We start from the raw sequence: 57,671 nt of genomic DNA on the forward strand, positions 1-57,671 counted from the left end.
CTAAAAACGGCTCAGTTCGCTCAGCAGGCATGAATCACCTATCCAAAAAAGGTGAATGTATAGTACTCTACTTCGCCCGTCTCAGCACTTCAATCGGTAACCCATCTGCATCCGCAATAAAAGCAACCTCATACACGCGATCGCCGATCATCTGCTGCTCCGGCTCCAGCAAAATCTTCAGAGACTGCGACTGTGCCTCTAACTTGTGCCTCAAATTTTCTAACCAATGGGTCAAATCATCCGCCTCTTGGGTCAAATCAAACGACGAATGATAGTACCCCACATAATGTTCATCCCCAAACGCATCTGGCGCAGGCTTCGGCTCCGGAATTTGGATCAATTCAATTCGTCCGCCCAATCCTTCCATCCAACACGCCAGCGTATAACCCGTCGTGAATCGTTCACAGACCGAGAATTCTAGCTGCTCATAGAATGCGATCGCTCTGAAGATATCCGCCGTTCGGATCGAAACGTGATGCATAAGCACTAGGGATGAGGGATGAGGGATGAAAGGGATAGTTAAAGACTTCTCTAATCTTATCTAGTCAATCAAGAAACCTAAGCACAACCCAACCAGCCCCAAAATTCTTCTCGTTCATCCCTCATCCCTCTCTTCTCTCTCTTCACTCAAACAACCGAAAATACGGATACCTCACTGGCGCACCCGGCTCTTTCTCCAAGTCAAAATTAATCACGTCCCAACACGGCTCCTCTTTCGGATCGGGACTAAACTCGACTGGCAATCCATAGAGCCTCGGCTTTGGCGAATCGTTCTGTCCCCGCCACGGCGTACTGCGCTCCAGATAGGTGCTAATCAACTCCTTATAGCGCTGAGCAATCACAACTCGCGTTGCTCGATAGCCCTGCGTGTAAAGCCGGTCGAGCGCTTCATGAATCTCAAAGCGAATGCCATCTGGATGAGTGTGTTGCCGATACCATTCGTCCTTCCAAAGCCGCCAATGCCGCCCCGATTGCAAATGAACAAGCTCTGCCGTATCAGGACTCGCTTCAAACGCGCCATGACGAGGACATAAATAGGTATCCGTTAAAGTGAGCGCCGGAATCGTCTGACGACAGTGCGGGCACTGGATTTCGGGTCCGAAAATGGGATATTGGAAACTGGAATTGATCATGAAACGCGAACGCTCAAAGTTTGTGTATGCGCCTGCCCTCGTGAAATCATTATAACTGCGATAATTTTCTGCTCCCCTAGAATCATTCTCAACCCTAGTGAATAATCCCAATCCATTTCCAATCCCAACGCCACCATTCTGGACTCAGCCCGACCTCTCTCAAGCTGCCTTTGTCGCCCCAAATGCTACGGTAATCGGCTGGATTGAAGTGGCAGCAGGGGTTAGCATCTGGTACAACGCCGTCCTTCGCGGCGATGTCGAACGCATTTGTTTAGGCGCAAGTACCAATATTCAAGACGGAGCTATTGTGCATGGTGATCCTGGCAAACCCACCGTTCTTGAAGATTTCGTTACGGTTGGGCATCGCGCTGTGATTCACAGTGCCCATATTGAGCGAGGCAGCTTAGTGGGCATTGGCGCGATCGTACTCGATGGCGTCCGTGTCGGGGCGGGCAGTATCATTGGCGCAGGCTCAGTCGTGACAAAAGATGTACCTCCGCGATCGCTCGTCGTCGGCGTTCCTGCCAAACCTCTGCGCGATCTTTCCGATCCCGAAGTTGTTCATCTGATCGAACATGCCCAACAGTACGAAAAACTGGCCCTCGTCCACGCTGGCAAAGGCACAGATCTAGGCTTTCATGTACAAATGTAACTAACCTGAGAAGACTACTTTGAAAATGTCACCAAATGCGATAGAAATTAAAGAATAATGAACACCCTTAATGAGGAGAAAGCACTAGTATGGATTGGCGCGTATTGGTGGTGTTGCTGCCCGTTTTGTTAGCCGCAGGTTGGGCAGTCTCTAGAATTGCTCCAGCCGCGATCGCCCAGATCAAGGGCTTTCTTGATAGAAGACAAGCTTAAGCAATTTCAGATTTAGTGTTACGTTAACCGACCCTTCTAAATTTAGAAGGGTCGGTTTTGTTTTCGGTAACATTTGTTTTCGGTAACAAGCGTGAGAGGAAAAACGATGCTTCTCAATCAGCCCTTGGGCTAACCTGATCACACCCATCGCTAAAGCACCAGACAGTTAGCGAAATCTGAAAAAAGAATTGGGTCCACTGTCATAAATATTCAAACGTCCGAAGCCGAGGAATTGACCATGAGACTTCTCTCCGGGTGGAAACGCCGTCACGCCGAATAGATAGACCCCGCCATAATCTGGATTCGAGCGGGGAGAGAGTGCGATCGTCACCGTCTTACCCGCTGCGATCGGTGGGTTAAACGTCACGGTCACCGCTTTTGTTTTGGGGTCACTCGTCGTCGCTTGGATCGGTAACGTTGCCCCTAGACGTCCTCGCTGACCCTCAAAGGCTTTTGTCTCATCGATTGAAAACCTGACAGTATCCACATTCTCATCTTGTGCGATCGTCACTCTTTGCAATGGCTCTCCCGAATTTTCAGGAATCGTCAGCGTGAAGTAATAGGTTACCACCCATGCCCGGACATAGTTTTGAGTCGTCGAGGCTCCTTCTAAGCGAGGCGGCGATGTAAAGAAAACAGTTCCATCGGATAGCTGAACGGCTCGAGCAGAAACGCCGCTTAAAACAGCCATACTAATCATTCCAAGAGAGAGAAATCTTCCTTTCGTGAGGGCTTTCATTCTTATGTATTAGTTGAGGTAAAAATACTCAGTTTTCTTTATGATACAAACTCGATTGACTTCACCGTGCCTTGAAGAGATTCGTCACACAACGTCTGTTGGGCTACATCATCTTGATCTAGATCTATTTCTGTCTTTTAAGCTATTTTTAACTTCTGTTAAGTTGAATCTTTCTCTATTACAACTCGCTCCATAAGTAGGTAGGCGAGATTAAACGTAAGATAAAGGAGATGCTAAATCCTTCACTCTGCTTGAGCCAATGCCCGCCCCTTTACGAATCGTTCTGAGCGAGGAATCCGACCGGACGCTCCAGGAATTGCGAGTTGCGCCGAAGGTCGCGCAGCAGATCAAAGACCGCGCTCATATGATTTAGCAATGGCGGTAATCAGAGGAATGGAAGCACGGAGTCAAACGGGAGGATACTCACTTGAGCGTTTTCGGTTTAAATCCGCCTAGCTACTTACAGGATTTGACTCAGTGATTTCATCATTTGATTCTCAATTTCACACGTTTGATCTTTGATTTCAGACATTGATCCCGCGCTATCTATCCACTGAATGTGACAGGAAACAACTGCGACATTTGAAACCTATAGCTTAAGGAACGGATACGGGTAAAGCTCAACCGGAAGTGATCTGTTACATCCGCTATGACATCCATTGCCAATGAAAAACCTTTGCGTAAGTCCTGATTCAGTTAAATTCGTCTCTTCAATGCGAATTACACACTACATCATCAGTAAACTCTACATTTTCGTCAGTAGATAGATATGATACCGTACCCAAATCAAGTTTCCCTGTCAAAACCCAATGCGGCTTAAGATCAATCGACGCCAATCGATACTAACTGCTAGCGCGATCGCGCTCACCTCAATTAGCGCTGCTGTCGGCTGGTATGTGTTTATTGCAGGCGCTCCGCAACTCGATCCGCCGCCCGCAGAAACCGCAACCGGACTTCAATTTCAAATTAAAAGTTTTTACAGCGACGCAATGGGCGAAACTCGTCGCTACGGACTTGTGTTACCACCTGGATACGATCGCCACCCCGACCGACGCTATCCAGTCGTTGTCTTACTACACGGCGGACACGGCGACGAATGGGACTACGAGAAAAAAGCGCGACTCACCTCGGTATTGCACGATCTTTACGTCAAAAAAGCCTTTCCGCCCTCAATCATCGTTACGCCCGACGGTAGCGATGATCGCGGCAGCAGTCCATTTTGGGATCCAGACTATTACGACGGTGAAAACGGCAAAGTCGCCACGCTGATCGGCGTTGATCTCGTTAAGGAAATAGAATCGCAATACCGAACACAGATTGAACCCCAATTTTGGGCAATGGGAGGACTATCTTCTGGAGCGTGGGGCGCACTGAACATCGGCTTGCGATATCTCAATGAGTTTCATATTTTCTTTAGTCACACTGGCTATTTCAAAGATGAAAGTGGCGATCAAAACAGTCCGTTGCTGTTGATCGATCAAATTTCTCCCGAAGAGCGACAAGATCTGCGAATCTATCTCGATGCAGGAGAGGCAGACGAAAAATTCTTAGACGCCACGCAAGAGTTTCATCAAGCCCTCGATCTCATAGGCATTCAGAACGAGTTTCATGTCTTTCCGGGTGGACACGGCATTGTCGGTCAAGATGTCGGTTGGAACTATTGGCATCGCCACCTAAAAGATTCGTTACGCTTTGTTGGAACTCAGTTTAGAATGGCTCAGCGAAAGCAGGGCGCAAATTAATATGTTTAGCGAATTAATCGCGCTCCACCGCTATTTTTGAAAAACTTTATTTTTTGAGAAAACTTGATCGCAAGCTGCACAGATGGAATGAAACAGCGAAACCGGACTGATACGCTCTCTCGTCGAAGCCGACTGGGGTTATGGATCGCGACAGTGCTAACCGGGGTAACAGGGTTGGTCAACTTACTTTCGGCTGTGACGCCGAGTGTTCCCAGGCGATCTGCTTTGCTGGGGCTGTTTCTCCCGTTTTCTGTGCAAGCAGGAGGACATTTGTTTGCCGCCCTCTCTGGATTTGTCTTAATTACCTTGGCGGTGAACCTAGCTAGACGAAAGCGAATGGCTTGGTATATTACAGTCATTCTATTGGGACTCTCGATCGTCAGCCATTTGATCAAAGGCTTAGATTTTGAAGAAAGTACGCTCGCGATCGCGCTTCTCGCCCATCTGTTTTTGATCCGCAGACTCTATACCGCTCAATCCGATCCTCCATCGAGCGCTCAAGGCATTCGCATTCTGATCGTTGCCGTTCTATTTACCCTAGCGTACGGAACCGCCGGATTTTATATCCTTGATGGCTATTTCAACGTCAACGGCACTCCGGTTAACTTTAGTTTTAAAGATTCGATTCTCCAAACCCTAGCGATATTCTTTACAGCAGACAACGCTGGATTAGAACCAAGGGGACGGTTTGCGCTTTTCTTCGCCAATTCGATTTATGCAGTCGGAGCCATTACCTTAACCTATGCGTTACTCATGGTCTTGCGTCCTGTGTTGCTGCGCGGCGATCCGGCAACGTTAGTTGATCGCGATCACGCGCGATACATTATTGACGAGCACGGACGGTCTTCTCTAGCACGCTTGGCACTGCTGCCTGACAAATCTTACTATTTCAGTCCGTCGGGTCAAAGCGTTGTGGCGTATGTTGCCAAAGGTCGAGCCGCGATCGCGCTCGGCGATCCGATTGGCCCACTGGACGATCGATGGGAAACGTTGAAGGGGTTTCAATACTTTTGCGATCGCAACGATTGGTTTCCCACCTTCTACGAAGCGATGCCCGATCAATTGCCACTTTACAAATCGTTTGGCTACCGTTGGGTGCAAATTGGCGAAGAAGCGATCGTCGATCTGCACGCTTTCAACCTCAAGGGAAAAGCCAACCAAGATTTTAGAACCGCCATCAATCGATTCACCAAAGCCGGATATCGATTTCAAGTCTACGAACCCCCGATCGACAGCACTCTAATTGATCGATTAAAGCCTGTCAGTGATGAATGGCTGCAACTAAAGCAAGGATCAGAAAAGCAGTTCTCGATCGGATGGTTTGACCAAGATTACTTGCAGCAGTGTCACATCGCCGTACTCTACAACTCCAACGGTAAAATCATTGCTTTTGCCAATTTACTTTCAAAATATCAACGTCACGAAGTCACCATTGATTTGATGCGCCATTGCCACGACGCCGAAAAAGGCACAATGGATTTTCTGTTTGCATCACTATTACAGCACTTCCAGCAAGCCGGATACGACAGCTTTAATTTCAGCTTATCCCCTCTTGCCGGAGTGGGAGAATCACCGGGCGCTCATCGAGTCGAGAAAGGATTGCACTACTTCTTCGAGCATCTTAATCAGTTCTACAACTTTAAAGGACTGCATCAATTTAAAGAAAAATTTCGCCCCCAGTGGGAACCGCGCTACTTGGTTTATCCCAACGTCACAACACTGCCCGATATTGCCGTAGGACTCGTCCGTGCCGATTCGGGCGATCGCTTACTCGACTACTTAAAGCCAGGAACCTAATCTGCCTCACTTCTACAACTGGGAGAAATTAAGAAAACTCTGATTTCAAAGTACCGATCGCGCCATTCAATAACTCTCTCTAAGAAGTCAAACGCCCTGTGTTATGAGAGAGAGATTGAGCTATCATAAGAATTCTGAACTCACTAATCCGTCCAAACCGTTCCTTAGACCCTAAGGAATGAAGGTGTAGGCTGCACATTTTCCGGATGTGCATACGCATCAGCAGGAGGCGATTTTTTTACGGAGACAACCAGGAAAACAATTAGCATGGTCAATCAGAACACAGTAGCTATGGATGTCGGTTTTACCCACGAAGACTTTGCGGCTTTACTAGACAAATACGACTATCATTTCAGTCCGGGAGATGTCGTCGCCGGAACCGTATTTAGCCTAGAGCCGAGAGGTGCGCTGATTGACATTGGTGCTAAGACGGCTGCCTATATTCCAATTCAAGAAATGTCGATCAACCGCGTGGACAACCCCGATGAGGTGTTGCAATCCAACGAAACGCGGGAGTTCTTCATCTTGGCTGACGAGAATGAAGACGGACAGTTGACGCTCTCGATTCGCCGGATTGAGTATATGCGGGCATGGGAGCGGGTTCGCCAACTCCAAGCCGAAGATGCTACGGTGCGATCGATTGTATTTGCCACCAACCGAGGCGGAGCGCTGGTTCGCATTGAAGGACTGCGCGGCTTTATTCCTGGCTCTCACATCAGCACTCGCAAGCCGAAGGAAGAATTAGTCGCTGAAGAGCTACCGCTCAAGTTTTTAGAAGTAGACGAAGAGCGCAACCGTCTTGTTCTGAGCCATCGTCGGGCGCTGGTTGAGCGTAAGATGAACCGTCTGGAAGTTGGCGAAGTCGTGATCGGCACGGTGCGCGGCATCAAGCCTTATGGTGCGTTCATTGACATCGGTGGCGTTAGCGGTTTGCTGCACATTTCTGAAATTTCTCACGATCACATCGATACGCCCCACAGCGTGTTCAATGTGAATGACGAAGTGAAAGTCATGATCATTGATCTCGATGCTGAGCGGGGCCGGATTTCGCTCTCGACGAAGCAGCTTGAGCCAGAACCGGGCGATATGGTGAAGAACCCAAGTGTGGTGTACGAGAAAGCCGAGGAAATGGCAGCGAAGTATCGCGAAACGGTGATGCAGCAGCAACAGGGCGGAGCACCGGCTGCGGTTGCAGAAGCTCCACCTGCGATCGAAGCACCTACAGAAGAGGAGGAATTAGAAATTCCTTCCGCTGTTGAGGAGCCGGAAATTCCTGAAGCCGTTGAAGAGGCAGCCGTTGAAGAAGCGCCTGAAGCGACTCCAGAAGCAGAGTTAGCGCCTGTCACTGAAGAATAAATCGCAACTCTACAAAGCGATTAACACTGTAAGAGGGAGCCATCCCTCTTTTTTTGTGAACTGATTCAAAGCACCCCGATTGGCTCTACTAGCTTCAAAAGAGCGCATGTTGTAAAGATCTAATAATTCTCCGATGGAAAGACAGAACCTTGTTTAGTCGGAATCTGGAGATCTAATATAGAGACAGTAGCGTTAGGCAAGTGATCCTTATCGAAACGGTTTACGGTCATCTTCAAGGTCTCAAATCTAGTCAGTTAAAGCAGTTGCAGCGCTTGTACCATCAGCGTCTACCTGGCGATCGCATCACCACGCCAGAATTCGCCCAGCGCCTCGCTGCCATCAGTACAGACTTGAACCAGCCTGTCTGTGCTTATATCAATCGACGCGGACAAGTGATTCGCGTTGGCGTCGGCACCCCTAGGCAAACCCAGATTCCGCCGCTAGAACTCCCTCGCTACGGGGCAGAGCGTCTGTGCGGTATTCGCTGTATTGCGACTCAACTCAAACAAGATCCGCCTGGAGAGTCAGCGCTGACCGCTATGGCAATTCAGCGACTTGATGCTCTTGTAGCGCTAACTCTTACAGGTGGCGGTTTCGAGCGGCGCGGCGGTGGCGTCACCGGATATGTGAAAGCGGCCTACCTAGCGCATTTGGTTCCCCACCCAGAAGCCAACTGGACGGTTTCGCCTGCCCTTAGTCTCGATATCATCGCTAATCAAGATTTTCTAGACCTAGTTGAAGGACTAGAGGAAGAATTTCAGCGCGAATCGGCCGGGCAACAGGTGGATGGCGATCATGATCAGGTGTTGGTCGTAGGGGTGCAGACGGCTAATCTATCACCACAGCGCTTTGAGGATGGTCTACAGGAATTGGCTCGGTTGGTGGATACCGCAGGCGGAGAAGTGCTACAAACGTTGAAGCAAAAACGTCCTCGTCCTCATCCTCAAACAGTAGTCGGCGAAGGAAAAGTGCAGGAAATTTCGCTCACGGCACAGACGATCGGGGCAAATTTGATTGTCTTTGATCGTGACCTGTCACCGGCGCAGGTGCGAAACTTGGAGACTCAGATCGGCATTCGAGTTGTCGATCGCACTGAAGTGATTCTCGATATTTTTGCTCAACGAGCGCGATCGGGGGCGGGTAAACTCCAAGTCGAGCTAGCTCAATTGGAATACATGCTACCCAGGCTTGCAGGACGCGGACAAGCCATGTCTCGATTAGGCGGCGGCATCGGCACCAGAGGCCCAGGAGAGACAAAACTTGAAACAGAACGAAGAGGTATTCAGCGACGCATTTCGCGGCTTCAGCAAGAGGTGGATCAGCTCCAGGCGCACCGTGCGCGGTTGCGGCAACGTAGGCAACATCAAGAAGTTGCCTCGATCGCGGTGATTGGCTATACCAACGCTGGTAAATCTACATTGCTAAATGCGTTGACCAATGCAGAGGTCTATACCGCCGATCAACTCTTTGCTACGCTCGATCCAACGACTCGGCGGCTGATGGTTTCCAATCCAGAAACCCACGCGTCAACGTCGATGCTGCTCACGGACACCGTAGGATTTATCCATGAGTTGCCGCCTTCATTGATGGATGCGTTCCGCGCCACATTAGAGGAAGTCACCGAAGCTGATGCCTTGCTGCATGTGGTGGATCTATCCCACCCAGCGTGGCAAAGTCAGATTCGAGCAGTGATGCAGATTTTGTCAGAAATGCCTATTTCTCCTGGGCCAGCCTTGGTTGCATTTAATAAAATTGATCAAGTCGATGGGGCAACCCTAGCGATCGCACGGGAAGAATTTCCTCAAGCCGCGTTTATTTCAGCTCACGAGCGGTTGGGCTTAGAAACGCTGCGGCAACGGCTCTGTCAATTGGTTAGCTATGCAGTATCCACATGAGCGTGATTCAGGCGGCGAAGTATCTTCAACTGGATCAGTTTCTGAACCCATTGAGGCTGCCAACGTTGCAGGGCACTTCACGTCTGCTCGATTATGTGTTGCATCAGGAATCCAACTTTGTCCCAACTACCACCTCAACGGGTGAAACGGACTACCGAAAATCAAAAATTCTCTACGAGTTTCCAGACTTATCTCAGTGGATGGTGCAACAGGTAGAAGCGGTGTTGCCGACTGTTTTTACTCAGTTGAACCATCCGCCCTTTCAGGTGTCGCAGATCGAGATTCAGCTAACGGCGCACAATAATGGCCACTATTACAAAATCCCCAACGACAATGGCAGCGCTGAAGTGGCCCGCCGAGAACTATCGTATGTGTAATAGATCGCTCAGGCCTTCTTCGCTCCTGCTCCGTGTAAAACACCGATAGGTGTCTGAAAACCAGGTACAAGAACCATCTTGTACCGTTCAGCCTTCCAATCAGCTCTTAACTGCTCATCAGAGGGCACTTCAGAATCTCCCTCTGGATCAGAACCAAGATTGAAAGCCAACAAATAAACAGTCCATATTCCAGAATTAACAGCAACTTTCTTCATGGGCTCATTCAAATCCAGCAAACTCGTGATCCCAATGTTGCCGGAATCTATTACTAAGGGTAAGGCAATTACTTTTTCTGCTTGTCCGAACTCAGGTCTTTGTGCTGAGGAATAGACCTCCATCCAATGGTTATTCAAATGAGCAGCAGTCCCAAAGCAAATCGTTTTTCCATTGGTGATGTAGCCTTGTCCATAACTACCAAGGTCTGAACGGTTATCATCAGGCTCGGAGTAGAAGCTTTCAGGACACGGATCAGTCCCACTGTCATACACAAAAAACTGGTAATGGTCAGCATCGATTCTAAATTCTGTCAGTAATCTCATACGTTCATTCTTAGCTAATGCTAGCTGTGTTGTGGGCAGTGATGTTGACAGAGCGACTGACCGCGATGTTGAAACTAATCCAAATACTGTCGTCCCCAGTCCTGTTAACGTCAACAGCTTGCGCCGCTTCATATTCTTAAACTGCCTAGTAAGGGGTGTTAAAACACTGTTTGGATAACATTACGGTAACTTGATGCTGAGCACTGAACCTGTAATCTCCACTAAAACTAAATCATTGGACTTTTTCCGCATATTACCCTCGGTAGGAGGATTACCAGGACACTTTCCGTATATTTTTAAGAATTGGGGTAGAAACCGGATGGTACGAGTCAGCAGAAACGTCGGTGACCATTGAGCCGCGCAATAACACGATTGTCTTCTTCCCAAGCTATTATCTCCATGAAGTCTTGCTAGTGCTGTGCCCGTCCCGCGCCTTTGCCCAAAGTCGGTTCACGCTAAATGGTTGGATCTGTCATTAGCGCTTAAAATTTAAGAAATATTACTATTGAAAGACTATGGCTCCTACTGTTGAAATCTACATCTGGAGTACTTGTCCCTTCTGCGTCCGGGCGAAAGCATTGCTCGATCGCAAAGGCGTTCAGTACACCGAATACAATCTAGATGGCGACGAACCTGGACGCATGAAAATGGCGGAGCGCTCAGGTGGACGGCGTTCTGTCCCACAAATTTTTATCAACGATCAGCATATTGGCGGCTGTGATGATATTCATGCCCTCGATCGGGCTGGAAAACTTGATGCACTGCTGCAAGCAAGCTAAAGCAATTTGCGGTCAAAAACGGTTTCTCGTTGGCAACAGATGGGCGAGCAGGTCAGTCTTGCTCCGTTACATCCGCTGCGAAATCTGCTGCCAGCCGAATTCAACACCTTAGGACATTACTCGTGAAATTTGCATTCATCATCGATCCGATCCATCGCCTCGACCCCACTCATGACACCAGCGTGGCGTTTATGGAAGCTGCTCAAGAGTTAGGGCATGAAGTGTGGGTGACGCAACTCGATCGCTTAAGTGTTGTCAGCGGCAAGGCGTGGGCATTGCTCGAACCCGTAACGCTGACCCCTGTGACACTAGGTGAAAATCGATGGGTCGCGATCGCGCAGTGGTACTCGATCGGAGAAGCGCTATTTCAACCGCTCGAAGAGATGGACGTAGTGTTCATGCGAAAAGACCCGCCGGTCGATGAGGCGTATCTTTTTGCCACTTATATTTTGGATTACATTGACCCGGCAAAAACTCAGGTGGTCAACTCGCCTAGAGGCATTCGAGCCGCCAATGAGAAAATGTATGCCCTGCAATTTACGGATGCGATTCCCGATACAATCGTCACCCAAGATAAGCAGGTGATTCGTCAGTTTTTAGACCGCGAGGGAGCGGCAGTGCTGAAGCCACTCAACGGCAAAGCGGGGGAAGGCATTTTATTTTTGCAGCCGGGTGATCGCAACTTCAATTCATTGATCGAAATTAGCACTCAGCAAGGGAAAGTGCCAATCATGGTGCAAACCTATTTACCCGCCGCTAAAGATGGTGATAAACGGATCATTCTGCTGAATGGAACGCCGATCGGAGCCGTTAACCGAATTCCCACAGGCAATGAGTTTCGAGGAAATATGGCTGTGGGAGGCCGCAGCGCCCAAACCGAAATTAGCGATCGCGATCGCAAAATCTGTGCGATGTTAGCTCCCGCACTACAGCGCGATCAACTCACCTTTGTTGGCATCGATGTAATCGGCGGCTATTTAACCGAGGTGAATGTGACCAGTCCAACGGGCGTGCGAGAAGTTGATCGGCTTGATGGCAGCAAATTGGGGCATCAGGTCATTCAGCAGATTGCGCAGCCGCATTAGGGCAGCAAATCTTTCTCAGATGGTTTAAGCAGAGGTTTAAGCAAAATTACCCTAAGTGATGTGTATTAAAGCACACTTGATTTTGGCTCTTGTCCTCGCTGACCCCTTCTTGATTCCCGTGATAAAATTTCTATCAATTAAGCCCAATCAGGAGTTGCTTGGAGAGATGTTAACGGCAGCAAGCCCCCTTGCGTAGTCAGCTTGTTCTCTCCCTGATAATAAAAAGAACGTAAAACGCGATCTATCCATGCTTGTTCTCGGTGTAATGCCGTTCTACCTAACCCATGGTTAAGCATCTTGAGTGGCGACGAGTCTTGACAACCGTGCTGACTACCGTGTGGGAGAGCGGACGAATTTGGATCACCGCTTCGGCAGTGACAAGCTGCCTGATTGGTCTGCGCGTGAGCGGCGTGCTGCAAACTTGGGAATTGAGCACGGTGGATCAGTTTTTTCGGCTGCGTCCAGCTGAAGCGATCGACGATCGCATCGTCATCATTGGTATGAATGAAGAGGACATTCAGCAGTTGGGTTGGCCTCTATCTGATACACAACTAGCGGCAGTGCTGCAAACGGTTCAAGCGGCAGAGCCACGAGCCATAGGGGTTGACTTTTATCGGGATATTCCAGTCGGATCGGGCAATTCTGATCTGCTCAGTACATACCAATCCATGCCCAATTTAGTGGGCATTGAGCAGCTAAAAGATCGCGAGGGGTCAGGTGTGGCAGCCTCTCCGAAGCTCAAACGGCTCGGGCAAGTTGGCTTTAACAATATTGTGTACGATAGCGATCGCAAGATTCGTCGGGCGCTTCTGTATTGGACAGTAAACGGCAAGCAATATCAGAGTTTCTCGCTGAAGTTGGCATTGCGCTACTTGAGCGCAGAAGGAATTCAGCCTAAACCAGGGGCGAAGCAGCCCCGCTATCTGCAATTGAGAAATGCCGTTTTTCCGCAACTGACACCCAACGATGGAGTTTACAATCAAGCCGATGCCGGCGGCTATCAAATACTGGCAAACTTCCGAGGAGCGGCGGGTCAGTTCAAAACGTTTTCGCTGAAGCAATTACTTAACAGAGAGGTGCCGCCGAATCAGTTGCGCGATCGCATTGTTTTAATTGGCTCGGTCGCTACTAGCCTCAAGGACTTTTCGGCAACGCCCTACACCAAACTGCAGCTCGGCTCATCAGGACTGATGGCAGGCGTTGAAATTCAGGCGAATTTCATCAGTCAAATTCTGAGTGCCGCTCTCAACAATCGACCGTTGTTTCAGACCTGGACGGAACCGATTGAGTGGATTTGGATTTGGGTTTGGGCGGCGGTTGGTACGGGTCTAAGTTGGAAGCTGAGATCGCCGCATCGCACCGCTCTGGTCATCCTGTTTATAGGAGTCGGATTAATTAGCGTTTGCTACGGCGCGTTTTTAGTCGGGTGGATTATTCCCGTTGTGCCCAGCTTTTTGGCCTTGACTGGCTCCGCCCTAGCCATCATCAGCTACATTGCTCATAGCGAAGAAGAACTGAAGCGGTCGAAAGAATTTTTACATCGCGTCATTAACAGCATTCCCGATCCGGTGTTTGTTAAGGATAAACATCATCGTTGGATCGTATTGAACGAAGCGTACTCCAGATTTTTAGGAAAGCCTGTTGCAGAACTTGTCGAAAAATCGGATTACGACATTTTTCCGGCTCACGAAGCAGATATTTTCAGGCAACAAGACGAGTTGGTGTTTCAAAACGGACATGAATTAGAACACGAGGAACAATTCACAAGTGCGGATGGTACGACTTATCATATTGCCACGAAGCGATCGCTGCACAAAGACGCAGCAGGCAACCGCTTTTTAGTCGGTGTGATTCGAGATATTACGCACCGCAAAACCATTGAAAATGAATTGCGACGAACCACGGTAGAACTGTCTCGCTCAAACGCAGAATTACGTTTATCGCAAGACCGGCTGAGCTATCTCGCTAATCATGATGGATTGACCGGATTACCCAATCGAAATCTATTGTATGAACGGTTAAGTCAATGCTTAGATTGGGCAAGCGAGAATGGTAAATTAGTTGCTATTTTGTTTCTTGATTTAGACGGGTTTAAACGTATTAATGATACGTTGGGTCATGGAGTTGGGGATTTGTTGCTGCAAGCGGTGGCACGTCGCTTGAGTGGATGCTTGCGAACCAGTGATATGATCGCTCGGCTCGGCGGCGATGAATTTGTTGTGCTGCTGCCATCGATTCCAGATCTAAATAATGCAACAACCGTCGCTGAAAAAATTTTACACACCCTGTCTCAAGCGTTTGCAATTTCAGGTCAGACCTTACTGGTTTCATCGAGTATTGGAATTAGTCTTTATCCAACCCATGCAGACGACCTAGAAACCCTGTTGCAAAAAGCAGATGAAGCAATGTATCAGGCAAAACAAGCTGGGAAAAATCGATACGTCATTAGCGCGGTTAACTCTGAGGAAACCGCAGACGCTTGAATGGTAATACTTGGTCATTTCTTCCCGATTGGAAAGCGCTGAGAGAGAATCGCTGATTGGATTGCTGGCAAATCGATTAGTCGTTGAACTGAATTTTCCAGAGGAAGTCATGCAGCGACAGACAAAATCAAAGAGCTAATAACAAACCTCGATTAGCTCACTTCCATTAAATCACTTTCATTCGGGCACGAGGCGTCCAGGTGGAATGCCTTTTTTATTTTATTAGAGTTTATGCAACTCAATCGAACGCCTAGCTTCTAAAGGAAGTGTTCAACTTAGAAGCTCGTACGTGCCGCCGCGCTCTAACGCTCTTTGGTAAGCTGGGCGAGCATGGATACGATCGAGAAAATTCATCAGCTTCGGTCGGCTCACATCTAGGTCTGCCCGCGCGGTAGCCGCTTCGATTGGGAAACTCATCTGGATATCAGCAGCGGTAAATTCATTGCCAGCAAACCATGTACTTTTCTCAAGTTCCGCCTCCAAGTAGTTCAGATGCAGCGCAATCTGAGGTTCGATGTACGAGCTTTTAGTCTGCCTTGAAATTGCTTGAGCGATCGGACGCACAAAAAAGGGCATCGGACGCTTCTCGATTTGATTGAAGATCAGCTTCAATACCAGAGGCGGCATCGCCGAGCCTTCTGCGTAGTGCAGCCAGTAGGTGTACCGCAGCCGCTCCGGGGTACCAGGCATGGGAACGAGCCTGCCTTCGCCATAGCGATCGACCAAGTACTCGATGATCGCGCCAGACTCAGCCAAGGTCAGATCACCATCAGTGATGACGGGCGACTTGCCGAGAGGATGCACCTCGCGCAGTGATGCTGGCGCAAGCAGAGTGTTTGGGTCGCGATCGTAGCGCTTGACTTCATACGTTAGTCCAAGTTCTTCTAGTAGCCAGAGTACTCGTTGGGAGCGAGAGTTATTCAGATGGTGGACGATGATCATCAGACCTTTACTCTTACAGTTATAGGTATGCCTTTGCACTGTAGCGGTTTTCCCTGAACATCTGCTTAGAGGGTTACGGTTTCTCGTATGATTAAAAGATGCGATTTTTTTCAAGATTTTTAGCCGCAACGCTGGCGATCGTTCTCTTACCTGCAATCATGGTTATGGCTCAGTCTGACGCCATTCTTCCTGGAGAAAACCTCGTCGTTGAGGGGATTCCAGCCATTCCGTCGTCTCTGACGGAAACCGTTGAGCGTTACACCCAATTTCGGTTTGCGAGTTTATTAAGTTGGCATCCAACGCGACGAGAGATGCTGATTTCAACTCGTTTTGGCGATGTACCGCAAGTGCATCGGGTCAAGTTTCCGTTGAGCAGTCGTCAACAGATTACGTTTTTCTCGGAACCTGTGGATGGAGCTAGCTTTCAGCCGACCCAAGGAGATTACTTTGTCTTTAGCAAAGATGTAGGGGGTAATGAATTTAATCAGAACTACCGCTATGACGTAGCTTCGGGCAATGTGACGCTGCTCACAGACGGCAAATCTCGCAATAGCGGTGGCGTGTGGTCGAATAAGGGCGATCGCATGGTCTATACCTCGACTCGGCGGAATGGAAAAGATGCAGATTTTTACGTAATTAATCCTCAGACTGCAAAAGCTTCGGCTGCGCCGGCCCCGGAGGATCGCCTGTTAGCTCAAGTTGAAAGTGGCGGTTGGGGAGCTGCCGACTGGTCGCCCGATGATCAGAAAATACTGGTTCAAGAGTATATTTCTGCGACAGAAAGCAACCTTTGGATCATTGATGCGACTTCGGGCGAAAAGAAGCTGACTACTCCAAAAACTGGAAACAGCAAGGTTTCTTATGAAGCAGGAGCTTTTAGCAAAGACGGAAAAGGACTTTATGTGATCACCGATCGCGAGTCTGAATTCCTCCGATTAGCGTATGTTGATCTTGCAACGCAGAAGCACACCTACCTAACCAGTCAGATTCCGTGGGACGTTGAGGAATTTGATCTTTCAGATGATGGAAAGTTACTTGCCTTTGTCACGAATGAAGATGGGGCGAGCGTGCTGCACTTGCTTGACACCGCAACAGGTAAGGAGAAAGCACTCCCCAAGCTCCCGATTGGGCAAGTGAGCGGTATCTTATGGCATCCTAATAACCAGGATTTAGGCTTCACGTTGGTCGCGGCGCGATCGACTGCCGATGTCTATTCGCTCAACGTGACCGATAACAAGATTGAACGCTGGACAGAGAGCGAAACCGGAGGACTCAACACGGCAAACTTCTCAGAACCAGAACTTGTTCGCTGGAAGAGTTTTGATGGCAAAACGATTTCTGGGTTTCTCTATCGTCCGCCTGCCAAATTCACAGGTAAGCGTCCTGTGATTGTCAATATTCATGGCGGCCCAGAAAGTCAGTTTCGTCCGAGTTTCTTAGGGCGACTCAACTACTATCTCAATGAGTTAGGGGTTGCGATCGTATTTCCTAACGTTCGGGGTTCTACAGGCTACGGCAAAACGTTTGTCGATCTCGACAATGGATTTCGACGAGAAGATTCGGTGAAAGATATCGGGGCGCTGCTCGATTGGATTGCGACTCAGCCGACTTTAGACAAAGACCGCATTCTGGTGACAGGCGGAAGCTACGGCGGATATATGTCATTAGCCGTCGCGACTAAGTATAGCGATCGCATTCGTGCTGCGATCGACATCGTGGGAATCTCGAATTTTGTCAGCTTCTTAGAGCGGACAGAAAGCTACCGTCGTGACTTGCGACGAGTGGAGTATGGCGATGAACGCGACCCAAAAATGCGAGAGTTTTTGCAGAAGATCTCGCCGTTGAATAATGCCAGCCAAATCAAGAAGCCGTTATTTGTGGTGCATGGGCAGAATGATCCGCGTGTACCGCTAAATGAAGCTCAGCAAATTGTGAAAACCGTTCGGAATAATAAGGTTCCGGTTTGGTATCTCATGGCAAAAGATGAGGGACATGGATTTAGCAAGAAGAAGAATGTGGATTTTCAGTTCTATGCAACGGTAATGTACCTGCGAGAAACCTTGCTGAAGTAGGGCAGCCGAGTTGCCTCTTGAAGCATCCAGTAGAGCCATCTAGACCCGTCTATTGTCTTAACTGCCGAATCTGACGGGTCTCTTCTAAGCTGCCTTCAAAATCTTCTTCACTTAACCGTCGTACATAGTTCACTTTAATTTCTTCTAGCAGATCTGTTGCAAGCGATTGCAGTTCCTGAACGGATTGCTCGCGCTGCAATTCGGTTGAAAAGGTCTGTCCGAAGTTCTTCACGAGTTTAGTGACTAATTCTGCTCCGGCTTTATCTTCTAATGCCATAACGATCGCACCGTACACGCCTTGAGTGACCTCTGTAACTAGCCGCTCATTGATTTGACGCGGCACGTCACCCACAAGCGGAACGGCTTTGAGCGCTTGATAAGCAGGAGACTGACTCAGAATCATCTCGATATTGTGGCGCATCAGCGCTTCGAGATCCGGCCTAATTTTGGGAAGGACGCTGTACACCGTTGTCTGTAACAAGTGAGTCGCTAAATCTTGTATCTCATCGCGCTGGTTCAGGTCGATGTAAGGACGTTTGGCAGATTCCACCAGCCAACGCGACACTTCTCCCCGCGCGATCGCGTCTTTCAGGCGATTGATCACTTGGATCACAACGACTTCTGCGATATCTTCTGAAATATTGGCAACAAAGCCTTGGCTCGCTTGAACTCGAATTCGGGAGAAGTTAAGAAATCCAGCATGTTCTAGGCGTATCGCGACGGGAATCACGCGCAAAAACCGCCAAAACGGAAGCAGCAGAAAGATGTCGTACCATCGCCACAGCATGGCATCGAACCAACCCAAGCTTTTGAACCGGCGGCTGAGGTAAAACGTCCGCGCCAGAAACTCTAACCCAAACAGTGCGATAAACGGCGCATCGATCAACCAAAACCAATCGGTAAATTCGCCATTCTCGCCAATGGTTCGATAATAGTTAGAGGCGATCAACGGGCGGATGTTCTGATCAAAAAATTGCAGTTCCGAATCGACGCCTTTTTTCGCCAAATAACTTTGGCTCCAAAATACAGCAAAGGCTTGGCGGGACGATTCGTTACGCCGTTGCCCAAAGATGCGATCGCGCATCCGATTTTTGATTTTCTCTAACGTTCCAGATTTGTTTGCAACTGCAAACGGATTGCTTTGAATCAGTTCATCACTGCGATCGCGTAATTCCTGCAAGCGAGTCCGCACTGCTGTAGATTGCGGTCCGCCTTGCTGAAGGTCTTGCTCTAGCCGATTCACCGTTTCTAAATAGGCTTCTGTGTCTCGATGGGGTTCAATTCCTTTCACACGGTCATAACGCTGTACCAGAACAGGAACATGGCGGAACCAGAAATCTCGCCACGGGATATAAGTACTATCAAGTACGACTAAGCCAAGATTGGTAAGAGCCGCGATCGCCATTACTCTTTCAAACCAAAGATTCTTGCGGCGAGAAGGACTGATCGCGATGGGTCGAACACGAGCCATAGGAGCGAGACACAAAGAGAGTATAGGCTCTAGAGTACAAGGTACTCAGTATCATTTGTCAGATTATAAAGTCGGATTATTAGGTAGAGAAACAGAATGAATTACATTCCTCATGCAAAAACCTCCAATTTCTTCGAGAAATCGGAGGTTTAGATATACGTTTTTTGGGTTCACCGACTTATAAGTTGTCAGATTTCTGAACGTCTACTGAAAAAGCATTCTGTTTAGCATTTTTAGTCGCCTTCTGAGTATCAGATTCGCATACTGAACCAGTTAGAGCAATGACCAGATTTCCCTTGTTCGTGTAGCAGGTGTAATCGGAAGACACTACGGTTCTTGTAGAAGTACGATCTGCGCTGATCACTTGCGAGAAACTGCTCAATGCGCCTGTTAGAAGAGAAGCTAAAACTAGCGTTTTCAACATACGGTTAGAGAGGAGGTGTACTTCTTCAGAGTTGACCAATCCTCATGAAGTAATGCTGGGTTAACACCTCCAATCAATAAATTTTTAATGAAGATTAGCTGAGAATAGCCGTCTGTTGAATCACACTTTGCGCTCTTAGGTGCGCTCACCTAACTGAATCAAGCCCATCTTGCCGCGATCGCTCTAGGGCGCTTAGGAGATAGGAGAATCTCTCATACACAGAGCCACTGGAGAAAAGTAGAGCGCCTTGAAGAAAACGGCTCTGAGTAGAGATAATTTTTTGTCTCTGTCAAAACTCTAAAGCTATCCTTTGAAAAAAGGCAGTGTTTATACGTATTCTTCACGCTTTTTTCATGAGTAAACTAATTTTTTCATGAGTAAGGCAAAAGAAATACGGTATTCATAAACAGTTAATAAATATCGTAGGAGCATTATTTTCCACGCGATCGTAGACAACAGGCTAAACCAAATAGACCACTTCAATTCAACGCAGAAAATGCCGCCTTTATTAGCAGTGCTTCATCAATAGCCTTTATCCTAAATAGAGACACACGATCGCGGATAACAATGACAGATCTCCAACCAATACAGGTGCTGGGCGGCGGATTAGCAGGCACAGAAGCCGCTTGGCAAATTGCTCAAGCAGGCGTTCCGGTGATTTTGCACGAGATGCGCCCTCTGATGCAAAGCCCAGCTCATCACAGCGAACATTTAGCAGAATTAGTGTGCAGTAACTCTTTTGGGGCGCAAGCTACTGATCGGTCTTCGGGTCTACTCCACGAAGAACTGCGGCGGTTGGGGTCGATTGTAATTAGCAAAGCCGATGAGCATCAGGTTCCGGCAGGAGGAGCGCTGGCAGTCGATCGGGCAGTGTTTAGCCAAAATTTGACTGAAACGCTTTTTTGCCATCCGCTGATTGAATTGCGTCGAGGGGAAGTAACAGAGATTCCAGCCGAAGGTATTGTGGTTCTCACGACAGGACCGCTTACTACGCCTGCCCTAGCCGATGATCTTCAAAGATTTACGGGCATGGAATATATGAGTTTCTTTGATGCGGCAAGTCCAATTATCGTCGGGGAGTCGATTAATTTTGAGACGGCATTTTTAGCCTCTCGCTACGATCGCGGGGAAGCCGCTTATCTCAATTGTCCGCTAGACAAAGACCAGTACTTGCACTTTTGGCAGGAATTGTGCAAGGCAGAACAAGCCGAACTGAAGGACTTTGAGCGAGAAACCGCAAAGTTTTTTGAAGCGTGTTTGCCCATCGAGGAAATGGCGCGGCGGGGTGAAGATACGATGCGCTATGGTCCAATGAAGCCTGTTGGGCTGTTTGACGCCCGTAAAGGCGATTTTCGGGCTGCAGAAAATAAGATTCATCGTCCCTATGCGGTGGTGCAATTGCGGCAAGAAGACAAAGCGGGTCAACTTTGGAACATGGTTGGCTTCCAAACGAATTTACGATGGGGCGAACAAAAGCGGGTGTTCAAACTCATTCCTGGATTGGAGAACGCTGAGTTTGTCAGAATGGGCGTCATGCATCGCAACACATTTATCAATTCGCCAGAATTGCTATCGCCAACGCTACAGTTTAAGCAGCGACCAACGCTATTGGCTGCCGGACAGATTAGCGGGACAGAAGGATATACCGCCGCTTCAGCCGGAGGTTGGTTAGCGGGGACGAATGCGGCACGGTTGGCACTAGGGCTGCCAACTGTGGAGCTTCCCGCAACGACCATGATGGGCGCATTGTTTGATTTCATCAGTTCTGCGGCTCCAAAAACCTTTCAACCCATGCCCCCGAACTTTGGAATTTTGCCCGCATTACCGCAGAAGATTCGTAACAAGCAAGAACGGTATGGTCAGTATCGCGATCGCGCTTTTGCCGATCTCTCATCTTGGGCAGCGATGCATCGCATTTCTTATCATCAGATGGCATTGGTCGGGTAGCAAGGTGCCTATTAAACGCCTTATCGCACCGACGCTAAGATAAGGCGATCGCTTCACTCTCTAATGCCTACTTTCCCGCATTCTTTTGTTGCCGACAAAAATTCTGCCGACACTCACCGTTGCCCGCCTTCAATCGAAACCAAATTCAATTTTTGGATGTTTGCAGGCTAAGCCGTTTCGGTTCTAGTTCTCAGCATTTGAGATTGTCGAATTGGAATTTCAATCGCAAACTCTGTGCCGCGATTGGGCTGAGAAGCACACTTCAAATCGCCATTATGACCTTCAGTAATAATCTGATAACTGATAGACAGCCCTAAACCTGTTCCTTTGCCCACTGGTTTAGTGGTGAAAAAGGGATCAAAAATGCGCGATCGCACTCGGTCAAGTAGACCTATTCCATTGTCTTTAATCCGAATGCTAATTCGACTCGTATTTACCACGGTGGTACGAATCTGAATCGTAGGAGTAATATTATTTCGTGCCGTGATCGATTCTTCTAAAGCATCAATTCCGTTGCTCAAAATATTCATAATCACTTGATTTAGCTGAGCCGGATAGCATTCGACAAGTGGCAATTCGCCATACTGCTTAATGATCTGGATGGCAGGGCGAGCCGACGTTGAATTTAGGCGGTGCTGCAAGATCAGTAAGGTGCTATCGATTCCATCGTGGATATTAACAAACTTGCGTTGAGCCTCATCCAAACGCGAGAAATTGCGTAGTGAAAGAACAATCTCGCAGATTCGCTCAGCTCCACTTTGCATTGAGCGAAGCAGCTTTAATGAATCTTGTCGAACGAAATCTAGATCAAAATCATCAATCAGATCTTGAATCTCAATGCTAGGGTTAGGAACATGCTTTTGGTACAGATCAATCAATTCTAAAATAGTTTGAAAATATTCATCAAGGTGACCAAGATTGCCAGAAATGAAGTTAACAGGATTGTTAATTTCATGAGCGACGCCTGCTACTAATTGCCCCAAACTCGCCATTTTTTCTCCTTGAATCAGGCGAAGTTGCGAGTCTTTTAATTCTGCTAACGCTTGAGCTAATTCAGTTGCTTGTTGTCTTGTTTGCTCCAGTAATTCTGCTTGTTGAAGCGCAATTCCAAGCTGAACGCCAATTTGTGTTAATAAATTCTTCTCATCGGTTGCCCAGCGGCGCGGCTCTGACATTTGATAGGCGACCAGCAATCCCCAAAGCGCTTCGCCCTGCAAAATCGGCACAAAAACCTCGTGACGCGAGTATTGTCCCACTTGAGTATTGGGCAGAAAAATGTCAGCGACCGAGATTTGAGGAGTAATGGTCGGCGTCCAGCCATCGGAGATCGAATCTGCGACAAATTCGCCGCTCCAGTCTTTATAAAATCGGTAGATGGCGACGCGATCGACCTCCAAAAACTGACGGACTTCTTGAGTTGTTGTTTGGAAGATGAAATCGAGATCGAGCGATTGACGAATCTTATCAATCGTTTTGAATAGCGATCGTTGTCGTTCGGCTGTTTTTTCAACCCGTTTGACATACTCGGCTTGCTGAAGCGCAACGCCAAGCTGCGAGCTAATTTGAGTTAGCAACTGAACCTCATCGCTCTGCCAACGTCGAGGCTCAGAGTTTTGAAAAGCGGCAAGCAAGCCCCACAAGTGCTGATCATGATAGATTCCCGCGATCGCGTAGGCACGCGCTTGATAGGTCTTCAACACTTGGCGATAGCAATCGGAGAAGCCAGCTTGGTCAACATCGTGGCACACGCGAACCCGCTCACCTCTTGAAAATCGTCCTCCTTTAGTGTCTTGCAGATGGGAATCGACGATCGGTGGCGTGGCTAACTGCTGCAAGCTACAATCGCTCACATTGTCGCGCAGATGAGAAGATGAAGTCAGGGGATGCACGAGCGAATCCCATTCAGGAGCCATCGATTCTGCCACAAACCGTCCACTCCAATCTGGGTTGAATTGATAGATCACCACGCGATCGGCATTCAATAACTGCTGCACTTCGTAAACTGACGTCTGAAAGATCGTCTCTAGATCGAGCGACTGTCGAATTCGGACAATGGATGCTGTGATCGCACGCTGCCGTTCGACCGCTTTTTCCTGAACTGCCACTTGCGCTAACAGCGCCGATTGAATCTGAACTTGTTTGAAATACTCAGCGTGCTGAAGCGCAACGCCCATCTGTGTGCCAATCTGCGCCAACCAATCAACTTCCAATGGCTGCCAATCGCGAGGAGACGTATTGTGATACGCCGCGATCAAGCCCCACAGACGCTCCCCCACGAGAATCGGCGCAATTGCAAAGGCTTTTGCCTGAAATTGTTCTAACAGTTGGATGTGACAGTCTTTGAGTCCCGCTTGATAGATGTCTGCGATCGCACAGGTTTCGTTGTGAACGTATCGGCCCCCTCCCGTCTCCTGTAAAAATGTATCAGCTACCATTGGCGAACTATCGACCAATGGCTTCCACCCGTCTAAGAGCGACTCCGCTACAAACAAACCACTCCAATCTGGCAAGAATTGATAGATTGCCACCCGCTCGACTTGCAACAGTTTCCGGGCTTCCTCAGTCGCAGTCTGAAAAATGGTGTCTGGATCGAGCGATCGCCGAATCACATCAATTGTTTTTGCCAGTGCCCGTTCGCGTTCTGCGGCACTCGCAAGCCGGATGGCTTGGGCTTGCACTTGTGTTAAATGCTCGGCTTGAGTAATGGCGGTTCCCAAATGCTGCGCGATTTGACCGACAAACTCGACTTCTGAATCTTCCCAGTTTCGTGCTTGCTGACAGTCATGAATACATAACAATCCCCATAGCGTTTCCCCTTTAAGTAAGGGAGCTACCACATTCGCCCGGACTTGAAACTGCTCTAGAATTTTGAGATAGCAGTCTTGGTATTGCCCTGCATGAATATCTGCGATCGCGTGAATCTGCCCCTGCTGATAAAGCGGTGCAAACCGTTCACTAAAGCGATGATCCTGCACCCTATGTTGCATTGCCGATACCCACGGCGCAGCAACATCTTCAGATACAAATTCACCTTCCCAATTTTGTTCTGGGTAGAACCGAAAGATAGCCACGCGATCGACCTTCAGCCATTGTCGAACTTCCGTCACCGTTGTTTTGAAAATCGTGTCGAGATCAAGTGATTCTCGGATTCTCGCAATCACGTCAGCTAACGCTTTCTGCTGGTCTGTCTCAGTTTGAACGGTTGAAGAACTTGGGTTTGAGGTGCTGATTGGGTGAGTCATGTTATGCATGGCTTGGGAAGCTATGTTATGAAGACCGCTCAAGCAGAAAGAGGTAGAAAGAGACACTACCTTAGCCCTACTTTCTGTGAGAAAAATCTTCACTCAAAATGCCCAACCACTTTTCAGCCCTAACCTACCCTTAGACTGATTTACAAAGTAAATTCCTAGATATTTTTTTGTGAATTTGCCTAGAAACTCAAGTTACAAATACTTGAATAGCTAAGCATCAAATCCTAAATGGCGGTATCAGAGATCGTTAAGGATTTCATACCGCCCTGATCTCACTGACTTCTAAATGAAATTCCCCCGGATGGAATTTAGGGTTGAGTGCTCCGTCGTACTCAAATTTGCTGAGCATGAGTTGCAGCGATCGCACTCGACTCGAATTCACTGGCATTGCATTTGCCATTGTTTTCGCTCGAAACACAGGAATCAGTTCTGAAAACGAAACTCGAACGTTAATCCACTCGTGCGCCACGGTATCAAACGAGTAAGAGTATCCGATACTGTCCCAACCGTCATCATCGCGCACTAAAAATTTGTAGCGATTGCCGTCGCCCTTAACCCGCAGTTCAATCCCGGTGTAGCCGGACAGATCGATGGCTGGATCAAAATTTCGAGTCCGTACTGAGGCAAACCCGCCGGAGTTGTTAGTTGAGACATTGCCTGCAAATATCGCTTTGCCATTACTCCACTGAAACGAGCTATTGCTGACGCCACCCATGACGACATCGTCCAACGCGCCCCATGTTTTGGAAATATCAGTTGCAGAATTGCTAAAGTCGAACAGAATCCGTTCGTTACCTTGTCCTGTAAGGTCGGCTTGAGGATTAGGACGGGGTTGTATCATTTTTTGAATCCAACTGACAACAGGAATCGCTTCAAAATAGTCTAGCGTTTGAATGAATCTACCGAGATCCCATTTCTGCGTCATGGCTGCGCTTTGGTAGAGAACATCTTCATTTTAGTGAAACGCTCAATTGGAAACCGGATGAATGAAGTACGGAAATACGAATTGAGTTTTATACGTTGTAAGCGCTTGGTGTCCCTACTTGGTTCAACGACTTGAAGCAGTGCAAGGCTTTAGGAAGATGGCGATCGCAGATCCTTGCTCTATTCTTGCTCTAGGCAGTGGGAAGGAACTTTATTTGACGACACTATTTATTTGAAGACGCCATTTATTTGACGACACTATGTTGCAATTTCAGCCCCCTGGATTTGGACAAAAAACCATTCAGACATCGCTCGGCGCGATCGCATACTACACCCCGATCGATTCACCTTGGACATCGGATTCCGCCTCATCTCCGATTGTCTTTCTCCACAGCTTTGGTGGCGGAGCTTCTGCTTACGAATGGTCAAAAGTCTATCCCACATTTGCCAATACACATCGCGTCATTGCACCTGATTTGATTGGTTGGGGAAGCTCAGATCATCCAGCTCGAAATTATCGCGTGGATGATTATTTGACCACGATCGCAGAAGTGATTCAGCAGGTCTCCGAAGAGCCGGTAACGCTAGTTGCTTCGTCGCTGACAGGAGCGATCGCTGTTCGCCTCGCCGTGGAGCGCCCTCAATTAGTTCAGTCGCTCTTTCTTAGCTGTCCGTCCGGGTTTGCGGATTTTGGACAAGATGCAGGGCGCCGAATTCCGTTGCAAGTCATTGGGTTGCCGCTTCTTGATCGCGCGATTTATGCGATTGGCGCAACAACAGAGTTAGCCGTTCGGAACTTTTTGGAGCAATTTCTGTTTGCGAAGCGCAACCGCATCACCGATGAAATGGTTTCAGCCTATCTAGAATCAGCGCGTCAGCCCAATGCAGAATATTCTGCCTTAGCGTTTTTGCGAGGCGATTTGTATTTTGATTTATCAATGTACCTGTCTCAACTGACGATTCCGACCGCGATCGTGTGGGGCGAACAGGCACAGTTTACGTCGATCGATCTAGGTCGTCGTTTAGCGGCCCTAAATCCTCAAGCGATTCAGAGCTTTCAGTCCATTCCTAATGCGGGCGTTTTATCTCATCTGGAGCAGCCCGGTGTCATAGCAGGCTTGTTATTGCAATGGTTGCAATTTCACACCCGATGACTTGAGATGCCCTAGCTTAATATTTTTGCTTCTTTTTTAATACTAAATTTTGCTTCAACCTATTTCTAGGATGGGCGCTTTTAGGCTGCGATCGCCAGTGTAGCGGTTCTTTAGCATCGAAAAAGCTTAGAGATACTGCCATTAGCTATCAAAATTATCAGCGTTTGATCGCGGCACTTAGTCCTTTGACCTGGAAATAAAATAACTAGTTTGTGCCCAAAACTTCATTGGACAAGGGCTTTATACGAACGAACGCCAGGCCGCAACAAAACTTAATCATCAGTTATTGAGAATTTATGTAGATTATTTGAAGTGAACTAATTGAGTCTAGCTCTCAATAGATAAAACACTGTTCGATCTGAATCAACGTTATTGGATTCCCAAAAACGAAAAATCGCCGTAGAGAGAACATGTCTGTCTCTACAGCGATCTGTAACCTAATTAAACGACTTCACTATCGACCAATGACTAAAGTATCGGGCGCAAGGAAGTGGGTAATATGAAATGTACGGTCTTCGGTTGTAAGCAAAATCTTTTCATACAGATAGCGAGTCGCGCGATCGCCCAACGATTCCGCTTGAGCCGCTCGCCGTCTGAGTTCGCCAATGATGGCTTGTTCTGCGCTGAGGTCATGCTCTAACATGACTCGGCAGGAATATACATCATCTGACTCGGGCGTGAAGCAGCATAGCTCAGACAGCTTGCTAAAGCTCACGGCGGGAATGCCACCTAACCCATTGAGCCGCTCACCAATCTCGTGGGCATACTCTTGAGCCTCCTCGTAGCTTTCATTAAAAAACTGATGCAGCGAATAGAACTCTGCTCCTTCGACGACAAGATGTTGCTTTTGGTACTGCAAGTACAACGCTTGAAAACTGGCAAATAGAATATTTAATCCTTCGCAAACTGGCTCAGTCGTTGAGCGCTCTAGCAAGACCGGATTGTCTACAATCTGTCCGAAAGGACGAACTAGCATCTGAGCATCAACCATGGGGTTCTCCTGTGAATATGTTTCCTTAACGTGTTTCCTTAAGTGTTCTCTTAACGTGTTCTCCGTTCAGCAGGACTCAGCAAGGGATAGACATAGTATTCAGTAACTTTGTACCGCTACACGCCTCTATAAACGATTGAGCCATGTTTTCTATTAAAAAGCAAGCGAGAAAAGCGGCTTGCCAAGCCACAGTTGAGAGGAGTTTTTAATACTGAAATTGTAACAATTTCTACTTTGAGATAACGATTAAGTTCCGAATGGTTGTGCTGCCCAATTTAGAGATGAAATGTCCTCACTGTTACTCTGAGCAAACTAGTAAAAATGGTCACCGTCGGGGAAAACAATCTTATCTTTGCAAACATTGCGGACGGCAGTTTGTCGAGTCTTATTCATCTAGAGGTTACTCTGAAGATGCTAAACAGATCTGCTTAAAAATGTATTGTGATGGGGCTGGGTTGAGAGCGATCGAGCGAGCGACAGGAATCAGCCATAACACAGTAAGTAACTGGGTTAAGCAAGCAGGGTTAACTCTCCGAGAACCATCTGCGGGAGACGACTTAGAAGAGAATTTAGGCTCTCGCTCTTCCAATTTCCAAATCAATAGTAGAGTTTGAAAAATAGCTTAGATTCTTTAACTTATGCAGCTTGAAAAGCTGAACTAACGATATCTTCAAACCTGAATTGATAGCAGAAAATTCATCATTACATCATTTAGCACCCTCATAAAAATCTGACCAGACAAGTTGAATACTATTGCAACTCTTTGTAATCTGTGAGTACCCCCGTGAATTTAGAAAATTCCCCTTACCTATCGAGTGCGATCGTCGAAATTCAGTGTGACGATCGCTGGCAAGTTTACTTTCGACTACAAGAATTAGACGTGCAGTGCTGGTGCGCGGCTCATCAACCCTTGACCGTGCGCGTGGATAGCGCGATCGCACTGATTCACGTCTGGAGCGTGGTGAAGCAAACCGAGGCGCGATCGCAGCTCATTGAATGGTTAGAGGCGTGTTGGTGCGATTAGCGCAATTAGCACATTCAAAAATGTCCCCTAAAGCCGTAGACTGAAGGATGCTATTGAACGTGATTTTGGGCTGAGCGACCTGTGCGAAAAGTTATCATTGCTGGCAATTGGAAGATGTTTAAAACTCAATCGGAGACAATTGAGTTTTTACAGGGTTTTTTGCCCCAACTAGACACCACTCCTGACGATCGAGACATTGTGTTGTGCGCTCCGTTCACCGATTTGGGAACGTTGTCTAGAAATTTGCATGGTAGCCGCATTCAGATCGGCGCTCAGAACGTCCACTGGGCAGAGTCGGGAGCGTTTACGGGCGAGATTTCTGCCGCCATGCTTATTGAATTGAGCGTCCGCTATGTGGTGATTGGGCACAGTGAGCGCCGACAGTTTTTTGGCGAAACTGACGAAACGGTAAACCAGCGGCTCAAGGCGGCGCAAAAAGCGGGTCTCATTCCTATCCTGTGTGTGGGCGAAAGCAAGCAGCAGCGAGACGCCGGAGAAACGGAATCGGTGATCTTCAAGCAGTTAGAAAAAGGGTTAGTCGGCATCGATCAGCAGAATTTAGTGATTGCCTATGAACCTATTTGGGCGATCGGTACGGGGGACACCTGTGCATCGGACGAGGCAAATCGCGTTGTTGGTCTGATTCGGAAGCAGTTGAGCAACCCAAACATCACAATTCAATATGGTGGCTCGGTTAAGCCTGACAACATTGATGAGATCATGATGCAACCAGAAATTGACGGAGCACTAGTGGGAGGCGCAAGCTTAAACCCGCAAGATTTCGCGAAGCTAGTCAATTATGGCAAGATCTAGTTGAAGGTGTGGTAGCGGATTTGGTAACAGATGCAGAGGTAGCGATCGCCCTCCAGCAACAGTTTGCAAAGGACAACAGATAATAGCGAGACGTTTCCTTATCCAAATCGATAGCCAAATCCTCGAACCGTAATAATGTACTGCGGGCTGCTAGGCTCGATTTCTAACTTTTCGCGCAGCCATCGGATGTGAACATCCACTGTTTTTGAATCGCCCAAGTAACTGATTCCCCAGACTCGTTCTAGAAGTTCTTCGCGGGCAAAGACACGCCGGGGAGTTTGCATAAATAGTTCGAGCAGCGAGAACTCTTTAGGAGAAAGACTGATTTCTTCACCGCGAACTGTGACTCGAAATTCTTGCAGATAGAGAACAATGTCTTGAAACTGAAGCACAGGAGAAGCTTGAGCGCTAGGTTGAGATTGACGACGCAACAGCGCCCGACAACGGGCAACTAATTCCCGCAACCCAAATGGTTTTGTGAGATAGTCATCCGCCCCAACTTCCAGCCCTACCACAATATCAGTTTCGCTTCCTCTAGCACTCAAAATCAGAATGGGCATTGTGTTCCCCTCTTGCCGTATCAATCGGCACAGATCCAACCCCCCAGTGTAAGGAATCATCAGATCCAGGATCAGCAAATCGATTGTGGGGATAGCAGATGCGGTTTGCGATTCACCTTGCGAAGTCCTAGAGGAGCGTTGAAGGAGTTGAAGAGCTTGACGACCATCTTTGGCAGTCAGGACTTGATAGCCTTCTTGAGTGAGGGCAAGGGTAACGGGTTCGAGAATCAAAGGTTCATCGTCAACGACTAAAATGCAAGCAAGATAGGGAGTTTCGGACAGTTGCATACAGGCGCTCGTAACAGCAATTCTCGCATCTCAGAACTTTAAAATTCCAGCATTAACTAATGCTCTTTGTTGACATAGAGACACCTGTTAAAAGCTTCCTACCTTTTCTTCTAGCGAGAAGACAGTAGGATTTGAACGTTCAAGGATTGCTGAGTTGTCGTGCAATACTGCTTATGTAGCCTACTGTTCTCAAGCCAGCTTCCTCAGGAAATAGGCTTGTGGTAGTAAGGCTGTCGGCATGTTGCCCGATGCGTGAACCACCTCTAGAATACGTGTCGCGCCGTTCACTCAGGTTAAGGTTATTTAAAAAATAGATTAAGCCTTCGCTTCAACAAAACAGATTAAGCTTTCGCTTCAACCAAATCGCCCTTCAATATAGTCGCGCGTCCGAGAATGGGTTGCAGACCCAAAAATTTTAGCAGTTGAGTCCAGTTCAATTAACCGCCCCACTTGGCTTTCGTCCGTGCTGAAAAAGGCAGTGTAGTCTGAGATGCGAGCCGCTTGCTGCATGTTATGAGTGACAATGACGATCGTCAACTCCTGCTGTAAGGAGCGAATCAGTTCTTCAATTTTGAGGGTTGCGATCGGATCGAGGGCAGAACACGGCTCGTCCATCAGCAAGACTCGTGGTTTTACCGCTAACGCCCGCGCAATGCACAATCGCTGCTGCTGCCCGCCCGACAAGCTTAATGCCGATTTCTTCAGACTATCTTTGACCTCATTCCACAAGGCGGCATCGCTGAGTGCTGACTCAACCACATCATCCAACACAGCGCGAGACGGACGACTAAACACCCGCACACCATAAGCCACATTATCGTAAATGCTAGTTGGAAATGGGTTGGGCTTTTGAAACACCATTCCGATTTGACGTCTTAAGCGATTGAGGTTGACTCGCTGACTGTAAATGTTTTGTCCAAAAAATTGAATCTCGCCCTTGACTCGCATGTTGCTTTCGAGTTCACCAATGCGGTTAAGTACTTTGATAAAGGTTGATTTACCGCATCCGGACGGGCCGATAATTGCGGTTACTTGTCCTGGGTAAACGTCAATTGAGACCTCTTCAAGAACTTGGCGATTTCCGTAGTAAACATCTACACTGCGAGCGCAAAGTGCTAGATCCGATTCGGAAGATGTGGCGAGACTAGGGGTTGGAGAGTTGGGGGATGACATGGGAGAGAGAAGATCAGGGATGAAGAATGAAGAGGTAAGTTATGCGACTAGCGCAGAGCGCAGCTTCAGAAGAACCACACATGTCGTTAACGTATGTTGTTAACGCTTGCGGGTGATCAGTCGCGAGAGCAGATTGGTGAGTAGCACCATTCCGAGCAGCACAACCGACGCCGTCCACGCCAACTGAGTTTGTTCGGGAAAGGGAGAGCCAGAGTAGTTGTAGATCATGACGGACAGCGACGGAGTTGGATTGAGAATATTTTCGATCCAGCTTTGACTAAAGAGGGCGGTGAATAGCAACGGCGCAGTTTCTCCAGAAACACGAGCAACGGCAAGTAAAACGCCAGTTGTGATACTTGGTAATGCTGATGCTAATACAATTTTGAATGTTGTTTGGATCGAGTTTGCACCCAGCGCGGCAGACGCGAAACGTTGCTGTTGAGGAACAAGCTTCAATGCTTCTTCGATCGACAGCACTACAATCGGTAACATGATCACTGCCAGTGCAAATGCACCTGCTAACGCCGAGAATCCTTTGTAGTTAAACAGAGTGGCTAATACAATAACGGCGTAGGCAAAAACGCCAACGACAATCGATGGAACCGCGCTAAGAATTGACATCACAAATCGAACAATCGTTGCTGTCGCACTTGTTTTACCAATTTCGGACAAGTAGATTGCCGTGAGAATTCCCAACGGAACGCTGAGCAAGGCTGCGATCGCGACCATTAAAACAGTGCCTTGAATCGCATTGCCAAAGCCACTCGGAACTCCGGTTTCCCCGGCGGGTGCTGGCAATGAGGTAAACACCTCCCATTTCAGCCCCGGCAACCCTTGGCGGAAGATCTCAAACAGAATTGAGAGCAGCGCCATTAAAGCGAGAGCCGTTGAGAGGACTGCGATCGCGCTCATCCCGTAGCTAAACAGAGTGCGTCCAAGCGGAAGCGGCTTCGTCAGTTGTCGATCGAAAAAAGCCATGGCTACTGATGTTTAAATCCAAATATTTTTACAATAAACATCGCTAAGACATTAACCGCTAATGTCAGTGCAAACAGAATTAACGATAAATACATTAATGCACCAATATGCAGTTCATCTAATGCTTCGGGAAACTGATTGGCGAGAATAGCAGGAATCGTATTTCCAGAATCGAGCAATGAGGCGCTAATCAGATCAGAGTTGCCAATCACCATTGTCACTGCCATTGTTTCCCCTAATGCCCGTCCCAATCCCAAAATGACGGCTCCGGCAATACCAGACAGACTTGCTGGCAGCAGAACGGTGAAGATCATTTCCCAACAAGTCGCCCCAAGGGACATAGAAGCGGTGCGAAGATCGGACGGAAAGGACGCCATGACATCGCGGCTGATCGCCGCGATCGTTGGCAGAATCATAATGGCTAAAATGACACCTGCCACGAGCATACTAGGCCCAAAGGTTTCGGTACTAAAGAGCGGAATCCAACCGAATTGATTGTGCAACCAAAGCTGAATTGGCTTGAGAACGGGAATCAACACAAAAATTCCCCAAAGTCCAACAATGACGCTGGGAATCGAGGCGATCAGTTCAACTAAAAATCCGAGCGGCGATCGCACCCAAGCGGGCAAGAACTTTTCACTCGTGACAATGGCAACAAAAATTCCGATCGGAACGGCGAAGAACAGCGCGATCGCAGATGACACAACCGTGCCGTACAGATACGTTAGTGCCCCAAACTGGAGTTGACTAACATCCCAATCTTGACTTGTCAAAAACGCTGCACCAAAGGTTTTAATGGCGGGGAATGCTTGTTTGAAAATGACGCTGCCCATCCAAAATAGGAGCGCGATCGCGGCAAGTGCAATGATCTGGAGAAACCAGGCAAAACTGCGATCGAGCCAAGCTGTGTCTCCACCCACAATCGATTCTGATTTAAGCGATTCTGATTCAAGAAATTCTGACTGAGCTTTGGAAGAATTCATCAGGTGACGGGTCAGTAGAAAAAGAAAAGGGGCATCTGTACAGAAGTGCCCCCCGACAGGGTGTGAAATCTAAACAACACGTTAGGAAGGCGATTAGAAAAAGGGCTGCCGTCGATCGCCATGGGGAGACAAGTAAAGGACTATAACCCCAATCGTCCTCTACCAGCCTGCTTTAGAGCAATTCGCCCGAAGCGCTCTAAAGGAACGGCGTCAGCCCTCACAGGTGTGATCGGGCTTCTTACTTCACTTCGCTCTGAACTTGCTGAAGCGCCCGATTTGCCGTCTCAGCAGGAATGCGGGTGAAGTCGAGAGAAGCGTTAACTTCTTGTCCTTCTGTTAAGACATACTGCACCCACTTCTTAACGGCGTCTGCCTTCTGGGGATCGTCGTATTTCTTGTAAACCATCATCCAAGTCAAGCCTGTGATGGGGTAGCCGTCGACAGGATCACCCTCAAACACGCGGAAATTATCTGGAAAAGTGATCGACGAAAGTGCTTTATTCGTGTTCTCAAGCGATGGGGTGAGGTACTCGTTTTTCTTATTTTGCACCGCTGCGATCGCCAAATTATTCTGCTTGGCGTAAGCATACTCAACGTAGCCAACTGATCCGGGTGTTTTCTGAACGAGAGCCGCAACGCCAGGATTTCCGCGACCTTTGAGCGGATTGGTTGTCCAGCGAGGAGCCGTTCCTACACCCACGCGACCTTTGAAGTAAGGGCTAATGGAACTGAGATGATTGGTAAAGATAAACGTTGTGCCGCTCCCATCTGCCCGCACCACAGATTTGATAGGAGAGTCTGGAAGATTCACGCCAGGATTGTCTTGAGCAATCTTAGGATCGTTCCACTTGGTGATGCGCCCTGCAAAAATTTCAGGCAAGACTTGACGAGAGAGCTTGAGGTTAGAGACACCCGGGAGATTGTAAACCGGAGTAACCGCGCCGCCAGCCGTCGGTACAAGAATCACACCGCGCGAGACTTTACTGATATCTTCGTCGGTCATAGCGGCATCGCTACCGCCAAAATCTACAACTCCTGCGATCGTTTGACGAATTCCGCCACCGCTCCCGATCGCTTGATAATTTACCGTGATATCGGGATTCTTTTTCTTAAATTCGGAAATGTACTTTTCGTACAGCAACGCCGGAAATGTTGCTCCGGCTCCATTCACCGGGATGGCTTGAGCAATGGCAGTCAAGATGGGGCTGAGCGCGATCGCGGCTGTTACCGCAGAAGCAGTGATAGCGCGACGTACAACGGATGCAGAGAGTGTCATTGTCATCAAAAACCGATATACGGCAATTCAGGTAACAACGACAACAGTACAACTACAGGAGTTAAGCGAAGACAAACAAATTGATAACAACTGATTAAAAGAAGTTAAATCTTTGATTAAGAGAACTAAAACGCTAACTAGAATCAGCAATTCATAACGAAGTATGGCAAAAATGATTTGCTATGAGATCTAACTGTGGGTACAAAGTGATCTAATATGGAGGTCGACCGCAGTAACGATAGAGCCAACCAATTAAACAATCATTAAAGCAATCCAGCGCGATGATGAAACCATCCTTACCTGCGATCCCCCCTTCTATTCAAGCGTTGGTTAGACCGATGCTATTTGTGGCACTAGGACTTCATGCGTTGATTCTTTTTGTGCCGTTACCAAAAGAGCAGCAGAAGCCGCCAGAGAACAAAGAAGCACCCGTTAAGATCACTCAGCTTCCGACAACGAAAGCGAATTCTCAACCTAAACTGCCTAAGGCAACGCTCGCAAAACCCAACAAGCCAACGCTGCCTAAAATTAATCGCGTCAGCCCAAATTCAGTCGTTCAAAAGTCAGCCACTCAGCCGCGATCGGACGAGGTGAAAACCGCAGATCGTACACCCGCTAAAAGCCAGCCGCTGAATAAAACACCAGCGATCGCGACATCGTTTGCTGATTTTCCTCAGTATCAACCCTCTACGCCCGATTGTTTTGAAAAAGGGTTGGGCGAAAACTGCCGTGTGGCAACCGCCGCTTTAACCACCGTTGAGAGCTTCTATCAATCGGCTCCCAAAGCCAAAGGATTTACAGTGACGCCCGCAGAAAATGGCGCGGGCACAAAAATATTCAGCGTCACGGCTAAAAGCGGTGAAACTCGCTATCTCAGCTTATTTAGCGATGAGCCAACCACCGTGATTTTGCTCTCTAGCGAGAAGATTACAGACTTGGCTAGTTTGAAGGGATCGGTTAGTCCTCCAGCCGACTATGTTGAACTGTTGGCGACGGTTTTACCGGAAGGCGATCGCTCAGACAATCCAGCAAATAACGCTAATCCAGAGCAGTTTGGTCAGCCGCAGATGTTTTATAACGTTGTGGACGAGGCAGAACTCCAGAAGGGAACGATTCCTGAGTTGCGTCCGGGAATTGACACCTCACCCAAACTTGCCCTCGGACAAGCTCCAGCAACCTTCTATAGCGCCACGCTAGAACCAGAGTTGAAAGGCATATTTGATGAGGCTGCGAAACAAGGGCAATACGGTGGCGGCGACCTCTACCGCTTGAAAAAAGGCAGCACAACCATCTACCTCAATCTCATTCCAGTGAAAGGACAGGAAGGCACGATCGTAGTAACTTGGCTCAAAGATCCGACAAAAGGATAGACCTAAGAAAACCGCAGAAACCTCGGTATAGGTCTCTGCGGCAACAGGTGGTCAAACTAAAAGGGGATGCGGTTTACTCGATCGCTAGCGAGATGCGATCGCTGCCAATATCTCGCAGTACTCCCAGCGTCTGCACAACTTTCTCGTAGGGAAGTGACTTGTCTGCCTTGAGAATAATATTGCCCTTCGGATTTTTTTGAAAATAACCAACGACTTGCTGAGCAATCTGAGTATCGTTGGCTGTAGTGGTGTCAATCATGACTTGCCCTTGTCTGGTTATGCCAATCACCAAAGGATCGGGAGGCGTTTCCTGGTTAACTCCCTTCTCTGCACTCGGCAGCGATGCATCAACCGATTGAAATTTGGTTAACGACATCGACACTACAATAAAGAACGTCAGAATCGTCAGAATCACGTCCATCATTGGAAGGAGATTCAATTCTGGCATTTGAGAGCTGCGACTTTGAGCTTTAAACTTCATAGCTATCCTCGAAAGGAAACTTCAGGAGCAGCGGCACGCTCGATTTCATCTAAAAATGGCTCATACCAAACTTGGCGATAAATGAGTTCTAGCTCACCGCCGACTTTTGAGAAATATTCAACTTGCTGAGCTTGCAGCGTCACAGAGATCCGAAAAACGCACAGTGCTAGAATCGCCACGACCATACCAACTGCGGTTGACGTGAGAGATTCGCCGATCCCCGCCGCCGCTTTTGTCGTGTCTGCTGAGCCACCCCCACCGCCAATGTTGAGGTTATTAAACGTGAGGATGAGACCTGTCACTGTTCCCAACAGCCCCAAGAGCGGCGCGAGGGCAACCACAGTTTCTAGTAACTTGTCACCCTTTCGCATTTTGGCAAATTCTTCATCGCCTGCCGTCTCCATCGCCAGGCGAAAGGTTTCCGGCGTTGGCTGCTTGAGCTTGAGGGGCGCTAACAGAAATCGACCGAGTGGCATCGATTTTGAGCGTACTGCGATCGCACGGGCATCAGTCAAGCTATAGCGGGCTGCTTCCAAAACATCATGGGAAAGTTGTGCTTCGGTTCGCCACAACTGGAACCAAAATACACTCCGATCTAGCGCACATGAAAGGGTCGCGATCGACAAACCTGCAAGAGGAATAACGACTGGACCACCTTTACTGACAACTTCGTACAAATTGGACATTGAGCTAGGAAAAATTTAAGTTAGCGATGAATGTAACAACGAAGGCGATGCTTTAGATGCAGCCGTTGATGCACAACAAGTCCCTGTTTAGAATAGCGGAAGAGAACCGTGTGATAGTTAAGGTTAGGTAAGAAAGGCAATAACTTTAAGTTAAAAAATGAATTTGAGCTTTCATCTAATGCTTCGTTAATTGTTAGTAGCCCAACAATTCTGTCGCACACCGATCGCATCAAAGATAACTGGCTGAGAACGAAACGCTACTTGCCGCGGGTGAACGGAGTCGTCAGCTCGTTGTTAGATCCAAAAGTCAAAGTTAAGTTTTAGATGCGTCTGCTCTGCCTTGTCGTGAATTCACCGACGCTTATTTCTGTAAATACGATATTCTGTAAATACAGAAATTGGTAAGGCGAAAATTCGCAAATTACCTTTGTTGATCCACGGAGATAGAAGATGGTAGGTAAAAAAAGCAAAGCTGGTACAAACTCTAAAGCAGTTTCACCCAATCCGTCTAAAACGAGCGAGAACAATGGTGTAGCTGAAAACCCCGTTCCAGAAGCCTCCCCAGCAACAGTAGAACCAATTGAAGCCAAAGAACCAACGACAGAGAAGAAGTCTACTGAAGCCCAAAAAGCGACTAAACCAAAATCTGTTCGCGCTGCGAAGAGTACAAACAACGGGCAGACTGTAGAAACCGTTGAGCCGCAAACTGATAAAAAGTCGGCGAAAAAGCAAGAACAGGCAGCTAAAAAAGCGGAAAAAGAGGATTCCTCTGAGAAGTCGGTAAAAATGAAGCGTCTCACGTTGGATATCTCTAAACCATTGCACAAAGCAATTAAGGCGAAGGCGGTTGAAGAAGGCGTGCCGATGGCAGATATGCTGCGATCGCTGCTAAAAACTCATTACAGTCAGTGATATCTCGCCCTAAATCTTCCCTAATGCGCTGCAACGCAATCTATTAGAAGCGTCCGAGCATGGCGCTTTGGTATCTTCAGCCGCAGGACAACGGTGAACGTCGAATCTTTTCCACTAAAGTCACGTTAAAGTCAGCGCTATCTCTAAGGATAGATGTAGATCAACACAACCATCCTGAAAAGCTCTATCCGCAGAGACTCGCGCCCAGCTTAACGAATTCAGTAATGTCATTCACCAGACGGCAACTAGGTTGATTTAGCGATCGTGAAATTTTTAGATGCAAAGTTTCTACTGCTCGGAGTCGCCGTTGCGCTGACAACACTTCACTTGACTCTAGTATGGCGGAGTGAGCATCCTGAATTATTAGAGCCAAGCGTGTTGTGTTGGTCGGCAGCTTGGTTTTTGGCCTGGCGGCAAGATTGGAGAAAGTTTAATAGCGGACGGGCGGCAACTAGCGTTGGCATCCTTGCGATCGCGTGGATTTTGCTTCGGAGTGCATCAACTACAGGATACGACTCATTCTTGCGATTTGCCCCTGTTATTTCGGGCATCAGCTTAGTGCTACTGGCATCTGGCTTTGGGCAACTGCGGCAGTACTGGCGCGAGTTGGTTATTCTTGGATTTATCGCCATTCCAACTACGAGTTTGATGGCAGCACTGGACATCTCCCGCCCAACCGCAGATCTTGCCAGCAATCTGTTATGGTATGCAGGCTATCCTGTCACCCAGCAAGGCGTTAATCTGATCATGCCAACCGGAACCGTAGAAGTCTATTCTGGATGTTCTGGCATCGGTCTAATCTTTCAACTGCTTACGTTGACGTTCATATTTGTGATGCTCTTTCCGTTGAGCCGTTTTCAGACATTGATTTTACCGATCATTGCTATTATTGTTGGCTTTGTGATTAACGGTATTCGTGTTGCGCTGATGGCAATTTTATTTGCCCAATCAAAACGAGAGGCATTTGATTACTGGCATTTAGGCAATGGCTCACTCATCTTTTCACTGATCGCTGTTTCGTTGCTCGGCGGAGTGTGTTACTACCTATTAGAGCAAGCAGAGCGCTCTGATGTGCAAGAAGGAGCCGAGTCGTGAAGCAGTGGGAACAAGTCCGCAGTTACCTGTTAGCCGCTACGTTACTAGGGAGCGTGGGTGTTTTAGGAAAGCTCGTTTTCTTTCCTAAGAATCAAATGCCGGACGTGCCAACATTTACGTTTCCAACAACAGTGCCGTTGCAAAAATGGCAGTTTGTGCAGAGCTACCCGATGACGCTTCAGAAAGAAACTGCACCTGCTCTCGTAACCAGCGTCGATGCTCAAACGGTAGCGGGCCAGCAGTATCGATACATCCAAAACGGAGCGCCATTAACGATCGAGATGCGCTACTTTGTGGACACTTACATTCACGTTCCGTCTATTCTAGAAGACTCAACACTCGCCTCTCGCAAGCTGGACTACAGAGTACTCAACTCAGCAACGGGAGAATATGCGCGATTTGAAGAATTTGGCAAAGTGCATCGGAGTGCTTGCGTGACGCAGTACGGTGGAACGTCGGTCAGCGATCGCCAGTTACGCCAACGCCAAAACACCCTGCCTGTGCTGTCAAAGCGCTTTTTCCCGTGGTTCTTAGGTCAAGCTTCATTGCGGGATTTGCGCTGCGTCTGGGTCAACATGGCGATCGAGACTCGGACATTGAATGCAAACCCGCAACTGCTAGATCAAGTGTGGTCGGAGTGGGTGCAATGGTGGCAGAACCATTATCCTGATTTATAATGCATCATTCACAACGTTCAAAAAAGCGCGACGTTGCTCAGGATAGATACTCCATTACTTCCAGAAAATCTATCACTTCTGAAGAAGTTTTTGCTGCAATGATGGATACCATGCTCTCAATTGCTCAATTTTCATCGTAAAAATTGGTAGTGAATATCTCAGGGCGGTCAAGAGTCCTCGAACCTGCGGTAAAGACCATCGGCGGCTGAGGGCATCTTTAAGCCACTCTGCAATTAATCGTCGGCTGATCAACTGATAAAATTGCAACTGACTGCGGATTAAGTGATCAGAATTTTTTCTAAGGAAAAGTGCCTGATTCAAGCCAGAAAGAGCAGAGACTTGGTAGCGCGAAAGCCGACCACTGCCACTATTGAAATGATGTGCCTTGGCATTGCCTGCCTCAACCAAAGCTCCATGTCGAGAGATTCGATAGCTGACATCGGCATCTTCAGCCATTGCATAGTACAGCAGTAGGGGTTCAAAGGGTTCAGCTAGAAGCACTTCGCGTCGAAAGGTCATGCGATATCCTGCCATGATATGAACTGGATGAGTATTTAATTGCTGAACCGCCCTTGGAATCTCACGATCGGGATAGTCTTGCTCGTAGGGAATCCAAAGCTGTTCCCTGTCCATTAAAAGCAGATACTTCCAGAGCAGTCTCTGAATCGCACCCAATCGCGACACATGTTGCGTTGACCAACCCACTTTTTTCTTGGTGTCATTGATTTCCAGTTCTGAAGGTGGAACATCCATCGCAGCCGCCTGCACACCCTTTATTCGTTCTTCGGGATCTGCCTCATAGACGCGCATAATTTCTTCGGCACACATCGGATACATGAAGGTATCGTCATCAAACAAAAACAAAACATCCGCAGTGGCTAAGTGAATGCCTTGATTTCGTTGATGGGTTGAAGATCGAGTGTGGGCAGCAACATAAGTCCAGCGAATGTTGGGATGATAGGCTGCAATCTCAGTCGAAATGCGATCGCGGGTTCCCTCCCAATGATCACTGGCGTCAACAACGATAATTTCACTGGGTGGACGGGTTTGTTTCACTGCAAGTTTAAGACAGGTTGGGAGAACTTTCTCGCGGTTGTACGTGGCGACAACGAGTCCCCAGGTTAGCGATCGCGCCATAGAAAAACCTCAAAAGTAAAATCTCGAATGGTCAAACGGGTCGTACAAATTCAGAAATCAAATCAAGAAGAGACAGTTTTCACTCCAGAAAGCGAACCGTGAAAACAGATTAAGGGAAACAGATTAGGGGGGAGGAACAACATCTCCATCAGATGGCACTTCAGTACCCTCAATCTTGTGAAGGCTAAACGCACCACCTTCATCAGAGCAAACGAGAAGTCCAACACAAGTTCTCAACGTCAGTGAATGCTGAATCCTGCTTTGAAGCCGTGATACTGGCTTCCCTAAGGCTTGAATTTCAATTCTTAAGTCTGGAACATAACTCAAACGAATCCGTGAATCACGAACTCCAGATTCGATCAGACAGTTTGGCAGCAAAATTTCGTCGCTGGGTTCGATAGCAATTCGCTTCGCGAAGCTCCAAACGGTTCCTTCGGAGTTGCGCTCCGCGCTAATCGCGGCATGGTGCTTAAACAAAAACGGAATCTCTTGATCCGATTGATTCTGAAAACTGTAAGTAAGGGCGTCCGGCTCCGTTGTCTTGTCGTACAATTGTTCGATTCGCCCTCTTGAATCAGGGCGGACAACCCGTTGAAGGTTAGAATTCTCTAAATTAATCGACTCAGAATTCTGCTGAGTGGATTCTAAACCTTGTCGCACTGCTTGACCCCCATCTGCCGTGGTAAGGATTCTACTGCGACATAAATATGTCTAACGTCTGTCTAACGAGGTATGGGCGATAAATTTAGCTCTGATGCCAGAAAGGGTTGGGTAGCTTACATTACCATTATCCTGACGTATGATGCAGCATCCACAACGTTCAAAAAAGTGCAACAGTGCTCAAGATAGATACTTCATTACCCCAGTCTTTCTAAAGTATCAGTATCCTTGAGTCTTAGATGCTTCACAACTATGACTAAACAAGTATGGCGAAACCAGATCCTTCACGGGATGACCTCATTAATTTGCTGCTTCCTTTAGCGTTGATTTTAGGTTTAGCATTGCTGCTTAGTTTAGATGCGGGCCAACTAAATCAAGAGGCACCAGATACTCAACTAGAGGAGTGGCTGAGGGTGATTGTAGGTTACTTAGCGGGTGGCGCAGAAATTGCAGCAGCTTTAGTGATCGGAGTCGCTGTTATTCGAGGAATTATTGCTTATTTCCGTCAAGCGTTTTCACATCGGCATTCGCTGGATTCGACAGAGGTAATTCGGCTACAGCTTGGGCGAGTTTTGGCTTTAGGGTTGGAGTTTAGCGTTGCCAGTGACATTCTTAGAACTGCCGTTGCACCCACTCGACAGGATATTTTGAATTTAGGCGCGATCGTACTCCTTCGGACTCTGCTCAACTATTTTCTAGAGCGTGAGATTCAGCAGGGAGAGCGGAAGCGAGCCTCTGAACGTTCTTCACCGGAGGCAGAATAATGGGTCGTCGTCGTCGTTCTAGCTTAAAGTCAATAGAAGGTGCAAATCGCACGATAAGACGCCGGTTAGATCGCAAAGGAGAACTGATGTTAGCGACAGTTCCAACGATCACGGTACTGATTGTTCTAGCATTGGTAGAAGTATTGAGCCGTCAACGTCTTTTATTTGCATCGCTTGCTTCTAGCGCATTTCTAATCTATCTTGATCCCCAGCATGGCACCAATCAAGTCCGAACGTTAACCTTAGCTCAAATGTTGGCCGCCACGATTGGGTTTATCACCCATCTCATCTTTGGTGATGGCTACTTGTCCGGTGGCATTTCAATGGTCACAATGATTGTGTTAATGATTGTGTTTGATATTATGCATCCTCCAGCCGTATCCACGTCTTTAAGTTTCGCACTTAAAGCAGGGAACGAAAGTAACTTAGTGCTGTTTGGCTTAGCGTTGGCAATTACAGCAACTTTGGTGTTATTGGAGCGATTTGCGCTATGGTTGATTGCCCGATACGAATCCCATTAATCGGATGGTGATCATTGAATGATTACCACATTACATTTGTCCTCATCTCCAGCGCCTCTCTCCATGCCAAAGAGAGGCACTAAATTTTTTCACTGCTGAAAAACCGATTAAATTGTAGTCACTCCAATCGCACCGTTAAGGTTCGAGTTTGGGTTTCGTGGGGTTGAAGTATCGCAGCGGTTCCCTGTTGACAAGCGGTTTCTAAGTCATAAGGCATGGTCGTGCATGGCTCTAAAATTAATACATAGCGATCGCACCAACCGCCATAGCTTTGAAACACCCAAACGTAAGGAAAATCGGCTGTGTCAAATCGGAATTTCAGTGTCGATCTCAGCGGAGTTGTGCCGTTCTCCAATCGTGGCTTAGAAATGCCACATTCACCCACGGCTAATTCTGAACTGTAAAAGAATTCTTGAAGCTGCGACGATCGCGCTTGGGTGTGCTGCACATTCACTTCGTTTCCGTTTGCATCTAAGGCTGTTGGAAACTGAGTTTTGCCGTCGCGTCCAATGATGCGGCTAAAGTCGAGAACTACAGGTTCGATTAGACAATTCGGCAGCAGAATTTCGTCGTCGGGTTCAATCGCGATCGCGGCATGGTGCTTAAACAAAAACGGAATCTCTTGATCTGACTGATTTTGAAAGCTGTAGGTCAGGGTAAATTCTGGCTTTGTTGGGTGAAGTTGAATCCTTTTTTTGACGTGTACCGGAACCGTCTGACACATCAGCTCAAGATGCAAGTCAAAAGGCATATGCGATTTTACAGCCCAAGCCTGCGACCAAAACTCACCATGATCGATTAGTTGATATTCCCGAAATTCGCCTTCCACATCGTTTGGAAATATCTCGTCCCAACCGCCAGTCCAATTCTCATCAAAGGAGGCTCCAAGGGGTAGGGTTCTATGCGACTCGTCATAATCGGGCGGATGCCAAAGCCAATTCTGCCCTGTTTTCTTATCGTGCACTTGATCGATCCGCCCTCCTAAATCGGGGCGCACAAACAGTTGAAGCTCAGGATTCTCTAAACTGATGGACTCAGAATATTTCTGAGTGGATTCTAAACCTTGTCGCAATGCTTGACCCTCATACACCGTGGTAAGAATTCTACTGCGACGTAAATATAGCTAACGTCTACCTAACGGTATGCGCCCTAAACCGAAAATTCATACCAGAAGCGGATTGGGCTTCCTTCAGAACAAGCCTCGTCTACAGGGATAACAGATGCCTCCGGGAAGGCTTCGCAAGTAGCAGCCCTGCTGAGACTAATCCGGTCGTCATCCGTTATCTGATCTGCTGCCAACGAGAAACCTTTGCGTAAGTCCTACCGTATTGATACTCTACATCGCGTTACACAGCCTGACTCACATAGCCCGACTCACATAGTCCGACTCACACAGTCTGCACTCTCTAACCCGAGATCAGAACTGCAAACTTTAGCTAGTCTCATCGCCTCTACATCTTCTTTCCAAATCGGCAGGCTGACGGTGAATGTTGCGCCTTGCCCTTCACCTGCACTCGTCGCCTCGACCTGACCCCCATTCAGTTCCACCAAATGACGCACGATCGCAAGCCCTAACCCTAACCCCCCAAATTGGCGAGTCATACTACTATCGACCTGGCGAAATTGATCGAAAATAATCGGCAAAAACTCTGAGCTAATGCCAATGCCCGTATCCACAACCTGAATTTGAACATGTTCTGAGGTTCGAGGAACCAGAGACGGAGGGCGAATTGAATTTTGCAAATTAAGAGGCATAGAGTCGGGCTGACGCTTAAGGCGAATCTCTACTTTCCCCGATTCAGGCGTAAATTTGATCGCGTTTGAGAGTAAATTGCCAATCACTTGCTGCAACCGTGCCGGATCGCCCCACACTTGACCTCCTGGCGTATCTAACACAGCGGTTAACTGGATCGATTTTGCCTCTGCTGATGGACGAACCGCTTGCAGAGCGTTACTGATAATCGCTTCTAAATTAACTAGCCCAAATTTGAGGTGGAGTTTTCCTTGAATAATTTTAGAGATATCTAAAATTTCCTCGACCATGCTGGCTTGAGCGGCGGCATTGCGCTCAATGGTTTCTAAGGCGCGATCGCGGGCTTCCGCATCAAAGGAGCGCGATCGTAAGAGGCGCGACCAGCCCAGCACAGCATTAAGAGGAGTCCGCAACTCGTGAGAGAGAATTGCTAGAAATTCATCTTTTAAGCGGTTAGAAGATTCTGCCTCCTGACGCGCGAGTTGCTCTTGTACCATCTGAACCCGGGCAAGTTCAGCTTGCTTACGGGCAGTGATATCTTCTAGCGTTCCGACATAGCCGAGGAGTTGACCCTCCGCTGATAGCATGGGAGCCGAGCTAACATGTACCCAGCCGATCGTGCCATACGCCAACTCAACCCGAAACTCATCGGAGTACTCGCCGCCATCGTTTAGATGAGCTTGCCAGCTTGAAATGGCGCGATCGCGATCGCTCGGATGAACAGACTGAAGCCAGGACGTATCGATGCGTTCTCCAATCGAGAGACAGCAAATCGCCTGACATCGCGGATTAGTATACGTGCAGTGTCCCTCGGGATCGGTGACAAAGATGCCGACGGGCGAACAGGTACTCAACGAGCGAAAGCGTTCTTCACTCCTCCGCAATTCGGTGTTGACCGCGATCAGTTGGGCCGCTTGATGCTTCAATGCCTCAGATTTTTTGAACAGATCGACGAAAACAGCGACTTTGGAGAGAAGAACGGAAGGGTCAACTGGTTTTTGAAGATAATCGACCGCACCGCAAGCGTAGCCCTGAAACATTTTCTGGTCGCTATTGAGTGCCGTCAGAAAAATAATGGGGGTTTGACGCGATTTAGGGCGACGACGAATCAGTTCAGCGGTTTCAAGCCCATCGATCCCAGGCATCTGCACATCCATGAGAATGACGGCAAACTCTTGATGCAGGAGCGATCGCAGTACCTCTTCTCCCGATCTTGCTCGAACCAAAATCACATCTAAATGCTCTAAAATGGCTTCTAAAGCAAGAAGGTTTTCTGGCTGATCGTCCACGAGCAAAATTTTAACTTTCGACTGCGACTCCATATGCGTTTTCATCGAGAGAACTAAAGTGTCCTATGAGAACGGGGGAGCTAAACCCGTGTTGCCTTATACTTGATAAGCTTTAGCAACGCGTTATGCCTAGCCGTCTATGTTAGTGCCCTGGGGGGAGAATCGTCTCTAGCTGAAGTAGGAGATATTGTTTTAATTGCTCCCACCAAATGCACTGGAACCATAGTATCCAAAATTAAATTAATGGACTTTTTTTTTGATATTTCGTTGCTTCAATCTAAGTAAATATTCTAGGTGTTCGGCGGTAGCACAACCGATTGAAGTTGTGTCATAAATAATAATTAAACTGCTGAATTTGACGTAGCAATCAGTTGTTAAAACTAAAAACTTAGTATTCGTAGTAGCTGGCGAAGTTATTCACAGATTGATTCTAGTTTTGGTAACTAGAGTATTGCAGCTTTACTTTTCAGAGCGGATGAGGAGGATTTTGAGATTAAACATTACGAATCGCAAGTCAAGGATTACATCACCGAAGGCAAAGCAGAGATTCAGATCGGCAACTCGTTCTATCGATCGCAGAGCGCTATTTCAAGAGATTTAGGAGTCTTAGCGGCTGAGGTTTATCGACAGAGACAGGCTCGTTTAAGAGTGCTAGATGTAATGTCAGGATGCGGTATCCGTGCCCTCCGCTATGCCTTAGAAAGCCACGCCGACTGGGTATGGGCAAATGACGGCAATCCAGATGTAGGCGAGGTTTTGCAGCACAACTTAGCACAATTGGCATTGCCAAGCCACACAGGAACGCTGTCCTCGACGCGCTACCAGATCACTCATCAAGAGGCAAACCGTCTTTTACTCGGGTGCTACTACCGCCAAGATTTTTACGACTTGGTGGATTTAGATTGCTTTGGTTCTCCAGCACCGTATTTGAGCGCAAGTCTAGGAGCAGTCGCGATCGGAGGATTACTTTATCTCACCAGCACCGATGGACGAACTGCAACTGGACATGCTCCTCAAAACTGCTTATCTGATTATGGAGCGTATGTGCGCGTCCACCCAGCAGGACACGAACAAGGATTGAGGCTCCTAATTGGTCACGTTCAACAACTCGCCGCGACCAACGGCTTTGGAGTGGAACCCATTTTTTCGTTCTTTAAAGGACAAATCTATCGAGGCATGGTGCGCTTGGTAGCGCGATCGTGCCTAACGCCCCAAAATTACGGCTACTTAGGATACTGCCATCACTGCGGCAACTACCGCGCGATCGCATGGCGAGAGTTAGGACGAGCGGTATGTCCTCACGATGCTCAACCGATGGTAGTCACAGGCCCGATTTGGCTGGGTCAACTGCACGATGTGGAGTATCTCCAAGCCTGCATTGCCCTTGCCGAAGCTTGGAATTGGAAGTCGCAAGCTCGACTGATGCGGCTGATGCAGACCGAAACAGATCTGCCGCCTTACTTTTATCTGTTAGGTGAAATTGGGCGGCGCGGCCAGATCGATATTCCGAAACGAGCCTCGCTGACGCAAATTTTGCAAGACTGGGGTTATCGCGTCAGTTCGACTCATATTCATCCTGATGCGATTAAGACCGATGCAAATTTGCAGACCTGCGTTCGAGCCGCGAAATCCATTAGTGCTTGAAAGGTGTTACTTGAAAGCAATCCAACAGACTTCGCGGAGCCAACTCAAACGGAGCTTGGTAAAGCCGATCGCACCCTTACGAATTGGCTCGCATCAACCGCACCTTCGCAGACTCTAACTGAGGGCTAGGATCGACCGTCACCCACGTTGAGCCATTTCGCTGCCGCGCTTCATAGTGAAGATGCGGGCCTGTCGAAACGCCAGTGCTACCAACCCGTCCAATCACCGCGCCCGGTTCTACCTTTTGTCCAGGGTTCACAAAAATCTCGGAAAGATGAGCATACATCGTGTCTTGCTTGCCGTTTTGGTGTTCCACCACGATCGCTAGTCCATATCCGCCTAACCGATCGGCAATGGCAACTTTTCCTTGACGGGTCGCCAGAATCGGAGTGCCCTGCGCTGCGCCCAGATCGATGCCAGAATGAAATCGCTTGACCCGCGTGACAGGATGAGTGCGCCAACCGTAGCTCGATGTGACTGGAACAGGGGCAGGTAGAGGATACACGACTTCACCTGCGGGATCGCTGATCTGACCAGACTTAGGAAGATTAGGGTTGTACGCTAGATTCGTTGAGGACGGATTCGTTGAGGACGGATTGACAACGGCATAATCACCATCACTCGACCCAACAAACTTATCGAAGCGAACTGCTTTGGAGTTTGGCGGGGTTAATTGCGGTGTCTTCGGCTCGTTTCTAAAGAGAGATTGCTTCGACTTCACTGGACTCTGAGGCAGATTTCTCGATTGAACGATGATCGGAACTCGGTCAATCTCTGGAACCGCCACTGGAATTTGAGTGATCACAGGAGCCTGAGCAACGGTCTGAACGACATGAGGTTTAGCTTGAGAGGATTTGGCTTGAGGCAGTTTAGCTTGAGCGGGTTTGACAATAACTGGAGCTTTAGCAACCTGCGTTGGTTTAGAAAGCGGACTCGTGGCTTGCATCGAGCCAATCGTTTCTAACACCTGCGATCGCACCTCAGAAGCAATTTCCGGGTCTTGTAGAGTTTTTCTGGCTTGCTCAAATTGCTGTCGAGCGGCAAATTGGTAGGCACGAGCAATCAGGGCTTCTTGCCGCTTTGCTTGTTTCGCAGCCTTGTCTTTCACCACAATCTCGGCTAACCGCTGTTCTAGCAGCTTTTGTTGCTGCACAAGTGCCGGGTTCGCAAGTCGCTGAGCGGACTGCTCTTGTGAGTTTTTCGGTTGATCCAAATTCTTTTGATCGATTTGCTGACCTAAATTTTGTTGACCCGCATCAGGAGTAGCTGGCGTGGCTCTCTCAGCAGTTGACTTGTTTAAGAGCTTCTCAACCGCAATCCGCTGATTCTTTACCTCCTTCTTCGGCTGAACTTCAGTTGCAGGTTGGGTCTTGAGGATCACTGGTTCGACGGAAACAGGTAAAACGGTTTGAGTAGGAACAATAATGTCTTTCGAGGAGGATATTTTTTTAGGCGTAGATGAAGGAGTTGAAGTCGTAGTTGCTACTTTTGTCGAAACTATCCCTTTTGATGACGATATCGATTTCACCGTTTGAGAACGGCTAAGCGAAGTAGCCTGTGCTTTAAAGACGGGTTTCGGGGCGGCGGCTTGAGAGGTATTTGGTGCTTTAGAAATGGGTTTCGGGGCAGCGGCTTGAGAAGGGGGCAAAGTTCTAGAAGGCGTTGCAGGAACTGTACGAGGGGCAGGCGTCGAGATAATGACTGGAGTCTGAATCGGAATAGGACTCGCAGAGATTAATGGAACTGAGATCGATTCCGGAATCGCGATCGCAGGCGTTGGATCTACCTTTGGGTTTGCCTGAGGAAGCGGCGCTTTCTGCTGAGTAACCGCGATCGCTTCTACAGGCTTGTCGTTGGCAAGTTGGGCATCTTGAACAGATTGCAATGCCAAGATTGAGGGAACTAGCTCTAACATCGTAGTCCTAGCGAGGGAGGGACATCCAGCTAGTACACTTCTCTACGTAGATTTCAGGATGAAATAATCTGCCTATATAAAGAGATCGCCTTTCTTCATAGAAACTTTATGAATGGAATAGGGTTTCCTCAGAACTAATACAGGCATCCAGTTGGCAGCAGATGTTGTAACGGATGTAGCGGATGTAGGATTCACGCACTCGTCCCCTCGATTCTTCAAGCTTGAGGGAGCTAGAAATGGAACTCTCCAAATTGGCAAATTGGAGGCAACGCCAATTGCGCAATCGGAATTAATCCTTCTACTGTTCCTCTACTACATCAAGTCAACTTGCGCGATCGCAACCTAGACGGAACTGTCATAGATTCAGTCGTTTCGGCTACATCCGCTACCAATCAATCCTCTTACTGGCAAAACCGCTCAACGCAGCGCACAAACATCTCAACCCCCATGCCCAATGCCGTTTCATCGAAGTCGAACCGGGGGTGGTGGTGAGGAAAGTCGAGCCCCTTCTGAGCGTTGGCAGACCCCAAAAAGAAATAGCAGCCTGGGATTTCTTGCAAGAAAAATGACATGTCTTCGCCGCCCATGGTTTGACAATTGGGGACAACACCGAGCGGTGACTCAATCACAGTTTCTGCAACCGACCGAACCAGATTCGCGATCGCGCCGTCATTGATCACCGGCGGATAGAGCGACTGATAGCTCAAGTCATAGTTTGCGCCGTGGCTTTGGCAAATTCCAGCAATAAGTTGCTCAATCCGTCGCTCAAAATACCCCGCATAATTTGAGTTGAAATAGCGTACCGTTCCACTCAAATGGGCCGTATCTGCAATCACATTAAGAGCGGTTCCAGCATGGAATTTGCCTACCGTGACGACTGCCGACTCAATCGGGTCAATATTGCGCGCCACGATTGTTTGCAGCGCATTTACTACTTGGGATGCCACCACAATTGAATCGATCGTCTGCTGAGGAATCGCGCCATGTCCGCCTTTACCTAAAATGGTGCAGTGAAAGGTTTCTACGGCTGCCATTAGTGCCCCCGCCCTCACTCCGGCTGTGCCCAGAGGTAGGTTATTCCACAGGTGGAGTCCTACGATCGCGTCTACGTCAGGATTCTTTAAGACGCCAGCCTCAATCATCGGTTTCGCTCCGCCCGGACCTTCTTCTGCGGGCTGAAAGATGATTTTTACCGTCCCTGCAAAATCACGATGATGGGCGAGATAGTAAGCTGTGCCGAGCGCGATCGTCACATGTCCATCGTGTCCGCAAGCGTGCATTTTGCCGTCGTGCTGAGACTTGTAGGGCACATCATTTTCTTCCTGAACCGGCAAAGCGTCCATGTCGGCTCGAATCGCCAGCACGCGACCAGGACGGTTGCCCTCAAGGGTTGCGACAATTCCCGTTTGGGCAATTTCAGTTTGGTGAGGAATACCCCAGTCTTGAAGCTTTTGGGCGATAAAGTCGGCCGTTAGTTTTTCGGTAAAACCAAGTTCTGGACGCTGGTGGAGGGTTCTACGCCACGTCACCAACTGGGGCTGGAGTGATCGGATCTCTAGGCGAATGCGTGATAAATGAGCCGAAACGGAACTCAGACTGGTAGAAGACATACAACCTTTGACCTTTTCCTTTTGTAGATAACGGCAGAGTAGAGATAACGACGAGAAGCATAGAGAAAATCTTATCCACCTCGTCACAGCTCTTGATTGGTGAACGGTCAAGGGAGCAAACCCCTAGCGTTTACATCCTCTATCTTTAGATTAAACAACTTCAGATTAAACGCCGTGGCAAACGCTCTTTTGTCAGTTCTGCATGGCATATTCAATGGCGCATGACTTGAAGCATGCAGAATTTTTATAGTTATAATTTTCGACGAAAATTCCTTATACGATCGCAAAGCTGAACAATTTAGAAGATTTGCATTACTGTTAGGTCAAGACAATTAGGTCAAGACAAATGGCTAGTACGGAGGATAGGAATGTTTACCCAGATCAAGATAGAACGGTATATAGCTATATATAATCAACTAAGGCAATTGCAGGGTAGTTCCTCAAATTAGGCTTAGCAGCAAATCAGCCTGCGCTCTAGAGTCAAAGCACTCTAGATTCAAAGGCGAAAATTATCGACGTAATTATCTTGGAAAAACCGCTCTGATTCAAAAATCTGTGCGCTTGGCTCCAAGAGATTTGCATTGCAAAGTCAGTTGAATCCTCTAGTACTTAGATCAGACTGCATCTTTACCAATTGGGAATTTTGACGCTTCGGAGTACCTATTATCGTCAGTATCTATTACCGTCTTTTAGCAACAGGGTTAGCTCTGCAACGATCGACATCATGGGAAAAGCAGGAAAGGCACTTAAACAAGTACTGTCTAGCCACGGCATTAGCCAAAACCGCTTGGCAGTGACCATGGGAATCAACCGTTCCACTGTTCATCAGTGGGTGAACGAGATCAGTGACCCCCTAGCTGAAGCTGTCACTGAAGTTATCAAAGCCTTGCGGGCACTCGATGGCACTGCCGCCGAGCAGTTTGTAGATCTCTATCTAGAACGGCACGTTCAGGAAGAAGATCGAGACCAGGAAAATTTGTAATTCGTAATCAATCGAGTTGAAAATCTTCAAAGTGTTTGAAGAATCGATAGACTTTTTCTGTCGATCAACAGGTTACGATGCAAACACGAACGCTTTTGATCGAAAACGTGTAGTTCACGACATCCCGTAAAGTTAAGCACGGACTGGGATCAAGGTAATTGCCCCCCTAATATTGGCGGGTTTGAATTTCGTGGAAATAGGTCAAGCTAATGTTTATTCAGACCTCTACGATTTAAGCTCCGCTTTGCAAACGCTCAGAGATTAATCTATGACTTATACTACGACTGCCGCTCCTGTTGACAGATTGAGTGCCAAATTACCATCGTCACTCAAACGGCTAGCAGACATTGCGTTCAACTACTGGTGGTGTTGGACACCAGATATGATCTCGCTGTTTCAGACGATTAGCCCTGAGGAGTGGGAGCGCTGTGGACACAATCCAGTCGCTTTGCTAGAAACCGTGAGCTATGAGCGTCTGACGCAACTGACCTGTGATCCCCAATACATGGCGCGGCTAGAAGGACTGGCAGATCAGTTCGATCGCTATATGAAATCGGATAGCACGTGGTCGAGCCGCGTTGCTCCACAAATCACGGCTGAAAACCCGATCGCTTATTTTTGTGCTGAGTTTGGCATTCACGAATCGCTGCCGATCTACTCGGGCGGTTTGGGCATTCTGGCTGGGGATCATCTCAAATCTGCTTCCGATTTGGGTGTGCCGCTGATTGGTGTCGGATTGCTCTACCGTCAAGGTTATTTTCATCAGCGCCTCAATGGAAGCGGCTGGCAAGAAGACTATTACACGAACAATCCGTTTGAGCAGATGCCGCTTGAACTGCTCAAAGATGAAGGCGGAGTGCAGCCCCTCAAATTTGAGATTCAGGTTCGCCACCGGACGGTCAAGATCCAGATCTGGAAAGCGCAGGTTGGACGGGTCAGCCTTTATCTACTCGATAGCGATCGCGAGGATAATGATCCCATCGATCGCTGGCTCACCGGACACCTGTATGGCGGCAACCAAGAGACGCGCATTGCTCAAGAAATCGTGCTGGGTATTGGCGGCGTGCGGGCATTACAGACGTTAGGCATCGAGCCATCGGTGCATCATTTAAACGAAGGTCACGCGGCATTCTGCTTATTAGAAGTGTGTCGCCTGGAAATTCAGAAAACAGGCAAATCGTTCTACGACATCGAAAAGTTGGTGCGCGATCGCTGCGTCTTCACCACGCACACACCCGTGCCGGCAGGACACGATGTATTCTCCGCCGACCTGATGGATTCGTTCTTCGCCAATTACTGGGATCAGCTCCGGTTGTCTCGTGAGCAGTTCTTAGCGTTGGGTGCTCGTCGATTGGGCGATCCCTGGGAACCGTTTGGCATGACAGTTCTGGCGTTGCGGCTGTGTCGCTCTGCGAATGGCGTCAGCGAATTGCACGGCAAGGTTTCGCGCAAAATGTGGACAGTGATGTATCCCGAAAAATCAGAGGATGCCGTTCCGATTGGCTACATCACGAATGGCGTTCATGCGGCAACATGGGCAGCTCCCTTAATGCAAGACTTGTACAACAGATACCTGGGTGAGGATTGGACAACTCAACTTGTCGATCCCCAAACCTGGGCAAAAGTCGATCAGATTCCCAATGAAGAATTGTGGGAGCGCCATCAAATTCTCAAAGAGCGGCTGATCGCCCACACGCGATACAAGGTTCGCCAATCACGGCAGCAGCGTGGCGAAGATGGCGGTTCGATTGAGGCAACCAACCGACTCCTCGATCCAACCATTCTGACAATCGGCTTTGCCCGTCGCTTTAGCCCATACAAACGGGGTGATTTGCTGCTGCGGGATGCAGAACGAGCGCTGAGGATTTTTAGCAATAAAGAGCGTCCGGTGCAAATTATCTTCTCCGGTAAGGCACACCCTAGAGACGAAGAAGGCAAGCGGATTATTCAACGGATTATCGAATGGTGTCGCAATCATGGCAATGTCAACGATCGCGTGGCGTTTATCGAAGATTACGACATGCATACGGCGCGGAAGTTGGTGCAAGGCGTTGATGTGTGGCTGAACAATCCCCGTCGCCCGCTCGAAGCGTCTGGAACCAGTGGTCAGAAGGTCTGCTTTAATGGCGGTCTGAATTGCAGTGTGCTTGACGGCTGGTGGTGTGAAGGCTACCAGGAAGATGTGAACGGCAAAGGCACGAATGGTTGGGCGATCGGTGAAGATGCCAACACCAGTGACCAAGCCCTACAAGACCGGATTGATTCCGAGTCGCTGTATCAGCTGTTAGAAGAGGAAATCGTGCCACTCTACTACGATCGCGATGAGAAGGGCATCCCTCACGGCTGGATTGCGATGATGAAAGGCTCACTGAAAACGAACTGTCCTGCCTTCAGTACGCATCGGATGATCGCGGATTATGTCGCGCAAGTCTATGCTCCTGGAACAAAAGCGTTTGAAATAACGCTGGCAAAAGTTCCGCAACAGAGCAGCTTCTAGTTCATCGTCGTAACTCGGTTGCTCACCGTTCGATCTCTCTGTTCGATAATGAGAATAACCGAGTTACGAATGATCTATGAGAAATCCTCCTCAGCCCATTCCTGATGCTTTTAGAGGCGATAGCTGGCGATTTGCGTCGCTCCCAGCGGGTGATGTCGTTGATGCCTTCCGCGATCGCCTCATTCCGTTTTTAAACCTACCCCACGAATTACAACCTCTAAACCTTGGGTTAGCCTCAACGCTGCCTATTCCAGGAGTTGTGTTTGATGGGGGACGGCGATCGCGGCAACTCGCTCAATGGCTGCAAGATTCCCAGCCTGTTTCTCTCAATTACATTGCCGGTGCGCCCGACGGACTAATTCTAGAAGCCGGAGAGCGCGATCGCTGGATTCTCAACACGTTTGATGACCCAGAGGTGCGATCGGCGGCGGAGCAGTACGAACAGCGTAAACACGTGAGTGGAGGGCTGCATTTTCTGCTCGTTCAGCCAGATGATTCTGGAATGACGTACACCGGAGTTTGGTTACTGAAGGCAGCGCATCCAAAGCCTTAAATTGAGTAATAACAGCAGCGACAGGCGTTTCTCTCATCTAAGAAGTTTATGCATACAGCAACTGATTCCTAATCTCATCCGCCATCAGCGAATTCACTAAAATGCCAATCCGTTGTGCTACCTCGTAAGCGCTTCTTTGAGGCACAACAATAATTCCAGCATGTTGTCTATTCTCCTTCATGTACTGAAGATGCAACCGCTCAAAATCGACACGGTTATGAGTCAAAATACATCTACCTACAGAAGCGGCGAATTCAAGTTGTTCACGGTCAGTTTTACCGAGGGCTGCTTGTTCAGGAACAGTTGCGACATTCAACCCGCGCGATCGCAACAGTGTGGCGACTAATGCCGACATGTCCTCATCCGTGTAGAGTGAAGCAAAAATTGTCACGATGCACCCAATACAGCCTTGACCGATGAGTGTACCCATTCATCGGGCACTTGGTTTCGCTCGATGTATTCATTAATCTCTGCCTGATGATCTAAGTAGAAGCTCAAGGCGTCAAATACTTGCGCTAGGGTTAGATGAGGCAAATGATTGAGAATTTCTTCTGGCGGAATGCCCAACCTCCACAGACTCACGATGGCTCGCACAGATGTCCGAGTGCCTGTGATAATTGGCTCTCCACTCAAAATTTCAGAAGTTCGGGTGACGTAACGGGAAGAGGTTTCAGCAGGCATCGGATTAGCTCGGTAAGTCTCCACTTCATCTTATCAGTGGCTTTCAGTTCAGTAGCTTTCCGTTCTCAAATAAGTCATGCAACAAAGCCTCACTATGTCGTAAAACTACTCAGGGTAGTTATGCTAACCCCTCAGCGGTAAAAGTTTGCTGAATGCCATCTTTCGAAGGATGAAGAGATTCAGGGAGTACATCAAATGCTCTTTCTCCCAAGCAATACTCTGTTACAAATTCAGAAAAACTTCGACCAACTAAGTAAGCCTTCGGCGAATTCACTTTTACAAAATAAATATCGTAGCTATCATCCTCAAGACTATATGCTCTTAAATCCCACAGAAAGTAATCTTGGGTCTGATCAGCACCGAAAATGAGAGCATTCTCTAGAACGTCATCTGCTGCTCTAGACTCGAAACGGATGTCTGTTTCTCGAAGCATTTCTAATGCTTGCCGTAAGTTATCTGAGATTTCCCTAGAAAACTCGACATCAGGCGGACAAAAAATATCTACAAACTCACCAAAACTGCCTGTTCCAAAGACGCGACAAAAATCCTTAAAGTCAGAGGGCAAAATAATTCTTGAACTTGACTCAAAGAGGTTTATTTCCTGATTAGAACAAGCTCGTAATCTTTCTCTAGAAATGACCTCAAGCCTACTCATTAGTGCTTACCAACTGTTTATATATGACATATTTCTCCTTTATTGAATATATTTGCCTTGTTTGGTGATGACATCAAGATTCAGACCCCACAAACACAGTAGAATAAACTCTGATCACTTCTAATCCTCATTCCGCTTATGTCTCAAGCAAAAATCGGCATCATTGGCGGTAGCGGTCTCTACACGATGGATGCCTTGAAAGACGTAGAGGAAGTGCGTGTTAAAACGCCGTTTGGTGATCCGTCGGATGCTTTGATTTTAGGAACATTGGACGAAACGCGAGTTGCATTTCTAGCGCGGCATGGTCGAAATCACCATCTGTTGCCGTCTGAGCTTCCGTTCCGGGCAAACATCTATGCGATGAAGAGTCTGGGCGTCCAGTATTTGATTTCAGCGTCGGCAGTGGGATCGCTGAAAGAAGAAGCGAAGCCGCTTGACATGGTACTCCCCGATCAGTTTATCGATCGCACCAAAAACCGTATTTCTACTTTCTTTGGAGAAGGAGTTGTGGCGCACGTTGCCTTTGGCGATCCGGTTTGTCTCAATCTAGCGAAGGTGCTGGGGGACGCGATCGCGAGTCTCAATCTCACCGATGTGACGCTGCATCGCGGTGGAACGTATGTCTGTATGGAAGGCCCTGCCTTCTCGACTAAAGCAGAATCAAATTTGCATCGGAGTTGGGGCGCGACGGTAATCGGCATGACCAATTTACCCGAAGCCAAACTTGCT

At 48.1% G+C, this 57,671-nt stretch carries 53 protein-coding genes and 1 pseudogene (2 of these 54 cut by a window edge); 28 read left to right on the forward strand and 26 right to left on the reverse strand.

Going from position 1 to position 57,671, the window contains the following annotated elements; genetic code table 11:
* From AC5JLB_RS12680 to AC5JLB_RS12690, 3 genes are all read right to left on the reverse strand, one after another.
* Window positions 1-31: the beginning of an AAA family ATPase gene (locus AC5JLB_RS12680; RefSeq protein WP_495874190.1), read on the reverse strand. The gene continues 1,415 nt to the left of window position 1, outside the view; 31 of the gene's 1,446 nt are visible here — the first part of the coding sequence; its start codon is at window positions 29-31; its stop codon lies beyond the left edge, outside the window.
* A 36-nt stretch (window positions 32-67) separates the two neighbouring features.
* The gene (locus AC5JLB_RS12685; protein WP_495874191.1) at window positions 68-481 is read right to left on the reverse strand and encodes a VOC family protein; all 414 of its coding nucleotides are present in this window, start codon (window positions 479-481) and stop codon (window positions 68-70) included.
* 142 nt (window positions 482-623) lie between these two features.
* Window positions 624-1,133, reverse strand: a complete 510-nt coding sequence (locus AC5JLB_RS12690) for a TIGR02652 family protein (RefSeq protein WP_495692773.1) — start codon at window positions 1,131-1,133, stop codon at window positions 624-626.
* Window positions 1,134-1,230: 97 nt separating this feature from the next.
* Here AC5JLB_RS12690 and AC5JLB_RS12695 point away from each other — a divergent pair, with 97 nt between their 5' ends.
* Both AC5JLB_RS12695 and AC5JLB_RS12700 read left to right on the forward strand, forming a co-directional pair.
* Window positions 1,231-1,785: a gamma carbonic anhydrase family protein gene (locus AC5JLB_RS12695; RefSeq protein ID WP_495874192.1), complete on the forward strand. Its 555-nt coding sequence runs from the start codon at window positions 1,231-1,233 to the stop codon at window positions 1,783-1,785.
* Between the two features lie 89 nt (window positions 1,786-1,874).
* Window positions 1,875-1,997 (forward strand): photosystem II protein Y, encoded by a 123-nt coding sequence (locus AC5JLB_RS12700; RefSeq protein WP_495874193.1) that lies wholly within the window; start codon window positions 1,875-1,877, stop codon window positions 1,995-1,997.
* 166 nt (window positions 1,998-2,163) lie between these two features.
* Here AC5JLB_RS12700 and AC5JLB_RS12705 read toward each other — a convergent pair whose 3' ends face one another.
* Window positions 2,164-2,688, reverse strand: a complete 525-nt coding sequence (locus tag AC5JLB_RS12705) for a DUF2808 domain-containing protein (protein ID WP_495874194.1) — start codon at window positions 2,686-2,688, stop codon at window positions 2,164-2,166.
* An 857-nt stretch (window positions 2,689-3,545) separates the two neighbouring features.
* On the opposite strand from AC5JLB_RS12705, the gene AC5JLB_RS12710 reads away from it, so the two are divergent.
* The 5 genes from AC5JLB_RS12710 to AC5JLB_RS12730 all read left to right on the forward strand — a co-directional run bounded on the left by AC5JLB_RS12710 (window position 3,546) and on the right by AC5JLB_RS12730 (window position 9,903).
* Complete coding sequence (locus AC5JLB_RS12710; RefSeq protein WP_495874195.1) at window positions 3,546-4,478, forward strand: alpha/beta hydrolase; 933 nt, start codon at window positions 3,546-3,548, stop codon at window positions 4,476-4,478.
* Between the two features lie 87 nt (window positions 4,479-4,565).
* The gene (locus AC5JLB_RS12715; RefSeq protein WP_495874196.1) at window positions 4,566-6,275 is read left to right on the forward strand and encodes a phosphatidylglycerol lysyltransferase domain-containing protein; all 1,710 of its coding nucleotides are present in this window, start codon (window positions 4,566-4,568) and stop codon (window positions 6,273-6,275) included.
* Window positions 6,276-6,542: 267 nt separating this feature from the next.
* A complete protein-coding gene (locus AC5JLB_RS12720; protein WP_495874197.1) occupies window positions 6,543-7,631 on the forward strand; it encodes a 30S ribosomal protein S1 in 1,089 nt (362 codons plus the stop codon).
* A 200-nt stretch (window positions 7,632-7,831) separates the two neighbouring features.
* Window positions 7,832-9,526: a GTPase HflX gene (gene hflX / locus AC5JLB_RS12725; protein WP_495874198.1), complete on the forward strand. Its 1,695-nt coding sequence runs from the start codon at window positions 7,832-7,834 to the stop codon at window positions 9,524-9,526.
* Window positions 9,523-9,903 (forward strand): 2OG-Fe(II) oxygenase, encoded by a 381-nt coding sequence (locus tag AC5JLB_RS12730; protein ID WP_495874199.1) that lies wholly within the window; start codon window positions 9,523-9,525, stop codon window positions 9,901-9,903. The genes hflX and AC5JLB_RS12730 overlap by 4 nt, the downstream gene beginning before the upstream one ends.
* Window positions 9,904-9,911: 8 nt before the next feature.
* Here the strand turns inward: AC5JLB_RS12730 and AC5JLB_RS12735 are convergent, their stop codons facing one another.
* A complete protein-coding gene (locus tag AC5JLB_RS12735; RefSeq protein WP_495874200.1) occupies window positions 9,912-10,442 on the reverse strand; it encodes a hypothetical protein in 531 nt (176 codons plus the stop codon).
* A 344-nt stretch (window positions 10,443-10,786) separates the two neighbouring features.
* Between AC5JLB_RS12735 and AC5JLB_RS12740 the strand changes: the two genes are divergently transcribed.
* The 4 genes from AC5JLB_RS12740 (at window position 10,787) to AC5JLB_RS12755 (ending at window position 14,789) form a co-directional block, all read left to right on the forward strand.
* Window positions 10,787-10,921, forward strand: a complete 135-nt coding sequence (locus AC5JLB_RS12740; protein WP_495874201.1) for a 2OG-Fe(II) oxygenase — start codon at window positions 10,787-10,789, stop codon at window positions 10,919-10,921.
* Between the two features lie 36 nt (window positions 10,922-10,957).
* On the forward strand, window positions 10,958-11,221 hold the full coding sequence (gene grxC / locus AC5JLB_RS12745) for a glutaredoxin 3 (protein WP_495874202.1): 264 nt from the start codon (window positions 10,958-10,960) through the stop codon (window positions 11,219-11,221).
* Between the two features lie 122 nt (window positions 11,222-11,343).
* A complete protein-coding gene (gene gshB, locus AC5JLB_RS12750; RefSeq protein ID WP_495874203.1) occupies window positions 11,344-12,306 on the forward strand; it encodes a glutathione synthase in 963 nt (320 codons plus the stop codon).
* A 284-nt stretch (window positions 12,307-12,590) separates the two neighbouring features.
* Window positions 12,591-14,789 carry a CHASE2 domain-containing protein gene (locus tag AC5JLB_RS12755; protein ID WP_495874204.1) on the forward strand — a complete coding sequence of 733 codons (2,199 nt, stop codon included), beginning with the start codon at window positions 12,591-12,593 and terminating at the stop codon, window positions 14,787-14,789.
* A 270-nt stretch (window positions 14,790-15,059) separates the two neighbouring features.
* Here AC5JLB_RS12755 and AC5JLB_RS12760 read toward each other — a convergent pair whose 3' ends face one another.
* The gene (locus AC5JLB_RS12760) at window positions 15,060-15,731 is read right to left on the reverse strand and encodes a glutathione S-transferase family protein (protein WP_495874205.1); all 672 of its coding nucleotides are present in this window, start codon (window positions 15,729-15,731) and stop codon (window positions 15,060-15,062) included.
* A 98-nt stretch (window positions 15,732-15,829) separates the two neighbouring features.
* Between AC5JLB_RS12760 and AC5JLB_RS12765 the strand changes: the two genes are divergently transcribed.
* On the forward strand, window positions 15,830-17,803 hold the full coding sequence (locus tag AC5JLB_RS12765) for a S9 family peptidase (protein WP_495874206.1): 1,974 nt from the start codon (window positions 15,830-15,832) through the stop codon (window positions 17,801-17,803).
* Window positions 17,804-17,852: 49 nt separating this feature from the next.
* On the opposite strand, the gene AC5JLB_RS12770 is transcribed toward AC5JLB_RS12765, so the two are convergent.
* Complete coding sequence (locus AC5JLB_RS12770; protein WP_495874207.1) at window positions 17,853-19,274, reverse strand: hypothetical protein; 1,422 nt, start codon at window positions 19,272-19,274, stop codon at window positions 17,853-17,855.
* 991 nt (window positions 19,275-20,265) lie between these two features.
* Here AC5JLB_RS12770 and trmFO point away from each other — a divergent pair.
* Window positions 20,266-21,645 carry an FADH(2)-oxidizing methylenetetrahydrofolate--tRNA-(uracil(54)-C(5))-methyltransferase TrmFO gene (gene trmFO, locus AC5JLB_RS12775; protein WP_495874208.1) on the forward strand — a complete coding sequence of 460 codons (1,380 nt, stop codon included), beginning with the start codon at window positions 20,266-20,268 and terminating at the stop codon, window positions 21,643-21,645.
* Between the two features lie 167 nt (window positions 21,646-21,812).
* Here trmFO and AC5JLB_RS12780 read toward each other — a convergent pair whose 3' ends face one another.
* Both AC5JLB_RS12780 and AC5JLB_RS12785 read right to left on the reverse strand, forming a co-directional pair.
* Window positions 21,813-24,887, reverse strand: coding sequence for a GAF domain-containing sensor histidine kinase (locus tag AC5JLB_RS12780; protein ID WP_495874209.1), 3,075 nt, complete (start codon window positions 24,885-24,887; stop codon window positions 21,813-21,815).
* Window positions 24,888-25,152: 265 nt separating this feature from the next.
* Window positions 25,153-25,821, reverse strand: coding sequence for a CIA30 family protein (locus AC5JLB_RS12785; protein ID WP_495874210.1), 669 nt, complete (start codon window positions 25,819-25,821; stop codon window positions 25,153-25,155).
* Window positions 25,822-26,080: 259 nt separating this feature from the next.
* Here AC5JLB_RS12785 and AC5JLB_RS12790 point away from each other — a divergent pair, with 259 nt between their 5' ends.
* Entirely contained in the window at window positions 26,081-26,974 is an 894-nt protein-coding gene (locus AC5JLB_RS12790) for an alpha/beta fold hydrolase (protein ID WP_495874211.1), read from the forward strand.
* 454 nt (window positions 26,975-27,428) lie between these two features.
* Here the strand turns inward: AC5JLB_RS12790 and dpsA are convergent, their stop codons facing one another.
* Window positions 27,429-27,965, reverse strand: coding sequence for a DNA starvation/stress protection protein DpsA (gene dpsA, locus AC5JLB_RS12795; protein WP_495874212.1), 537 nt, complete (start codon window positions 27,963-27,965; stop codon window positions 27,429-27,431).
* Between the two features lie 281 nt (window positions 27,966-28,246).
* Between dpsA and AC5JLB_RS12800 the strand changes: the two are divergent.
* The 3 genes and pseudogenes from AC5JLB_RS12800 to tpiA form a co-directional block, all read left to right on the forward strand.
* A pseudogene (locus AC5JLB_RS12800) lies at window positions 28,247-28,486 on the forward strand (IS1/IS1595 family N-terminal zinc-binding domain-containing protein); the annotation flags it as partial.
* A 251-nt stretch (window positions 28,487-28,737) separates the two neighbouring features.
* Window positions 28,738-28,989: an Asr1405/Asl0597 family protein gene (locus tag AC5JLB_RS12805; RefSeq protein ID WP_495874213.1), complete on the forward strand. Its 252-nt coding sequence runs from the start codon at window positions 28,738-28,740 to the stop codon at window positions 28,987-28,989.
* A gap of 81 nt (window positions 28,990-29,070) precedes the next feature.
* Window positions 29,071-29,802, forward strand: a complete 732-nt coding sequence (gene tpiA / locus AC5JLB_RS12810) for a triose-phosphate isomerase (RefSeq protein ID WP_495874214.1) — start codon at window positions 29,071-29,073, stop codon at window positions 29,800-29,802.
* Window positions 29,803-29,900: 98 nt separating this feature from the next.
* Here the strand turns inward: tpiA and AC5JLB_RS12815 are convergent, their stop codons facing one another.
* The 5 genes from AC5JLB_RS12815 to pstS form a co-directional block, all read right to left on the reverse strand.
* Window positions 29,901-30,650 carry a response regulator transcription factor gene (locus tag AC5JLB_RS12815; protein WP_495874215.1) on the reverse strand — a complete coding sequence of 250 codons (750 nt, stop codon included), beginning with the start codon at window positions 30,648-30,650 and terminating at the stop codon, window positions 29,901-29,903.
* 354 nt (window positions 30,651-31,004) lie between these two features.
* Window positions 31,005-31,823: a phosphate ABC transporter ATP-binding protein PstB gene (pstB, locus tag AC5JLB_RS12820; protein WP_495874216.1), complete on the reverse strand. Its 819-nt coding sequence runs from the start codon at window positions 31,821-31,823 to the stop codon at window positions 31,005-31,007.
* A gap of 99 nt (window positions 31,824-31,922) precedes the next feature.
* Window positions 31,923-32,801, reverse strand: coding sequence for a phosphate ABC transporter permease PstA (gene pstA / locus AC5JLB_RS12825; RefSeq protein WP_495874217.1), 879 nt, complete (start codon window positions 32,799-32,801; stop codon window positions 31,923-31,925).
* Window positions 32,802-32,803: 2 nt separating this feature from the next.
* On the reverse strand, window positions 32,804-33,784 hold the full coding sequence (gene pstC / locus AC5JLB_RS12830; RefSeq protein ID WP_495874218.1) for a phosphate ABC transporter permease subunit PstC: 981 nt from the start codon (window positions 33,782-33,784) through the stop codon (window positions 32,804-32,806).
* A 238-nt stretch (window positions 33,785-34,022) separates the two neighbouring features.
* Entirely contained in the window at window positions 34,023-35,060 is a 1,038-nt protein-coding gene (gene pstS, locus AC5JLB_RS12835) for a phosphate ABC transporter substrate-binding protein PstS (RefSeq protein ID WP_495874219.1), read from the reverse strand.
* Between the two features lie 281 nt (window positions 35,061-35,341).
* Between pstS and AC5JLB_RS12840 the strand changes: the two genes are divergently transcribed.
* Complete coding sequence (locus AC5JLB_RS12840) at window positions 35,342-36,430, forward strand: hypothetical protein (RefSeq protein ID WP_495874220.1); 1,089 nt, start codon at window positions 35,342-35,344, stop codon at window positions 36,428-36,430.
* A 73-nt stretch (window positions 36,431-36,503) separates the two neighbouring features.
* Here AC5JLB_RS12840 and AC5JLB_RS12845 read toward each other — a convergent pair whose 3' ends face one another.
* Both AC5JLB_RS12845 and AC5JLB_RS12850 read right to left on the reverse strand, forming a co-directional pair.
* Window positions 36,504-36,911, reverse strand: coding sequence for an ExbD/TolR family protein (locus AC5JLB_RS12845; RefSeq protein WP_495874221.1), 408 nt, complete (start codon window positions 36,909-36,911; stop codon window positions 36,504-36,506).
* A 2-nt stretch (window positions 36,912-36,913) separates the two neighbouring features.
* Window positions 36,914-37,597 carry a MotA/TolQ/ExbB proton channel family protein gene (locus AC5JLB_RS12850; protein WP_495874222.1) on the reverse strand — a complete coding sequence of 228 codons (684 nt, stop codon included), beginning with the start codon at window positions 37,595-37,597 and terminating at the stop codon, window positions 36,914-36,916.
* 450 nt (window positions 37,598-38,047) lie between these two features.
* On the opposite strand from AC5JLB_RS12850, the gene AC5JLB_RS12855 reads away from it, so the two are divergent.
* The 3 genes from AC5JLB_RS12855 (at window position 38,048) to AC5JLB_RS12865 (ending at window position 40,281) form a co-directional block, all read left to right on the forward strand.
* Window positions 38,048-38,509: a hypothetical protein gene (locus AC5JLB_RS12855; RefSeq protein WP_495874223.1), complete on the forward strand. Its 462-nt coding sequence runs from the start codon at window positions 38,048-38,050 to the stop codon at window positions 38,507-38,509.
* Window positions 38,510-38,773: 264 nt separating this feature from the next.
* Window positions 38,774-39,604, forward strand: coding sequence for a cyanoexosortase A (crtA, locus tag AC5JLB_RS12860; protein WP_495874224.1), 831 nt, complete (start codon window positions 38,774-38,776; stop codon window positions 39,602-39,604).
* Window positions 39,601-40,281 carry a cyanoexosortase A system-associated protein gene (locus tag AC5JLB_RS12865; RefSeq protein ID WP_495874225.1) on the forward strand — a complete coding sequence of 227 codons (681 nt, stop codon included), beginning with the start codon at window positions 39,601-39,603 and terminating at the stop codon, window positions 40,279-40,281. The genes crtA and AC5JLB_RS12865 overlap by 4 nt, the downstream gene beginning before the upstream one ends.
* Before the next feature lie 72 nt (window positions 40,282-40,353).
* Here AC5JLB_RS12865 and AC5JLB_RS12870 read toward each other — a convergent pair whose 3' ends face one another.
* Both AC5JLB_RS12870 and AC5JLB_RS12875 read right to left on the reverse strand, forming a co-directional pair.
* Complete coding sequence (locus tag AC5JLB_RS12870) at window positions 40,354-41,418, reverse strand: glycosyltransferase (protein WP_495874226.1); 1,065 nt, start codon at window positions 41,416-41,418, stop codon at window positions 40,354-40,356.
* A gap of 123 nt (window positions 41,419-41,541) precedes the next feature.
* Window positions 41,542-42,078 carry a hypothetical protein gene (locus AC5JLB_RS12875; protein ID WP_495874227.1) on the reverse strand — a complete coding sequence of 179 codons (537 nt, stop codon included), beginning with the start codon at window positions 42,076-42,078 and terminating at the stop codon, window positions 41,542-41,544.
* 266 nt (window positions 42,079-42,344) lie between these two features.
* Here AC5JLB_RS12875 and AC5JLB_RS12880 point away from each other — a divergent pair, with 266 nt between their 5' ends.
* Window positions 42,345-42,842: a DUF1622 domain-containing protein gene (locus AC5JLB_RS12880; RefSeq protein WP_495874228.1), complete on the forward strand. Its 498-nt coding sequence runs from the start codon at window positions 42,345-42,347 to the stop codon at window positions 42,840-42,842.
* Window positions 42,842-43,363, forward strand: a complete 522-nt coding sequence (locus AC5JLB_RS12885) for an HPP family protein (protein ID WP_495874229.1) — start codon at window positions 42,842-42,844, stop codon at window positions 43,361-43,363. The genes AC5JLB_RS12880 and AC5JLB_RS12885 overlap by 1 nt, the downstream gene beginning before the upstream one ends.
* Before the next feature lie 118 nt (window positions 43,364-43,481).
* Here AC5JLB_RS12885 and AC5JLB_RS12890 read toward each other — a convergent pair whose 3' ends face one another.
* Together AC5JLB_RS12890 and AC5JLB_RS12895 are read right to left on the reverse strand one after the other, a co-directional pair.
* Window positions 43,482-44,453, reverse strand: a complete 972-nt coding sequence (locus tag AC5JLB_RS12890) for a DUF4432 family protein (protein ID WP_495874230.1) — start codon at window positions 44,451-44,453, stop codon at window positions 43,482-43,484.
* A 284-nt stretch (window positions 44,454-44,737) separates the two neighbouring features.
* Window positions 44,738-46,438 carry a sensor histidine kinase gene (locus tag AC5JLB_RS12895; protein WP_495874231.1) on the reverse strand — a complete coding sequence of 567 codons (1,701 nt, stop codon included), beginning with the start codon at window positions 46,436-46,438 and terminating at the stop codon, window positions 44,738-44,740.
* Window positions 46,439-46,957: 519 nt separating this feature from the next.
* Between AC5JLB_RS12895 and AC5JLB_RS12900 the strand changes: the two genes are divergently transcribed.
* Window positions 46,958-48,049 (forward strand): class I SAM-dependent methyltransferase, encoded by a 1,092-nt coding sequence (locus tag AC5JLB_RS12900; protein WP_495874256.1) that lies wholly within the window; start codon window positions 46,958-46,960, stop codon window positions 48,047-48,049.
* A 76-nt stretch (window positions 48,050-48,125) separates the two neighbouring features.
* On the opposite strand, the gene AC5JLB_RS12905 is transcribed toward AC5JLB_RS12900, so the two are convergent.
* Both AC5JLB_RS12905 and AC5JLB_RS12910 read right to left on the reverse strand, forming a co-directional pair.
* Window positions 48,126-49,964 carry a M23 family metallopeptidase gene (locus AC5JLB_RS12905; RefSeq protein WP_495874232.1) on the reverse strand — a complete coding sequence of 613 codons (1,839 nt, stop codon included), beginning with the start codon at window positions 49,962-49,964 and terminating at the stop codon, window positions 48,126-48,128.
* Between the two features lie 401 nt (window positions 49,965-50,365).
* Entirely contained in the window at window positions 50,366-51,574 is a 1,209-nt protein-coding gene (locus AC5JLB_RS12910) for a M20 family metallopeptidase (protein WP_495874233.1), read from the reverse strand.
* Between the two features lie 643 nt (window positions 51,575-52,217).
* Here AC5JLB_RS12910 and AC5JLB_RS12915 point away from each other — a divergent pair.
* From AC5JLB_RS12915 to AC5JLB_RS12925, 3 genes are all read left to right on the forward strand, one after another.
* Window positions 52,218-52,556 carry a helix-turn-helix domain-containing protein gene (locus AC5JLB_RS12915; RefSeq protein WP_495874234.1) on the forward strand — a complete coding sequence of 113 codons (339 nt, stop codon included), beginning with the start codon at window positions 52,218-52,220 and terminating at the stop codon, window positions 52,554-52,556.
* Between the two features lie 268 nt (window positions 52,557-52,824).
* A complete protein-coding gene (gene glgP, locus AC5JLB_RS12920; RefSeq protein WP_495874235.1) occupies window positions 52,825-55,053 on the forward strand; it encodes an alpha-glucan family phosphorylase in 2,229 nt (742 codons plus the stop codon).
* 76 nt (window positions 55,054-55,129) lie between these two features.
* Entirely contained in the window at window positions 55,130-55,606 is a 477-nt protein-coding gene (locus AC5JLB_RS12925; RefSeq protein ID WP_495874236.1) for a Tab2 family RNA-binding protein, read from the forward strand.
* Between the two features lie 46 nt (window positions 55,607-55,652).
* On the opposite strand, the gene AC5JLB_RS12930 is transcribed toward AC5JLB_RS12925, so the two are convergent.
* The 3 genes from AC5JLB_RS12930 to AC5JLB_RS12940 all read right to left on the reverse strand — a co-directional run bounded on the left by AC5JLB_RS12930 (window position 55,653) and on the right by AC5JLB_RS12940 (window position 56,942).
* A complete protein-coding gene (locus AC5JLB_RS12930) occupies window positions 55,653-55,997 on the reverse strand; it encodes a DUF5615 family PIN-like protein (protein WP_495874237.1) in 345 nt (114 codons plus the stop codon).
* On the reverse strand, window positions 55,994-56,287 hold the full coding sequence (locus AC5JLB_RS12935) for a DUF433 domain-containing protein (RefSeq protein WP_495874238.1): 294 nt from the start codon (window positions 56,285-56,287) through the stop codon (window positions 55,994-55,996). Before AC5JLB_RS12935 ends, AC5JLB_RS12930 begins: the two co-directional genes overlap by 4 nt.
* Before the next feature lie 118 nt (window positions 56,288-56,405).
* Window positions 56,406-56,942, reverse strand: a complete 537-nt coding sequence (locus AC5JLB_RS12940) for an SMI1/KNR4 family protein (RefSeq protein WP_495874239.1) — start codon at window positions 56,940-56,942, stop codon at window positions 56,406-56,408.
* A 138-nt stretch (window positions 56,943-57,080) separates the two neighbouring features.
* Here AC5JLB_RS12940 and AC5JLB_RS12945 point away from each other — a divergent pair, with 138 nt between their 5' ends.
* On the forward strand, window positions 57,081-57,671 hold the 5' portion of the coding sequence (locus AC5JLB_RS12945; RefSeq protein ID WP_495874240.1) for an S-methyl-5'-thioadenosine phosphorylase. 282 nt of this gene lie beyond the right edge of the window; only the first 591 of its 873 coding nucleotides appear in the window; its start codon is at window positions 57,081-57,083; its stop codon lies beyond the right edge, outside the window.

The sequence above is a fragment of the Myxacorys chilensis genome, from assembly GCF_059505265.1.

What these genes read in the sequence shown, in the direction of transcription:
- AC5JLB_RS12685 (WP_495874191.1), bottom strand. Translation starts at nt 481, where the DNA reads ATGCATCACGTTTCGATCCGAACGGCGGATATCTTCAGAGCGATCGCA.
- AC5JLB_RS12690 (WP_495692773.1), bottom strand. Translation starts at nt 1,133, where the DNA reads ATGATCAATTCCAGTTTCCAATATCCCATTTTCGGACCCGAAATCCAG.
- AC5JLB_RS12700 (WP_495874193.1), top strand. Translation starts at nt 1,875, where the DNA reads ATGGATTGGCGCGTATTGGTGGTGTTGCTGCCCGTTTTGTTAGCCGCA.
- AC5JLB_RS12705 (WP_495874194.1), bottom strand. Translation starts at nt 2,688, where the DNA reads ATGGCTGTTTTAAGCGGCGTTTCTGCTCGAGCCGTTCAGCTATCCGAT.
- AC5JLB_RS12710 (WP_495874195.1), top strand. Translation starts at nt 3,546, where the DNA reads ATGCGGCTTAAGATCAATCGACGCCAATCGATACTAACTGCTAGCGCG.
- AC5JLB_RS12715 (WP_495874196.1), top strand. Translation starts at nt 4,566, where the DNA reads ATGAAACAGCGAAACCGGACTGATACGCTCTCTCGTCGAAGCCGACTG.
- AC5JLB_RS12720 (WP_495874197.1), top strand. Translation starts at nt 6,543, where the DNA reads ATGGTCAATCAGAACACAGTAGCTATGGATGTCGGTTTTACCCACGAA.
- AC5JLB_RS12730 (WP_495874199.1), top strand. Translation starts at nt 9,523, where the DNA reads ATGAGCGTGATTCAGGCGGCGAAGTATCTTCAACTGGATCAGTTTCTG.
- AC5JLB_RS12735 (WP_495874200.1), bottom strand. Translation starts at nt 10,442, where the DNA reads ATGAGATTACTGACAGAATTTAGAATCGATGCTGACCATTACCAGTTT.
- grxC (WP_495874202.1), top strand. Translation starts at nt 10,958, where the DNA reads ATGGCTCCTACTGTTGAAATCTACATCTGGAGTACTTGTCCCTTCTGC.
- AC5JLB_RS12755 (WP_495874204.1), top strand. Translation starts at nt 12,591, where the DNA reads ATGGTTAAGCATCTTGAGTGGCGACGAGTCTTGACAACCGTGCTGACT.
- AC5JLB_RS12760 (WP_495874205.1), bottom strand. Translation starts at nt 15,731, where the DNA reads ATGATCATCGTCCACCATCTGAATAACTCTCGCTCCCAACGAGTACTC.
- AC5JLB_RS12765 (WP_495874206.1), top strand. Translation starts at nt 15,830, where the DNA reads ATGCGATTTTTTTCAAGATTTTTAGCCGCAACGCTGGCGATCGTTCTC.
- AC5JLB_RS12770 (WP_495874207.1), bottom strand. Translation starts at nt 19,274, where the DNA reads ATGGCTCGTGTTCGACCCATCGCGATCAGTCCTTCTCGCCGCAAGAAT.
- trmFO (WP_495874208.1), top strand. Translation starts at nt 20,266, where the DNA reads ATGACAGATCTCCAACCAATACAGGTGCTGGGCGGCGGATTAGCAGGC.
- AC5JLB_RS12780 (WP_495874209.1), bottom strand. Translation starts at nt 24,887, where the DNA reads ATGACTCACCCAATCAGCACCTCAAACCCAAGTTCTTCAACCGTTCAA.
- AC5JLB_RS12785 (WP_495874210.1), bottom strand. Translation starts at nt 25,821, where the DNA reads ATGACGCAGAAATGGGATCTCGGTAGATTCATTCAAACGCTAGACTAT.
- AC5JLB_RS12790 (WP_495874211.1), top strand. Translation starts at nt 26,081, where the DNA reads ATGTTGCAATTTCAGCCCCCTGGATTTGGACAAAAAACCATTCAGACA.
- dpsA (WP_495874212.1), bottom strand. Translation starts at nt 27,965, where the DNA reads ATGGTTGATGCTCAGATGCTAGTTCGTCCTTTCGGACAGATTGTAGAC.
- AC5JLB_RS12815 (WP_495874215.1), bottom strand. Translation starts at nt 30,650, where the DNA reads ATGCAACTGTCCGAAACTCCCTATCTTGCTTGCATTTTAGTCGTTGAC.
- pstB (WP_495874216.1), bottom strand. Translation starts at nt 31,823, where the DNA reads ATGTCATCCCCCAACTCTCCAACCCCTAGTCTCGCCACATCTTCCGAA.
- pstA (WP_495874217.1), bottom strand. Translation starts at nt 32,801, where the DNA reads ATGGCTTTTTTCGATCGACAACTGACGAAGCCGCTTCCGCTTGGACGC.
- pstC (WP_495874218.1), bottom strand. Translation starts at nt 33,784, where the DNA reads ATGAATTCTTCCAAAGCTCAGTCAGAATTTCTTGAATCAGAATCGCTT.
- pstS (WP_495874219.1), bottom strand. Translation starts at nt 35,060, where the DNA reads ATGACACTCTCTGCATCCGTTGTACGTCGCGCTATCACTGCTTCTGCG.
- AC5JLB_RS12840 (WP_495874220.1), top strand. Translation starts at nt 35,342, where the DNA reads ATGATGAAACCATCCTTACCTGCGATCCCCCCTTCTATTCAAGCGTTG.
- AC5JLB_RS12845 (WP_495874221.1), bottom strand. Translation starts at nt 36,911, where the DNA reads ATGAAGTTTAAAGCTCAAAGTCGCAGCTCTCAAATGCCAGAATTGAAT.
- AC5JLB_RS12850 (WP_495874222.1), bottom strand. Translation starts at nt 37,597, where the DNA reads ATGTCCAATTTGTACGAAGTTGTCAGTAAAGGTGGTCCAGTCGTTATT.
- AC5JLB_RS12855 (WP_495874223.1), top strand. Translation starts at nt 38,048, where the DNA reads ATGGTAGGTAAAAAAAGCAAAGCTGGTACAAACTCTAAAGCAGTTTCA.
- AC5JLB_RS12870 (WP_495874226.1), bottom strand. Translation starts at nt 41,418, where the DNA reads ATGGCGCGATCGCTAACCTGGGGACTCGTTGTCGCCACGTACAACCGC.
- AC5JLB_RS12880 (WP_495874228.1), top strand. Translation starts at nt 42,345, where the DNA reads ATGGCGAAACCAGATCCTTCACGGGATGACCTCATTAATTTGCTGCTT.
- AC5JLB_RS12885 (WP_495874229.1), top strand. Translation starts at nt 42,842, where the DNA reads ATGGGTCGTCGTCGTCGTTCTAGCTTAAAGTCAATAGAAGGTGCAAAT.
- AC5JLB_RS12895 (WP_495874231.1), bottom strand. Translation starts at nt 46,438, where the DNA reads ATGGAGTCGCAGTCGAAAGTTAAAATTTTGCTCGTGGACGATCAGCCA.
- AC5JLB_RS12905 (WP_495874232.1), bottom strand. Translation starts at nt 49,964, where the DNA reads ATGTTAGAGCTAGTTCCCTCAATCTTGGCATTGCAATCTGTTCAAGAT.
- AC5JLB_RS12910 (WP_495874233.1), bottom strand. Translation starts at nt 51,574, where the DNA reads ATGTCTTCTACCAGTCTGAGTTCCGTTTCGGCTCATTTATCACGCATT.
- glgP (WP_495874235.1), top strand. Translation starts at nt 52,825, where the DNA reads ATGACTTATACTACGACTGCCGCTCCTGTTGACAGATTGAGTGCCAAA.
- AC5JLB_RS12925 (WP_495874236.1), top strand. Translation starts at nt 55,130, where the DNA reads ATGAGAAATCCTCCTCAGCCCATTCCTGATGCTTTTAGAGGCGATAGC.
- AC5JLB_RS12935 (WP_495874238.1), bottom strand. Translation starts at nt 56,287, where the DNA reads ATGCCTGCTGAAACCTCTTCCCGTTACGTCACCCGAACTTCTGAAATT.
- AC5JLB_RS12940 (WP_495874239.1), bottom strand. Translation starts at nt 56,942, where the DNA reads ATGAGTAGGCTTGAGGTCATTTCTAGAGAAAGATTACGAGCTTGTTCT.